The organism is Kluyvera sp. (assembly GCF_047971185.1).
Classification (GTDB): Bacteria; Pseudomonadota; Gammaproteobacteria; order Enterobacterales; family Enterobacteriaceae; genus Kluyvera.
In genome coordinates this window covers 1-57,671 of the sequence record NZ_JBKDZH010000020.1, presented here as the reverse complement: position 1 = coordinate 57,671, position 57,671 = coordinate 1, and the positions used below count along the sequence as shown (strand labels likewise).

At 58.2% G+C, this 57,671-nt stretch carries 45 protein-coding genes and 1 pseudogene (1 of these 46 running past the window's edge); 19 read left to right on the top strand and 27 right to left on the bottom strand.

Translation table 11 applies throughout. The annotated features are described in order from the left end of the window. The 4 genes from ACK5JN_RS05565 to hslO form a co-directional block, all read left to right on the top strand. Positions 1–1,230, top strand: partial view of an intracellular growth attenuator family protein gene (locus ACK5JN_RS05565; protein ID WP_416869244.1) — the 3' portion only. It extends 918 nt beyond the left edge of the window; only the last 1,230 of its 2,148 coding nucleotides appear in the window; its start codon lies off the left edge, out of view; it ends in the stop codon at positions 1,228–1,230. A 66-nt stretch (positions 1,231–1,296) separates the two neighbouring features. Continuing rightward, the gene (gene yrfG, locus ACK5JN_RS05560; protein WP_416869243.1) at positions 1,297–1,974 is read left to right on the top strand and encodes a GMP/IMP nucleotidase; all 678 of its coding nucleotides are present in this window, start codon (positions 1,297–1,299) and stop codon (positions 1,972–1,974) included. Between the two features lie 2 nt (positions 1,975–1,976). Continuing rightward, a complete protein-coding gene (hslR, locus tag ACK5JN_RS05555) occupies positions 1,977–2,378 on the top strand; it encodes a ribosome-associated heat shock protein Hsp15 (RefSeq protein WP_416869242.1) in 402 nt (133 codons plus the stop codon). Between the two features lie 23 nt (positions 2,379–2,401). After that, positions 2,402–3,280, top strand: a complete 879-nt coding sequence (gene hslO / locus ACK5JN_RS05550) for an Hsp33 family molecular chaperone HslO (RefSeq protein ID WP_416869241.1) — start codon at positions 2,402–2,404, stop codon at positions 3,278–3,280. 54 nt (positions 3,281–3,334) lie between these two features. Here hslO and ACK5JN_RS05545 read toward each other — a convergent pair whose 3' ends face one another. After that, entirely contained in the window at positions 3,335–5,053 is a 1,719-nt protein-coding gene (locus tag ACK5JN_RS05545; RefSeq protein WP_416869240.1) for a DUF4153 domain-containing protein, read from the bottom strand. 369 nt (positions 5,054–5,422) lie between these two features. Here ACK5JN_RS05545 and pckA point away from each other — a divergent pair, with 369 nt between their 5' ends. Continuing rightward, on the top strand, positions 5,423–7,039 hold the full coding sequence (gene pckA / locus ACK5JN_RS05540; protein ID WP_416869239.1) for a phosphoenolpyruvate carboxykinase (ATP): 1,617 nt from the start codon (positions 5,423–5,425) through the stop codon (positions 7,037–7,039). 145 nt (positions 7,040–7,184) lie between these two features. Here the strand turns inward: pckA and envZ are convergent, their stop codons facing one another. Both envZ and ompR read right to left on the bottom strand, forming a co-directional pair. After that, positions 7,185–8,537, bottom strand: a complete 1,353-nt coding sequence (envZ, locus tag ACK5JN_RS05535; protein ID WP_416869238.1) for a two-component system sensor histidine kinase EnvZ — start codon at positions 8,535–8,537, stop codon at positions 7,185–7,187. After that, the gene (ompR, locus tag ACK5JN_RS05530) at positions 8,534–9,253 is read right to left on the bottom strand and encodes a two-component system response regulator OmpR (protein WP_001157751.1); all 720 of its coding nucleotides are present in this window, start codon (positions 9,251–9,253) and stop codon (positions 8,534–8,536) included. Before ompR ends, envZ begins: the two co-directional genes overlap by 4 nt. Positions 9,254–9,483: 230 nt before the next feature. Between ompR and greB the strand changes: the two genes are divergently transcribed. The 5 genes from greB to feoC all read left to right on the top strand — a co-directional run bounded on the left by greB (position 9,484) and on the right by feoC (position 15,664). Continuing rightward, positions 9,484–9,957, top strand: a complete 474-nt coding sequence (gene greB / locus ACK5JN_RS05525; protein ID WP_064541476.1) for a transcription elongation factor GreB — start codon at positions 9,484–9,486, stop codon at positions 9,955–9,957. 99 nt (positions 9,958–10,056) lie between these two features. After that, entirely contained in the window at positions 10,057–12,390 is a 2,334-nt protein-coding gene (locus ACK5JN_RS05520; RefSeq protein WP_416869237.1) for a Tex family protein, read from the top strand. 452 nt (positions 12,391–12,842) lie between these two features. Beyond that, positions 12,843–13,067 (top strand): ferrous iron transporter A, encoded by a 225-nt coding sequence (feoA, locus tag ACK5JN_RS05515; RefSeq protein ID WP_416869280.1) that lies wholly within the window; start codon positions 12,843–12,845, stop codon positions 13,065–13,067. 32 nt (positions 13,068–13,099) lie between these two features. Then, positions 13,100–15,418, top strand: coding sequence for a Fe(2+) transporter permease subunit FeoB (feoB, locus tag ACK5JN_RS05510; RefSeq protein ID WP_416869236.1), 2,319 nt, complete (start codon positions 13,100–13,102; stop codon positions 15,416–15,418). A gap of 9 nt (positions 15,419–15,427) precedes the next feature. After that, positions 15,428–15,664: a [Fe-S]-dependent transcriptional repressor FeoC gene (feoC, locus tag ACK5JN_RS05505; RefSeq protein WP_416869235.1), complete on the top strand. Its 237-nt coding sequence runs from the start codon at positions 15,428–15,430 to the stop codon at positions 15,662–15,664. Positions 15,665–15,710: 46 nt separating this feature from the next. Here the strand turns inward: feoC and ACK5JN_RS05500 are convergent, their stop codons facing one another. Both ACK5JN_RS05500 and bioH read right to left on the bottom strand, forming a co-directional pair. After that, positions 15,711–15,980, bottom strand: coding sequence for a YdgH/BhsA/McbA-like domain containing protein (locus ACK5JN_RS05500; protein ID WP_416869234.1), 270 nt, complete (start codon positions 15,978–15,980; stop codon positions 15,711–15,713). A 113-nt stretch (positions 15,981–16,093) separates the two neighbouring features. Beyond that, positions 16,094–16,870: a pimeloyl-ACP methyl ester esterase BioH gene (bioH, locus tag ACK5JN_RS05495; RefSeq protein WP_416869233.1), complete on the bottom strand. Its 777-nt coding sequence runs from the start codon at positions 16,868–16,870 to the stop codon at positions 16,094–16,096. Between the two features lie 37 nt (positions 16,871–16,907). Between bioH and gntX the strand changes: the two genes are divergently transcribed. From gntX to gntT, 3 genes are all read left to right on the top strand, one after another. Beyond that, positions 16,908–17,582, top strand: coding sequence for a DNA utilization protein GntX (gntX, locus tag ACK5JN_RS05490; RefSeq protein WP_416869232.1), 675 nt, complete (start codon positions 16,908–16,910; stop codon positions 17,580–17,582). A 58-nt stretch (positions 17,583–17,640) separates the two neighbouring features. Further along, positions 17,641–18,216 (top strand): Fe-S biogenesis protein NfuA, encoded by a 576-nt coding sequence (gene nfuA, locus ACK5JN_RS05485; RefSeq protein WP_416869231.1) that lies wholly within the window; start codon positions 17,641–17,643, stop codon positions 18,214–18,216. A 420-nt stretch (positions 18,217–18,636) separates the two neighbouring features. Next, complete coding sequence (gene gntT, locus ACK5JN_RS05480) at positions 18,637–19,953, top strand: gluconate transporter (protein WP_416869230.1); 1,317 nt, start codon at positions 18,637–18,639, stop codon at positions 19,951–19,953. Between the two features lie 68 nt (positions 19,954–20,021). Here gntT and malQ read toward each other — a convergent pair whose 3' ends face one another. Both malQ and malP read right to left on the bottom strand, forming a co-directional pair. After that, positions 20,022–22,106, bottom strand: coding sequence for a 4-alpha-glucanotransferase (gene malQ, locus ACK5JN_RS05475; RefSeq protein ID WP_416869229.1), 2,085 nt, complete (start codon positions 22,104–22,106; stop codon positions 20,022–20,024). 10 nt (positions 22,107–22,116) lie between these two features. After that, positions 22,117–24,507: a maltodextrin phosphorylase gene (gene malP / locus ACK5JN_RS05470; RefSeq protein ID WP_416869228.1), complete on the bottom strand. Its 2,391-nt coding sequence runs from the start codon at positions 24,505–24,507 to the stop codon at positions 22,117–22,119. A gap of 622 nt (positions 24,508–25,129) precedes the next feature. Here malP and malT point away from each other — a divergent pair. Both malT and ACK5JN_RS05460 read left to right on the top strand, forming a co-directional pair. Beyond that, entirely contained in the window at positions 25,130–27,835 is a 2,706-nt protein-coding gene (malT, locus tag ACK5JN_RS05465; protein ID WP_416869227.1) for an HTH-type transcriptional regulator MalT, read from the top strand. 206 nt (positions 27,836–28,041) lie between these two features. Next, positions 28,042–29,409, top strand: coding sequence for a glycoside-pentoside-hexuronide (GPH):cation symporter (locus ACK5JN_RS05460; RefSeq protein ID WP_416869226.1), 1,368 nt, complete (start codon positions 28,042–28,044; stop codon positions 29,407–29,409). Positions 29,410–29,532: 123 nt separating this feature from the next. Here ACK5JN_RS05460 and ACK5JN_RS05455 read toward each other — a convergent pair whose 3' ends face one another. The 3 genes from ACK5JN_RS05455 to glpE form a co-directional block, all read right to left on the bottom strand. Beyond that, complete coding sequence (locus ACK5JN_RS05455; protein WP_416869225.1) at positions 29,533–30,291, bottom strand: DeoR/GlpR family transcriptional regulator; 759 nt, start codon at positions 30,289–30,291, stop codon at positions 29,533–29,535. 17 nt (positions 30,292–30,308) lie between these two features. Further along, positions 30,309–31,139 carry a rhomboid family intramembrane serine protease GlpG gene (glpG, locus tag ACK5JN_RS05450; protein ID WP_416869224.1) on the bottom strand — a complete coding sequence of 277 codons (831 nt, stop codon included), beginning with the start codon at positions 31,137–31,139 and terminating at the stop codon, positions 30,309–30,311. Positions 31,140–31,265: 126 nt separating this feature from the next. After that, positions 31,266–31,595: a thiosulfate sulfurtransferase GlpE gene (gene glpE, locus ACK5JN_RS05445; protein ID WP_064541432.1), complete on the bottom strand. Its 330-nt coding sequence runs from the start codon at positions 31,593–31,595 to the stop codon at positions 31,266–31,268. A gap of 204 nt (positions 31,596–31,799) precedes the next feature. On the opposite strand from glpE, the gene glpD reads away from it, so the two are divergent. Continuing rightward, positions 31,800–33,308, top strand: coding sequence for a glycerol-3-phosphate dehydrogenase (gene glpD / locus ACK5JN_RS05440; protein WP_416869223.1), 1,509 nt, complete (start codon positions 31,800–31,802; stop codon positions 33,306–33,308). Between the two features lie 45 nt (positions 33,309–33,353). Here the strand turns inward: glpD and glgP are convergent, their stop codons facing one another. The 6 genes from glgP to asd form a co-directional block, all read right to left on the bottom strand. Then, entirely contained in the window at positions 33,354–35,801 is a 2,448-nt protein-coding gene (glgP, locus tag ACK5JN_RS05435; RefSeq protein WP_416869222.1) for a glycogen phosphorylase, read from the bottom strand. 17 nt (positions 35,802–35,818) lie between these two features. Then, positions 35,819–37,252: a glycogen synthase GlgA gene (glgA, locus tag ACK5JN_RS05430; RefSeq protein WP_416869221.1), complete on the bottom strand. Its 1,434-nt coding sequence runs from the start codon at positions 37,250–37,252 to the stop codon at positions 35,819–35,821. Next, a complete protein-coding gene (gene glgC / locus ACK5JN_RS05425) occupies positions 37,252–38,547 on the bottom strand; it encodes a glucose-1-phosphate adenylyltransferase (protein WP_416869220.1) in 1,296 nt (431 codons plus the stop codon). Before glgC ends, glgA begins: the two co-directional genes overlap by 1 nt. Before the next feature lie 79 nt (positions 38,548–38,626). Then, a complete protein-coding gene (gene glgX / locus ACK5JN_RS05420) occupies positions 38,627–40,603 on the bottom strand; it encodes a glycogen debranching protein GlgX (RefSeq protein ID WP_416869219.1) in 1,977 nt (658 codons plus the stop codon). 4 nt (positions 40,604–40,607) lie between these two features. Next, entirely contained in the window at positions 40,608–42,794 is a 2,187-nt protein-coding gene (glgB, locus tag ACK5JN_RS05415) for a 1,4-alpha-glucan branching enzyme (RefSeq protein WP_416869218.1), read from the bottom strand. Between the two features lie 252 nt (positions 42,795–43,046). Then, positions 43,047–44,153 (bottom strand): aspartate-semialdehyde dehydrogenase, encoded by a 1,107-nt coding sequence (asd, locus tag ACK5JN_RS05410; protein WP_416869217.1) that lies wholly within the window; start codon positions 44,151–44,153, stop codon positions 43,047–43,049. Positions 44,154–44,385: 232 nt separating this feature from the next. On the opposite strand from asd, the gene ACK5JN_RS05405 reads away from it, so the two are divergent. After that, positions 44,386–44,979, top strand: coding sequence for a YhgN family NAAT transporter (locus ACK5JN_RS05405; RefSeq protein WP_035892151.1), 594 nt, complete (start codon positions 44,386–44,388; stop codon positions 44,977–44,979). A gap of 96 nt (positions 44,980–45,075) precedes the next feature. Here ACK5JN_RS05405 and gntU read toward each other — a convergent pair whose 3' ends face one another. From gntU to ACK5JN_RS05380, 5 genes are all read right to left on the bottom strand, one after another. After that, on the bottom strand, positions 45,076–46,416 hold the full coding sequence (gene gntU, locus ACK5JN_RS05400; RefSeq protein WP_416869216.1) for a gluconate transporter: 1,341 nt from the start codon (positions 46,414–46,416) through the stop codon (positions 45,076–45,078). After that, positions 46,413–46,946: a gluconokinase gene (gene gntK / locus ACK5JN_RS05395; protein ID WP_416869215.1), complete on the bottom strand. Its 534-nt coding sequence runs from the start codon at positions 46,944–46,946 to the stop codon at positions 46,413–46,415. The genes gntU and gntK overlap by 4 nt, the downstream gene beginning before the upstream one ends. 147 nt (positions 46,947–47,093) lie before the next feature. Then, on the bottom strand, positions 47,094–48,089 hold the full coding sequence (gntR, locus tag ACK5JN_RS05390) for a gluconate operon transcriptional repressor GntR (protein ID WP_416869214.1): 996 nt from the start codon (positions 48,087–48,089) through the stop codon (positions 47,094–47,096). A gap of 102 nt (positions 48,090–48,191) precedes the next feature. Next, positions 48,192–48,887, bottom strand: coding sequence for a pirin family protein (locus tag ACK5JN_RS05385; RefSeq protein ID WP_416869213.1), 696 nt, complete (start codon positions 48,885–48,887; stop codon positions 48,192–48,194). Positions 48,888–49,008: 121 nt separating this feature from the next. Beyond that, the gene (locus ACK5JN_RS05380; RefSeq protein ID WP_416869212.1) at positions 49,009–50,046 is read right to left on the bottom strand and encodes an oxidoreductase; all 1,038 of its coding nucleotides are present in this window, start codon (positions 50,044–50,046) and stop codon (positions 49,009–49,011) included. Between the two features lie 264 nt (positions 50,047–50,310). On the opposite strand from ACK5JN_RS05380, the gene yhhY reads away from it, so the two are divergent. After that, positions 50,311–50,805 carry an N-acetyltransferase gene (gene yhhY, locus ACK5JN_RS05375; RefSeq protein ID WP_416869211.1) on the top strand — a complete coding sequence of 165 codons (495 nt, stop codon included), beginning with the start codon at positions 50,311–50,313 and terminating at the stop codon, positions 50,803–50,805. 28 nt (positions 50,806–50,833) lie between these two features. Here yhhY and ACK5JN_RS05370 read toward each other — a convergent pair whose 3' ends face one another. Both ACK5JN_RS05370 and ggt read right to left on the bottom strand, forming a co-directional pair. Continuing rightward, a complete protein-coding gene (locus tag ACK5JN_RS05370) occupies positions 50,834–52,294 on the bottom strand; it encodes a phospholipase effector Tle1 domain-containing protein (protein ID WP_416869210.1) in 1,461 nt (486 codons plus the stop codon). Positions 52,295–52,451: 157 nt separating this feature from the next. Further along, positions 52,452–54,200 (bottom strand): gamma-glutamyltransferase, encoded by a 1,749-nt coding sequence (ggt, locus tag ACK5JN_RS05365; protein ID WP_416869279.1) that lies wholly within the window; start codon positions 54,198–54,200, stop codon positions 52,452–52,454. Between the two features lie 119 nt (positions 54,201–54,319). On the opposite strand from ggt, the pseudogene ACK5JN_RS05360 reads away from it, so the two are divergent. Then, positions 54,320–54,628: pseudogene (locus ACK5JN_RS05360) on the top strand (DUF2756 family protein); the annotation flags it as partial. Positions 54,629–54,636: 8 nt separating this feature from the next. Here ACK5JN_RS05360 and ugpQ read toward each other — a convergent pair. The 4 genes from ugpQ to ACK5JN_RS05340 form a co-directional block, all read right to left on the bottom strand. Then, the gene (ugpQ, locus tag ACK5JN_RS05355; protein ID WP_416869209.1) at positions 54,637–55,377 is read right to left on the bottom strand and encodes a glycerophosphodiester phosphodiesterase; all 741 of its coding nucleotides are present in this window, start codon (positions 55,375–55,377) and stop codon (positions 54,637–54,639) included. After that, entirely contained in the window at positions 55,374–56,444 is a 1,071-nt protein-coding gene (locus ACK5JN_RS05350; protein WP_416869208.1) for a sn-glycerol-3-phosphate import ATP-binding protein UgpC, read from the bottom strand. Before ACK5JN_RS05350 ends, ugpQ begins: the two co-directional genes overlap by 4 nt. A 1-nt stretch (position 56,445) precedes the next feature. Continuing rightward, positions 56,446–57,291, bottom strand: coding sequence for a sn-glycerol-3-phosphate ABC transporter permease UgpE (gene ugpE, locus ACK5JN_RS05345; protein WP_416869207.1), 846 nt, complete (start codon positions 57,289–57,291; stop codon positions 56,446–56,448). Then, positions 57,288–57,671 (bottom strand): ABC transporter permease subunit (locus ACK5JN_RS05340; protein WP_416869206.1); only part of this gene is annotated, 384 nt, incomplete at its 5' end. The genes ACK5JN_RS05340 and ugpE, both read right to left, overlap by 4 nt.

Here is a 57,671-nt window from a genome sequence, read left to right as displayed (position 1 = left end):
ATTGATATCTACCTCGACCGACACGTTGTCCGTCAGGGGCGCTTCCTCTCTCTGCATGATGAGGTTAAAAATTTCCCGCTGCAGCACTGGCTGCGTAGCGCGGTCATCGGCGGCGGCGCGCTGCTGGTGGTGGTGATGATGTGGGTGAGCGTGCCGCTGAATATGCCGTTTAAGTTCACCCTTTCGTGGCTGAAGGGCGCGCAAACCGTGGAAGCCAAAGACGTGCGTCAGCTGACGCAGGCGGGCGTGCGCGTGGGGGATACGCTGCAGCTCAGCGGCATCGGGATGTGCAACATCCACTCGCCGGGCACCTGGACGGCGCAGGAAAGCTCGCCGTTCCTGCCGTTCGACTGCTCGCAGATTATCTGGAACGATGCGCCGCGCCTGCCGCTGCCGGAGTCTGAAACCGTCAGTAAAGCCACCGCGCTGGTACAGGCGGTCAATCGTCAGCTACACCCGTCCGCGGACGATGATTCCCACGTCAGCCCTGCGCTGCGCTCGGCGATTCAAAAATCCGGCATGGTGCTGCTGGATGATTTCGCCGATATCGTGCTGAAAACCAAAGATCTCTGCGCGGCTGCCGACGACTGCGTGCGGCTGAAGAATGCGCTGGTCAACCTCGGTAACACTCGCGACTGGGACGCGCTGGTTAAGCGCGCCAACTCCGGTAAGCTCGACGGCGTGAACGTTCTGCTGCGCCCGGTCAGCGCCGAGTCGCTGGATAACCTGGTGGATACCTCCACCGCGCCGTTTATTCTGCGCGAAACCGCCCGCGCGGCGCAGGCGCTCAATAGCCCGGCGCCGGGTGGTTTCCTGATCACCAGCGATGAAGGCAGCGACCTCGTCACCCAGCCGTATCCGACCACCAGCCTGTACGACTACCCTGCCCGCGAGCAGTGGACCGAGTTCCAGCGCCTGGCGGGGATGCTGATGCATACGCCGTTCCACGCCGAAGGGATAGTCACCAATATCTATACCGACGCCAACGGCACCCAGCACATCAACCTGCACCGGATGCCGGATAGCAGCGGGCTGTGGCACTATCTGGCCACCACGCTGCTGATGCTGGCGATGATCGTCTGCGCGATTTATAACGGGATACAGGCGCTGCGCCGCTATCACCGCCATCGCGAGCGTCTGGCCGAGATCCACAAATACTACGAAAGCTGCATCAACCCGGTACTGCTCGCGTCGCCGGATGACTTCAAGTCCGATTTCCCGACCCGCTAGCCTCCTCACCCGTCGCGGCAGAGTTATGTTACTCTGTCGCGCAATTCTTCCGTCTGGAGACTCACCATGCATTTCGACATCGCCTGGCAAGAGGTAGATACCGTACTTCTGGACATGGATGGCACCCTTCTCGACCTCGCTTTCGATAACTATTTCTGGCAAAAGCTGGTCCCCGAAACCTACGGCGCAAAGCACGGCATCAGCCCGCAGGCGGCGCAGGCGGCCATCAGCCAGGAGTACCATGCGGTGCAACATACGCTAAACTGGTACTGTCTGGACTACTGGAGCGAGCGGCTGGGTCTGGATATCTGTTCGATGACCAGCGAGCAGGGGCCGCGCGCGGTGCTGCGTGACGATACCGTTCCTTTCCTCGACGCGCTGAAGGCCAGCGGCAAGCGCCGCATCTTGCTGACCAACGCGCACCCGCACAACCTGGCGGTGAAGCTGGAACACACGGGTCTCGACGCACACCTTGATTTATTACTTTCCACCCATACATTTGGTTATCCGAAAGAGGATCAGCGGTTATGGCAGGCCGTGGCGGAAAAGACGGGCCTGGAAGCTGAACGTACGCTGTTTATCGACGACAGCGAACCGATTCTGGATGCCGCCGCCCGCTTTGGCATCCGCTATTGCCTCGGCGTCACTAACCCCGATTCGGGCATGGCGGAAAAAGCGTATCTGCGTCATCCCGCGCTTAACGATTACCGTCGTCTGATCCCCTCACTGCACGTGAAGGAGTGACCATGAAAGAGAAGTCCACCGACGGCGTCAGGCTGGATAAGTGGCTCTGGGCCGCGCGTTTTTATAAAACCCGCGCCCTGGCACGAGAGATGATTGAAGGCGGTAAGGTTCACTATAACGGCCAGCGCTCCAAGCCGAGTAAAGTCGTCGAACTGAACGCCCAGCTGACGCTACGCCAGGGAAATGACGAACGCACCGTGGTGGTGAAGGCCATTACCGAGCAGCGCCGTCCGGCGACGGAGGCCGTCGCCCTGTATGAAGAGACGGCGGAAAGCATCGAGAAGCGCGAAAAAGTCGCGCTGGCGCGCAAGCTGAATGCGCTGACCATGCCGCATCCGGACAGACGGCCGGATAAAAAAGAGCGGCGCGACCTGATGAGATTTAAATACGGCGACAGTGAATAACTGCCACCCCAAGAGAGAAAATTATGACTCAACACGATCAATTACATCGCTATCTGTTTGAAAACTACGCCGTGCGTGGCGAACTGGTCACCGTATCCGAAACGCTCGAACAGATTCTGGCAGGCCACAACTATCCGCAGCCGGTAAAAAACGTGCTGGCGGAGCTGCTGGTTGCCACCAGCCTGCTGACCGCAACGCTGAAGTTTGAAGGCGATATTACCGTTCAGCTGCAGGGCGATGGTCCGATGACGCTGGCGGTGATCAACGGCAACAACCACCAGCAGCTGCGCGGCGTCGCCCGCGTGCAGGGTGACATTCCGGCAGACGCCGACCTGAAAACGCTGATCGGCAACGGCTACCTGGTTATCACCATTAGCCCGGCGGAAGGCGAACGCTATCAGGGCGTCGTGGGTCTGGAAGGCGACACGCTGGCGGCATGTCTGGAAGATTACTTCCAGCGTTCCGAACAGCTGCCAACCCGCCTGATCATTCGTACCGGCGAATCTGAAGGTAAACCGGCCGCAGGCGGTATGCTGCTGCAGGTGATGCCAGCGCAGAACGCGCAGGCGGAAGATTTTGATCATCTGGCGGCGCTGACCGACACCATCAAGGCCGAAGAGCTGTTCACGCTGCCGGCCAACGATGTGCTGTGGCGTCTGTACCACGAAGAAGAGGTGACGCTGTACGACCCGCAGGGCGTCGAGTTTAAGTGCACCTGTTCTCGCGAACGCTGCGCCGGTGCGCTGAAAACGCTGCCGGACGAAGAGATCAACAGCATTCTGGAAGAGGAAGGCGAGATCGATATGCACTGCGACTACTGCGGTAGCCACTACGTGTTTAACGCAATGGATATCTCCGAGATCCGCAATAACGCCTCTCCGGCGGACCCGCAGGTGCATTAATTCTGCCGCCTACACGGCTGGCTGGGCTACATTTCGCGTAGCCCAGCCAAACCCCTAGCGCCGATACTCCAGCACCACCGTTTCATCTCCCAGCGTCATATCCTGCCAGGCCTTCGGCTTCGCCCCGACCTTGCCCTCGGCAACCGCACGCAGCAGTTTCTCTTTATTCACGCCCGCAGGCAGCGTTGCGCTGGCCTTAAATTCCCATTGCCCTGCCCCCTGGCTAAACACCAGCACGGTACGATCGCCAAAGGCATACAGCACTTGTTCTGAGTGACCGTCGCCGTTCAGATCCTGGCTGACCAGCACACAGCTATCAACGTCGCTACAGGATTCCACCAGATAGCGCCGTTCAATAATGGCCGCCCACAGCGCGGCATCCGGCGCCAGGCTGCCCGGTGTGACGATGACGTTTTTCGCCAGCATCGACGAGGTCAGTTTTTCCGTCGGACTCAGATCGCCGCTGAGTAGCTGCGTCAGACGGCGCTGACGTTTGGCATCCTGGGTAAATTGCGGGTCTTTTTGCAGTTTGAGCAGCGCTTCGCGTCCCGGCTTACCGCTGTGCGACAGCATATACAGACTCACCTGATCGGCGTTAATTTTTCCCTCGTGATAGCGCGTCATATGGCTATTAACGCTGATACGCCAGCTGTCGAGCACCGGCGTGTAGAGCAGCACCAGCAGCGCTAGCGCCAGCAGCGACACCGCCAGATGCACCCGGCCCATCAGCGGCGAAGGATCTTCCCGACGGCGCAGCAGGCTCAGCAGATAGCCCACCGACCAGACCAGCAGCACCACGACCACCAGCGCGCCGTGCAGACGCTCCGCCGTCCAGCCGTACTGTTCAACACGCACCCACAGCGCCCAACCGGCGATCAGCACATAGACCGGCGTCAGGGCCATCGCCGCCAGGATGAGATAGCGCAGCGGCTGCGGATAGCTCAATTGCGCCTGCTGCGGCTGCCAGACCATCGCCGTCAGCAGCAACTGGCTCAGCGCCAGGGTAATCAGCAGCAGCGCCGCCGACACGCGTTGTGAAATCACCGTCAGCCCGGTAAACGCCAGCGTGGCCAGGAACAGGATCGCCAGCAGCGAAACCAGCGGCAGTAGACCGGTGGCAAGTAGCGTTAGCAGCTTATGGATGGCGGTGACCAGGCGCACGTTCTGTCGCGCCAGAATCACCGTCAGCGCCGTCACCACACCGATGACAAGATACACAAACCATTCAGTGTCAAAGAACAGCCGGGAGAAGAAACGGATATTCGCCAGCTCAAACAGCCCGCTCCACAGCAGAAGGATCAGCCACACCAGGCCATTGGCTACCGCAATCAGCAGCAGCGTCAGCGCGTTCTGCCACTGCTGGTCATAGAAATGGACATAGCGATAGTTCGCTGGATGGGGATGCAGCTGATACTGGATCCACGGCAAAATCATCATCGCCATCAGCAGCAGGCACCCGCCGTAACGGAACAGGGCCTCATACTGCCGCCATTGATCCTCGCCGCTAAGGTTGCTCTTCAGCCATCCGCTCATCCCGAGCACCACCACCAGCACGAGTGCCAGCCAGCCCCACAGCGCGCGCTGGCGAAATGAGACGACGCTAAGCAGCAGTACAGAAGATAATGCCAGGCTGGAGGGCAAACCATAAAATATCCACCAACGGTGGTGAGGGATGAGGTCAGTGACCAACAGGTAGCACAGCAAGCCTTGTACTACGCCGGTTAGCACCATACCCCAGCGGGTTGGCGAGGAAAGAGGCGTCACAGCATCCATATCAGTGTCCCTGCTTCAGGATAGGGTAAATACAGTCTCTCATTGAACGAAATGGAACCGAAATACGCTGCGCCACCAGGCGAGGTGAATCGATTTTTGTTCTGAAAGCATTACGTAATTTTCTTTCATAAATGCGATTACATTCACATTTATGCCGTCCATTAAACCATTTTGTAACCATTTAAGAACATTCGTGCCAAATAAGCGGTGTTTCCTGTCATAATCCCTGTCGCTTCGTGACAGGAGTCACAATGTTTTCGTAAGTAAGACGTTTGTCGGGATACGTAAATCTATGAGCCTGGTCGCGGTCAACACCCCTAAAATACCCATAGAATTTATGGTGGTACATATTGGCTAAGGAGCAGTGAAATGCGCAACGGTATAACCCCGCAGGACCTCAAGGCTTATGGTATTAACGACGTACAGGATATCGTCTACAACCCCGATTACGATACATTGTATCAAGAAGAACTCGATCCTAACCTGGAAGGTTATGAGCGTGGTGTACTGACGAACCTGGGAGCAATTTCTGTCGACACCGGTATCTTTACCGGCCGTTCTCCGAAGGACAAATACATTGTTCGCGATGACACCACCCGCGACACGGTGTGGTGGTCTGATAAGGGCAACGGAAAAAATGACAATAAGCCTCTATCACCTGAAATCTGGCAACACCTGAAAGGCCTGGTGTCAGAACAGCTGTCCGGCAAACGCCTGTTTATCATTGATGCCTTCTGCGGCGCCAACGAAGACACCCGTCTGTCGGTTCGTTTTATCACCGAGGTGGCCTGGCAGGCGCACTTCGTCAAAAACATGTTTATCCGCCCGACCGATGAAGAGCTGGAGACGTTCACACCGGACTTTATCGTCATGAACGGCGCCAAGTGCACCAACCCGCAGTGGAAAGAACAGGGTCTCAACTCGGAAAACTTCGTCGCCTTTAACCTGACGGAGCGTATCCAGCTGATCGGCGGTACCTGGTACGGCGGCGAAATGAAAAAAGGGATGTTCTCCATAATGAACTACCTGCTGCCGCTGCAGGGCATTGCCTCCATGCACTGCTCGGCGAACGTGGGCGAGAAAGGCGATGTCGCGGTGTTCTTTGGCCTCTCCGGCACCGGTAAAACCACCCTGTCTACCGACCCGAAACGTCGTCTGATTGGCGATGACGAGCACGGCTGGGACGATGACGGCGTGTTTAACTTCGAAGGCGGCTGCTACGCCAAAACCATCAAGCTGTCGGAAGCGGCCGAGCCGGATATTTATCACGCCATTCGCCGCGACGCGCTGCTGGAAAATGTGGTGGTGCGTGAAGACGGCAGCATCGACTTTGATGACGGTTCCAAAACCGAGAACACCCGCGTGTCTTACCCGATTTACCACATCGACAATATCGTCAAGCCGGTGTCAAAAGCGGGCCACGCGACCAAGGTTATCTTCCTGACTGCCGATGCGTTCGGCGTACTGCCGCCGGTTTCGCGCCTCACCGCCGACCAGACGCAGTACCACTTCCTCTCTGGCTTCACCGCGAAGCTGGCGGGTACCGAGCGTGGCGTCACCGAACCGACGCCAACCTTCTCCGCCTGCTTCGGCGCGGCGTTCCTGTCGCTGCACCCAACGCAGTATGCGGAAGTGCTGGTGAAACGCATGCAGGCGGCGGGCGCTCAGGCCTACCTGGTGAACACCGGCTGGAACGGCACCGGTAAACGTATCTCGATTCAGAATACGCGCGCCATTATCGATGCCATCCTCGACGGCTCGCTGGACAACGCCGAAACCTTCACCCTGCCGATGTTTAACCTGCAGATCCCCACCGAGCTGCCGGGCGTCGACACCCATATCCTCGATCCGCGCAGTACCTACGGTTCGCCGGAGCAGTGGCAGGAGAAGGCCGAGACGCTGGCTAAGCTGTTTAAAGAGAACTTTGAGAAGTACACCGATACGCCAGCGGGCGCCGCGCTGGTGAGCGCGGGTCCGAAGCTGTAACTCAGCGTTTGTAGGCCGGATAAGGCGTTTACGCCGCCATCCGGCAACGAGCTGCACCATGCCTGATGGCGCTACGCTTATCAGGCCTACAGATCGTTCAAGCGCCAAAACAAAAACCGCCGGGGTTTCCCCCAGCGGTTTTTTTTTAGCTTTCTTTGCTGCCCGATGGCATCTGGCCTGCCGGTATCGGCAGCCAGGCGCGAATCAACAGTCCGCCCCGTTCGCTGGTGTCTAATTCCAGCAGCCCGTTGTGGTTATCAATAATACGCTGCACAATCGCCAGCCCCAATCCGGTGCCGCTGATGGTACGGGCGCTGTCGCCGCGCACGAACGGCTGGAACAGGTGTTTGCGCTGCTCGGGTTTAATCCCCGGGCCATCATCCTCGACCTGGAACCAGGCGCGATGTGCCTCACGGCCGCTGCTGACTTTAATCCAGCCGTTGCCGTAGCGGGCGGCGTTCACCACCATATTGGCTAGCGCGCGCTTGATGGACAGCGGGTGCACGCGCACCGGAATCTCACCGTCGAGCAAATTGGTGGCAATTTCGCGCTCGTAGCCGCTTTCCGCGGCAATCACCTCGCCCAGCACGGTATTGAGGTCGATAAACTCCAGCGGCATCTCCTGGCCGGTACGCAGGTAATCAATAAACTGCTCGATGATAGCGTTGCACTCTTCGATATCTTTATTGATCGATTCCGCCAGATACCCGTCCTGCTCGCCCATCATCTCCGTCGCCAGACGAATACGGGTGAGCGGCGTACGCAGGTCGTGGCTGACGCCCGCCATGAGCAGCGTTCGGTCATCCGACAGCTGCTTCACGCCAGCGGCCATATGGTTGAAGGCCCGGGTCACCGAACGCACCTCCGAGGCGCCATACTCGCGGAGCGGCGGCGGGATAATGCCTTTACCGACCTGAAGCGCCGCGTGCTCCAGGTCGACCAGGGGTCGGTTCTGGATGCGGATAAACAGCCACGCGCCGCCTATCGCCAGCAGCATAATCGCCAGGGTGTAACGGAACAGTGGGGAGAAGTCCCCCTGATGAATTTCGGTGAGCGGCACGCGCACCCAGATATTGGGCGACAGCCAGGTCTTCAGCCAGACGACCGGAGAGCTTTTGTTAACCTCTACGCGCACTTCAGTCGGCCCGCCGAGCTGCTGAGCCATCTGCTGGCTCAGAAACTCGTAGTGCTGCGCCCAGCGCAGCCCGGCCTCTTCTGCGGCTTCATCGGAATAGAGCGAGATGCCCAGTTCACGATAGATCTCGCGGCGAAACGCCGGCGGTACGACCAGCTGCGTACCGTCCTCCAGCTGCAGTTTGTCGGTCATCAGCATACGCACTTCGTAGGCTAAGACCTTATTAAACTGCTGCAGGCTGGGCAGAATCGCGAAATTCAGCACCACCAGATAGGTTGTCACCAGGCTGACGAACAGCAGGGTGACAATCAGCAATAACGTGCGGGCAAATGAACTTCGTGGCGAGAAGCGCAGTCGCCTCATGCTTTAGAGCCGTCCGGCACGAATACGTAGCCCAGGCCCCAGACGGTCTGAATATAGCGCGGATGCGCCGGATCCTCTTCCACCATGCGGCGCAGGCGGGAGATCTGCACGTCAATGGAACGCTCCATCGCCGAATATTCACGACCGCGTGCCAGGTTCATCAGCTTATCGCGGGACAGCGGCTCGCGCGGGTGGCTCACCAGCGCCTTCAGCACCGCAAACTCACCGCTGGTGAGCGGCATCGGCTCGTCTTCACGGAACATTTCACGGGTACCGAGGTTCAGCTTAAACTTACCGAAGGCGATAACCGCTTCTTCCTGCGAAGGCGCGCCCGGCAGTTCGTTGGCCTGACGGCGCAGCACCGCACGGATGCGGGCCAGCAGTTCACGCGGGTTGAACGGTTTCGGAATGTAGTCGTCGGCGCCAATTTCCAGGCCTACGATACGGTCAACTTCTTCCCCTTTCGCCGTCACCATAATGATCGGCATCGGGTTGCTTTGGCTGCGCAGGCGGCGGCAGATGGAGAGACCATCTTCACCCGGCAGCATGAGATCCAGCACCATCAGATGGAAGGATTCACGGGTCAGCAATCTGTCCATCTGTTCGGCGTTAGCCACGCTTCGAACCTGGAAACCCTGCTCGGTCAGATAACGCTCCAGTAACGCGCGCAGGCGCATGTCGTCATCCACAACAAGAATCTTATAATTCTCTTGCATTGTTTTTACTCCCAAAGGTTCGCAACAATTAATCAGCATGTATTCTCAAAAAAGCCTGCGCTTGCGACCAGCTAAATCTGGTATAAATTCCAGGCTAAATTGTTACAAAGCATATTTAACAGCGAGTTAAGTATACAATGAATCTTAATACACATTATTTATTCTGTCGGTATGCTCACGTAATACGTATTGTGCGCAATATTTCCTCGGCAGCCAGGTAAGCACTTAAGATGAAAACACCGTTGATCACCCGTGAAGGGTACGAAAAGCTCAAACAAGAGATGGATTATCTCTGGCGCGAAGAACGTCCGGAGGTCACCAAAAAAGTGACCTGGGCCGCGAGCCTTGGCGATCGCAGTGAAAATGCTGACTACCAGTATAATAAAAAACGCTTAAGAGAAATCGATCGCCGCGTTCGTTATTTAACCAAATGTCTGGAGAACCTGCGCATCGTCGACTATTCGCCGCAGCAGGAAGGCAAAGTCTTTTTTGGCGCGTGGGTGGAGATTGAAAACGACGACGGCGACACCAAGCGTTTTCGCATCGTCGGCTATGACGAGATTTTTGGCCGCAAGGACTACATCTCGATCGACTCGCCGATGGCCCGCGCGCTGCTGAAAAAAGAGGTCGGCGATCTGGCGGTGGTCAACACGCCCGCCGGTGAAGCGAGCTGGTACGTGAATGCGATCGACTACGTAAAATAAGGCCGGAACAATCCGAAGCCCCCGCTGATGACTGGCATTTTTGCCAGTCAATCCGTATAACTGTCCCCTGATTTTATGACCTAACAGTGAAACCAAGCCATGATGAATGATTCGCTCTGCCGCATTATTGCGGGTGAACTTCAGGCCAGAGCCGAACAGGTGGAAGCCGCCGTTCGCCTGCTTGATGAAGGGAACACCGTGCCGTTTATTGCACGTTATCGTAAGGAAATCACCGGCGGACTGGATGATACGCAGCTGCGTAATCTGGAAACCCGCCTGGGGTATTTACGTGAGCTGGAAGACCGCCGACAGGTCATTCTGAAATCCATCGGTGAACAGGGCAAGCTGACCGAGGCGCTGGAAAAGGCCATCAACGGCACGCTCAACAAAACCGAACTTGAAGACCTCTACTTACCGTACAAACAGAAGCGCCGCACCCGCGGGCAGATTGCGATTGAAGCGGGCCTTGAGCCGCTGGCCGATCTGCTGTGGAGCGAGCCGTCCCACGACCCGGAAACGGCCGCGGCGAAATTTATTGACGCTGACAAAGGCGTTGCCGACGTCAAAGCCGCCCTCGACGGCGCGCGCTACATCCTGATGGAGCGCTTCGCGGAAGACGCGGGCCTGCTGGCAAAAGTGCGTGACTACCTGTGGAAAAACGCCCACCTGGTCGCCAAAGTGGTCAGCGGTAAAGAAGAGGAAGGCGCGAAGTTCCGCGACTACTTCGACCATCACGAACCGATTTCCACCACCCCTTCCCACCGCGCGCTGGCCATGTTCCGCGGGCGCAACGAAGGTATTCTGCAACTCTCCCTTAACGCCGACCCGCAGTTCGACGAGCCGCCGAAAGAGAGCCACTGCGAGCAGATCATTATCGATCACCTCGGCCTGCGCCTGAACAACGCCCCGGCGGACAGCTGGCGCAAAGGCGTGGTGAGCTGGACCTGGCGCATTAAGGTGCTGATGCACCTCGAAACCGAATTAATGGGCACCGTACGCGAGCGTGCGGAAGATGAAGCGATCAACGTCTTCGCCCGTAACCTGCACGATCTGCTGATGGCCGCCCCGGCAGGCCTGCGCGCGACCATGGGCCTCGATCCGGGTCTGCGCACCGGCGTGAAGGTCGCGGTAGTTGACGGCACCGGCAAGCTGGTGGCGACCGATACCATCTATCCGCACACCGGTCAGGCGGCGAAAGCGGCGGTGGCCGTGGCGGCGCTGTGCGAGAAGCATAACGTCGAGCTGGTGGCGATCGGCAACGGCACCGCCTCGCGCGAAACCGAGCGTTTCTTCCTCGACGTGCAGAAGCAGTTCCCGAAAGTTACCGCCCAGAAGGTGATCGTCAGCGAAGCGGGCGCATCCGTCTACTCCGCCTCCGAGCTGGCGGCGATGGAGTTCCCGGACCTCGACGTTTCGCTGCGCGGCGCGGTGTCGATCGCCCGTCGTTTGCAGGACCCGCTGGCCGAGCTGGTGAAAATCGACCCGAAATCGATCGGCGTCGGCCAGTACCAGCACGATGTCAGCCAGACCCAGCTGGCGCGTAAGCTGGACGCGGTAGTCGAAGACTGCGTGAACGCCGTCGGCGTTGACCTCAACACCGCCTCCGTGCCGCTGCTGACCCGCGTCGCTGGCCTGACGCGCATGATGGCGCAGAACATCGTCGCCTGGCGCGATGAGAACGGCCAGTTCCAGAACCGTCAGCAGTTGCTGAAGGTAAGCCGTCTGGGGCCGAAAGCGTTTGAGCAGTGCGCGGGCTTCCTGCGTATTAACCACGGCGATAACCCGCTGGATGCGTCCACCGTTCACCCGGAAGCCTATCCGGTGGTTGAGCGCATTCTGGCAGCCACCCAGCAGGCGCTGAAGGATCTGATGGGCAACAGCAGCGAGCTCCGCGGCCTGAAAGCCTCAGAGTTTACCGACGAGCGTTTCGGCGTGCCGACCGTGACCGACATCATCAAAGAGCTGGAAAAACCGGGCCGCGACCCGCGTCCGGAGTTTAAAACCGCGAAGTTCGCCGATGGCGTCGAAACCATGAACGACCTGCTGCCGGGGATGATCCTCGAAGGCGCGGTGACCAACGTCACCAACTTTGGTGCTTTTGTCGATATCGGCGTGCATCAGGACGGCCTGGTGCATATCTCCTCGCTGGCGGATAAGTTCGTTGAAGACCCGCACACCGTGGTGAAAGCGGGCGATATCGTCAAAGTGAAGGTGCTGGAAGTCGATTTGCAGCGTAAGCGCATTGCGCTGACCATGCGTCTGGACGAGCAGCCCGGCGAAACCAACGCCCGTCGCGGCGGCGGCAACGATCGCAGCCAGGGCAACGGCCGTCCGGCGGCGAAAGCGGCCAAGCCGCGCGGCCGCGAAGCTCAGCCTGCCGGCAACAGCGCCATGATGGATGCGCTGGCGGCGGCGATGGGTAAAAAACGCTAACGACATTTTCAGCGACCTGTAGCCCGGGCGAGGCGTTCACGCCGACCCCGGGATTGCTCCGCGCCTGTCCCGGCGGCGCTTCGCCTGGCCGGGCTACTATCACCGGGACGCTGGGAATATTCCCGTCGCTAAATATTTTGTATCCACTATTAATAATCCGCTTTATCACGTTTTATTTTATTAACCAATGAAACCTTAATTAAACATTAAACGAGGTAAATATCGGTTAATTCATTTAACGCTACAATGCGTTGCTTGAGTAATATCAAAAAAAGTGCAAATAGTGCGCAAAAACCCCGCCAACCGCATGTTATGTATTGATGATAAAAACCATTCTCATTATCATCATTTTCAGTTCCTTTTTCTTTCTTATATTGACAGATGATGCCCAGTTGCCAGCAGGCCGCACGCGGCGTTCCCTCGTCCAGCTAGCGAAAACACAAGTAGGTACTATGCAATTTACACCGGATACTGCGTGGAAGATTGTTGGTTTCTCCCGCGAAATTAGCCCAGCTTATCGTCAGAAACTGCTCTCTCTGGGCATGCTGCCGGGTTCGTCATTTAATGTGGTCCGCGTCGCACCGCTTGGCGACCCTATTCATATTGAAACGCGTCGCGTCAGCCTCGTATTACGTAAAAAAGATCTCGCGCTAATAGAATTGGAAGCCGTAGCGTAATAACTTCAGCCCGGTACTAAGAGTCTGAAAAAATGAAAAAAATAACCATTGGTTTAATTGGTAATCCTAATTCTGGCAAGACAACATTATTCAATCAGTTAACCGGCGCGCGTCAACGCGTGGGCAACTGGGCGGGGGTGACGGTAGAACGTAAAGAGGGGGCCTTCGCGACTACCGATAATCAGGTGACGCTGGTCGACCTGCCGGGCACCTACTCGCTGACCACCATTTCCTCGCAAACCTCGCTGGATGAGCAAATCGCCTGCCACTACATCCTCAGCGGCGATGCCGACCTGCTGATTAACGTGGTCGACGCCTCCAACCTGGAACGTAACCTGTATCTGACGCTGCAGCTGCTTGAACTGGGCATTCCGTGCGTGGTCGCGCTGAACATGCTGGATATCGCCGAGAAGCAGCAAATTCGTATCGACGTCGACGCCCTTTCCGCGCGCCTCGGCTGCCCGGTGGTGCCGCTGGTTTCTACCCGCGCCCGCGGCATTGAAGCATTGAAACTGGCGATCGACCGCCATCAGGGCAACCAGCCGCTGGAGCTGGTGCACTATCCGCAGCCGCTGCTGCGCGAAGCAGATAACCTGGCGAACGCGATGGCGCAGGACATTCCTGAACGTCAGCGCCACTGGCTGGGCCTGCAGATGCTGGAAGGCGATATCTATAGCCGCGCCTATGCCGGTGACGCCGCGCACAAGCTGGACGTTGCGCTGGCGCACCTGAGCGAAGAGCTGGATGACCCGGCGCTGCACATCGCCGACGCTCGCTACCAGAGCATTGCCGCCATCTGCGACGCCGTGAGCAACACCCTGACCGCCGAGCCAAGCCGCTTTACCGCCGCGCTGGATAAAATCGTCCTCAACCGCGTGCTCGGCCTGCCGGTGTTCCTGTTCGTGATGTATCTGATGTTCCTGCTGGCCATCAACATCGGCGGCGCCCTGCAGCCGATCTTCGACGGCGGTTCGGTGGCGATCTTTATCCACGGTATTCAGTGGATTGGCTACACACTGCACTTCCCGGACTGGCTGACGGTATTCCTCGCGCAGGGGATCGGCGGCGGTATCAACACCGTGCTGCCGCTGGTGCCGCAAATCGGCATGATGTACCTGTTCCTCTCCTTCCTTGAGGACTCCGGCTACATGGCGCGCGCCGCCTTTGTGATGGACCGCCTGATGCAGGCGCTCGGCCTGCCGGGTAAATCCTTCGTGCCGCTGATCGTCGGCTTCGGCTGTAACGTGCCGTCGGTGATGGGCGCGCGTACCCTGGATGCCCCGCGCGAGCGTCTGATGACCATCATGATGGCGCCGTTTATGTCCTGCGGCGCACGTCTGGCTATCTTCGCGGTCTTCGCCGCGGCCTTCTTCGGCCAGGGCGGCGCGCTGGTGGTCTTCTCGCTGTACGTGCTGGGGATCGTGATCGCCATCCTGACCGGCCTGATGCTCAAATACACCATCATGCGCGGCGAAGCCTCACCGTTTGTGATGGAGCTGCCGGTGTACCACGTTCCGCACATCAAGAGCCTGATTATCCAGACCTGGCAGCGCCTGAAAGGCTTCGTGCTGCGCGCCGGTAAGGTGATCGTCATCGTCAGCATCTTCCTGAGCGCCCTGAACAGCTTCTCGTTCAGCGGTAAGATCGTCGACAACATCAACGATTCGGCGCTGGCTTCCGTTAGCCGCGCGATTACCCCGGTGTTTAAACCGATTGGTGTACATGACGATAACTGGCAGGCAACCGTCGGTCTGTTTACCGGGGCGATGGCGAAAGAAGTGGTGGTCGGGACCCTGAACACCCTCTATACCGCCGAAGACATCCAGAACGAAGCGTTCGACCCGCAGGAATTCCATCTCGGTGACGAGCTGCTGGCCGCCGCCGATGAGACCTGGCAGGGCCTGAAAGACACCTTCAGTCTGAGCGTACTGGCCAACCCGATCGAAGCCAGCAAAGGCGACGGCGAAATGGAAACCGGCGCGATGGGCGTGATGAGCAGCAAATTCGGCAGCGCCGCGGCGGCCTACAGCTACCTGATTTTCGTGCTGCTGTACGTGCCGTGCATCTCGGTGATGGGGGCGATCGCCCGTGAATCGAGCCGTGGCTGGATGACCTTCTCCATTCTGTGGGGCCTGAACATCGCCTATTCGCTGTCCACGCTGTACTACCAGACGGTCAGCTTCAGCCAGCATCCTCGCTTTAGCCTGGTGTGCATTCTGGCGGTCATTCTGTTCAACGTGGTGCTGTTGGGTCTGCTGCGCCGTGCTCGTAGCCGGGTGGATGTCTCCCTGCTGGCGACGCGCAAAACGCCGACCACCTGCTGTTCAAGCCCGGCTGGCGATTGCCACTAAGGAGTGAAGATGGCGTCAATGATTGAAGTACGCGATATGTTGGCTCTGCAAGGACGCATGGAAGCTTCGCAGCTCAGCGCTCAGTTGCACTCGCCGCAAGCGCTGATCGACGCCATGCTGAGCCGATTAGAAGCGATGGGAAAAGTCGTGAAGATTAACGAAGAGCCTGACGGCTGTCTGACCGGCAGTTGCAAAAGCTGCCCGGAAGGCAAAGCCTGCCTGCGTGAGTGGTGGGCCCTTCGTTAAGTAAGATTCCCGACGCTGGCTTCAGCGTCGGGTCATCCAGGCAAGGTTACTTGTAAACGTCCGCGTTACCGTGAACGGTTTTCTCGTTTTTCTCACCGGCGATGATCACGTAGTACTTCCCGCCCATTTCATCGGCTTTTTTCGACAGATCCTGCTTGGCATCCATTGGCGACGTTGTGCGCGAGGTGGTGATGCTGCCCAGTTTGGTCAGATTCATCTTATCCACATCTTCTTTCTGAATCTCCTTAGCAGCAAACGCACCAAACGACAGGGAGCCAATCACCAGAGATGCAACGATTCCTGTAACAAGTTTCATAGCTTCTACTCTCCTTAAGGTTGTTATTTGCGTTGCGCGGTGAGCAGGATAATCACCTACGGCAACAGCTTAAGTATTGCTATGAATGCCACTTTTACCATCTCAGAGCGGAATTAATTCTTAATCTGCTCCTTCAAAGCCAGCAGCGGCGCGCAGAAAGCCTGCGGGTGCGAGATAAACGGCGCATGGGCCGCTTTGTCAAAAATGAGCGAGCGGCTGTGCGGCCACTGCGCGTCCAGCAGCGGCACAATTTTGCGCGGCACCAGGCCATCGAGTCGGCCATACAGGCGCAGGAACGGCAGCGTCAGCGCCGCTAACGGCGCGCGTAAATCAGCGGTTTTGAGGATCTCAAGGCCGCCGTTGAGCACCTCGGACGACGGCATTGGCAGCGACAGCACCGTCTGCTTCAGCGCCCGCGCGTCCTGGCGAGCACTTTCGGTCCCCAGCGTTTGCAGCGCCAGAAAGCGTTCCACGGTACGCTGGAAATCTTCGCTCAGCTGCTGCTGGAAGCCGCTGAGCACCTCCGGCTTAATACCCGGCCACGCATCCTGCGCGCTAAAGCACGGAGACGATGCCACGGTCACCAGCGCCTGTACGCGTTCGGGATGACGCAGCGCTACCTGGCTTGCCACCAGCCCGCCCAGACTCCAGCCGAGCCAGATAGCGCGATCCGGCGCGCACGCCAGCACGCTCTCCGCCATCGCTTCCAGACTCAGGGCGCCAAATCCGCCGCTGCGCCCGTAGCCCGGCAGGTCCACCAGGTGCAGCGTAAAATGCGCGCGTAATTCCGGCGTAATGCAATCCCAGACCTGTGCATTCAGCCCCCATCCGTGCAGCAGCACAAGATGACAATTTCCTTCGCCCGTGGTTTGCCACCAGATGTCGTTCATCAGCTATCGTTCTCATTTCTTCGCTTGAGGAGGGAATATGCTAACAGTCCACGGCGCGTGCTGGCTATGCCAAATGCCGCTGGCCCTGCCGGCGTGGGGCATCTGCTCACGCTGCGCAAAAACCCTGTTTACCACCGCAAGCAGCTGTCCGCAGTGCGGCCTGCCGTCGAGCAGCCTGGCGGGCCCTTGCGGGCGCTGCCTGCAAAAACCGCCGCCGTGGCAGCGTCTGGTGGCGATTAACGACTACCGCCCGCCGCTCAGCCAGTTGATTCATCGCTTTAAGTTCAGCGGCCACCCCGAGCTTGCCGCCACGCTGGCGCGCCTGCTGCTGCTCGCCGTCCGTGAGCGAACCGACCTGCCCGCGCCGGAGCAGATCGTTAGCGTGCCGCTGTGGCAGCGCCGTCACTGGCGGCGAGGCTATAATCAGAGCGAACTGCTGTGCCGTGCGCTGGCGAGCTGGCTGGGCGTCGACTATCAGCCCCGGGCCATCACCCGTATTCGCCCAACGGCCACCCAGCACCAGCTCAGCGCCCGGTTGCGCAAGCACAACCTGAAAAATGCTTTTCAGCTTGAATTACCGGTGCGCGGTCGCCATATGGTTATTGTGGATGATGTGGTCACCACCGGCAGTACCGTGGCCGAGATTTCCCGCCTGCTTTTGCGAAACGGCGCGGCGAGCGTTCAGGTATGGTGTCTGTGCCGCACCTTGTAGACCCCCAGCGATGGGCGTATTATAACCAACTAAAGTAGTCAACTATTAGGTCAAAGCTATGATCCGTATTTCCGATACTGCGCAAGCGCACTTTGCCAAACTTCTGCAAAATCAGGAAGAAGGGACACAAATCCGCGTATTTGTGATCAACCCTGGTACGCCTAACGCAGAATGCGGCGTTTCTTATTGCCCGCCGGATGCGGTGGAAGCAAGTGATACAGCCCTGAAATTTGAACAGCTCACCGCCTACGTCGACGAACTGAGCGCTCCGTATCTGGAAGATGCGGAAATTGATTTCGTGACCGACCAGCTCGGTTCGCAGCTGACGCTGAAGGCACCGAACGCCAAAATGCGTAAAGTGTCCGACGACGCCCCGCTGATGGAGCGCGTAGAGTACATGCTGCAATCGCAGGTTAACCCGCAGCTGGCCGGCCACGGCGGCCGCGTGTCGCTGATGGAAATCACCGACGATGGTTACGCGGTGCTGCAATTTGGCGGCGGCTGTAACGGCTGTTCGATGATCGACGTCACCCTGAAAGACGGTATCGAAAAACAGCTGCTGGCGGAATTCCCGGAGCTGAAAGGCGTGCGCGATCTGACCGAACACCAGCGCGGCGAGCACTCTTACTACTAAGTTAGCGCCGTACTCGTCCCGGCGGCGCTTCGCCTGGCCGGGCTACAAACGAGCGCGACTCTCACCGGTAGCCCGGGCGAGGCGTTTACGCCGACCCCGGGAAATCTCCGTTCAACCCATGTTACCGCGCAACATTCCTCGCAAAACCTCACGCGTAATACTGCAATAATTCTGCCAATAGTTTGACTAAGGTCGCATAATTCACATTTCCAGGCGACAGGTTATTCTCAAACTCACCATGTTACCCGTATCATCTCGCCGTACACCATCGAGTTAAATAATAGCCAGCTATGCTTAGTCTGGGTCCTACAACATAACGATGGTGTGAAGAAGTCAGTACCTATTCCCTCTGTAGGGACAATTGGAAGTTGTCGCAACAACAGTGACGTTACCCATAACAAATTAAAGGCTGGATAAGTTATGCCATTAATCATCGTAGCTATCGGGGTTATCCTCTTATTACTGCTGATGATCCGTTTCAAAATGAACGGGTTTATCGCTCTGGTGCTGGTGGCGCTTGCCGTCGGCTTAATGCAGGGCATGCCGCTGGACAAAGTGATCGTGTCGATCAAAAACGGCGTCGGTGGCACCCTCGGCAGCCTGGCGCTGATTATGGGCTTCGGCGCCATGCTCGGCAAAATGCTGGCCGACTGCGGCGGCGCACAGCGTATCGCCACCACCCTTATCGACAAATTTGGCCGCAAGTACATCCAGTGGGCGGTGGTTCTGACCGGCTTCACCGTGGGCTTCGCGCTGTTCTATGAAGTGGGCTTCGTGCTGTTGCTGCCGCTGGTCTTCACCATCGCCGCCAATGCGCGTATTCCGCTGCTGTATATCGGTGTGCCAATGGCTGCTGCGCTCTCCGTGACCCACGGCTTCCTGCCGCCGCACCCGGGCCCGACCGCTATCGCCACCATCTTCCACGCCGACATGGGTAAAACCCTGCTGTACGGTACGCTGCTGGCGATTCCAACCGTGATTCTGGCTGGCCCGGTTTACGCGCGCTGCCTGAAAAGCATCGACAAGCCGATCCCGGAAGGCCTGCACAACCCGAAAACCTTCACCGAAGCCGAGATGCCGTCCTTTGGCGTGAGCGTCTGGACCTCTCTGGTGCCGGTGATCCTGATGGCCGTACGTGCCGTTGCGGAGATGGTATTGCCGAAAGGCCACGCTCTGCTGCCTGCCGCCGAGTTCTTTGGCGACCCGGTCATGGCGACGCTGATTGCGGTACTGATTGCGATCTTCACCTTCGGCCTGAACCGTGGCCGTTCGATGGACGACATCAACGATACCCTGCTCTCCTCCATTAAAATTATCGCCATGATGCTGCTGATCATCGGCGGTGGCGGCGCCTTCAAGCAGGTGCTGGTGGATAGCGGCGTGGATAAATACATTGCCGGTATCATGCATGAATCCAACGTCTCTCCGCTGCTGATGGCGTGGTCTATCGCCGCCGTGCTGCGTATCGCGCTGGGCTCTGCGACCGTTGCCGCTATCACCGCGGGCGGTATTGCGGCCCCGCTGATTGCCACTACCGGCGTAAGCCCTGAGCTGATGGTGATCGCGGTGGGTTCCGGTTCCGTAATCTTCTCCCACGTGAACGATCCGGGCTTTTGGCTGTTCAAAGAGTACTTCAACCTGACCATCGGCGAGACCATCAAGTCCTGGTCAATGCTGGAAACCATTATCTCGGTTTGTGGTCTGGTTGGCTGTCTGCTGCTGGGGATGGTGGTGTAACGCCACGAAATCTCGATATAAAAACGCCGGGGCTTTCCCCGGCGTTTTTTTATGGGTTGGTACAGTGATTACTTCTTCTTGCTCGCCGCTTTCCGGCGCTTATCCAGGTCTTTAATCAGCTTGTTGACCCCTTCATCGGCAAACATCGCCTCCAGCGTCGTCGAGAGCTTGCGTCGCCAGTTCGGGTACTCGGTGCTGGTGCCGGGAATATTGACCGGCGCGGACATCTGTAGCCAGTCTTCCGGCTGCAGGCCTAGCAGCGCGCTGTTGCTGTCGGCGATATAGCGCTGCATGCCGCGGCTCAGGGTTGACGTCATCGACATCATCGACGCCTTATGCCCCGCACGCTTCGGCAGCGCGCCGTACTTGTGCAGCGCATCCAGCAGCCCCTGCTTCGCCAGCTCGCGGTCCTGATACAGCCCGCGCAGTACGTCGGCGTCCGGGTACAGGCCCAGCGCATTGCCAAGCGTCAGATCGCCGCTTTCCCAATAGCCGCGCAGCGTCGGCAGGTCATGGGTCGTGGCCACGGCCATCGACTGTTCCGGGTAGGCTTTCGGCGCGCGGAAGGTCTTCTCGTTGTCGCTCTCAAAATAGAGCACTTTGTACGAGTAGACGCCGCTCTTACGCAGTTTGCCGACGATTTCCACCGGCACCGTCCCCAGATCTTCGCCAATCACCATGCAGCGATGACGTTTGCTTTCCAGCGCCAGAATCGACAGCAGCGCATCTACCGGATACTGCACGTAGGCACCGTGGTCGGCGGTTTCACCGTACGGGATCCACCACAGGCGCAACACGGACATCACGTGGTCGATACGCAGCGCGCCGCAGTTTTTCATGTTGGCGCGCAGCAGCTCGATAAACGGCTCGTAGGCACGCGCGGCGATGATGTGCGGATCCATCGGCGGCAGGCCCCAGTTTTGCCCCAGCGGCCCGAGGATGTCCGGCGGCGCGCCGACGGAGGCCTTCAGGCAGTAGAGTTCACGGTCGCACCAGGTTTCCGCGCCGCCTTCCGCTACGCCCACCGCCAGGTCGCGGTACAGGCCAATCGGCATCGCGTCGCGCTGGCTGGTCTCCCAGCACTCGGCAAACTGGGTGTAGGCCAGCCATTGCAGCCAAAGGTAGAAATCGACTTCGTCGGCATGCTTTTTACAAAACGCGTGTACTTCCGGGCTTTCGATAGTCTGATACGCCTTCGGCCAGGCCGGCCAGCCCCAGCGCAGCTTATCTTCTTTCACCTGATTGGCGTGCAGCGCGTCAAACGCCGCCTGCCAGTACAGGCTCTCACCCTCTTTATCAACAAAATAACGGAAGGCCGTCATCGGCTCATCGTGACGTTTAGCAAAGCGCTTCCACGCCATACGCAGCGCGGTCATTTTCAGCTCGGTCACCGCGGCGTAGTCCACCTGCTCGACGGCGCGCGCGGCCTGTAACTTCTGCTGCGTCGCCGGGAGCTTCCACCATGCCTGCGCTTCTTCGCTCAGCCGGAAGTCTTCCACCGCATTCACGTCGATATAGATGACGTTCATCCAGCGACGAGATGACGGGCTGTACGGGCTGGCGCTCTCCGGGTTGGCCGGGTAGAGCGCGTGAATCGGGTTGAGGCCGATAAACGCCCCGCCGCGCTTCGCGACTTCCGGCAGCATCGCCTTCAGGTCGCCAAAGTCGCCGATACCCCAGTTCGTTTCTGAACGCAGGGTATAGAGCTGAACGCAGGCGCCCCACAGCTTTTTCGCCTCTTTCAGCGGCTGCGGCTCGTAGCAGCGCTCGGGGGCAATAATCACCCGGCAGTGCCAGCGCTGGTCATCCTGGGTCAGCGTTAAGGAGTGATACCCCTCCGGCAGACGCGTCGGCAGGCTAACACTTTTGCCGCCCTCCGCCTTACCGTGGTACTGCTGCCCTTCTTCGGTAGTGAGGATCCAGTTGAACGCGCCGCTGCCGATAACCGGCAGCGCCATTTTCTTACCGAACGTCCAGACCATCACGTTCGGTATCGGCGTCGCCGCGACCGAATCGGTCGCGGGACGGTGCATCGCGTCAAGCAAGCGCCGTTTGGTGTCTGCGCCGATGGACTGCGGCTTGCCGTGCGCATTGATATAGTCAGGGCTAATGCCTGCCGCCAGCGCGGCATTATCGAGGCGTTTGCTTTCCATAGGCCAGTCCTTAGCGTTTTGCCTGCCAGATACGTTTTTGGTAATCGCGAATCGAGCGATCGGAGCTAAACATGCCGCAGCGTGCGGTGTTCAGGATGGCCGCGCGCGTCCAGGCTTCCTGGTCACGGTACAGCACATCCACCTGCTTCTGCGCTTCAACGTAGGCGGCAAAGTCGGCCATCACCAGGTACGGGTCGCCGCCCTGCTTGCCGATGCTGTGCAGCATCTGGTCGAAAGCGTGCTTGTCGCCGTCGCTGTACTTGCCGCTCTCCAGCTCTTTCAGCACCGCGTCCAGCAGCTTGTCGGCTTTACGCCATTTCAGCGGATCGTAGCCTTTGGCTTTGAGTTCCTTCACCTGCTCGACGGTGTGGCCGAAGATGAAGATGTTCTCGTCGCCCACTTTCTCGGCAATTTCCACGTTCGCACCGTCCAGAGTACCGACGGTCAGCGCGCCGTTCAGCGCCAGCTTCATGTTGCCGGTGCCGGAGGCTTCTTTACCCGCGGTAGAAATCTGCTCGGAAACGTCCGCCGCCGGGATTAGCATCTCAGCCGCCGATACGCAGTAATCCGGCAGGAACACCACTTTCAGCTTGTCGCCAACGATCGGGTCGTTGTTAACCGCTTCGGCCACTTTATTGATTGCAAAGATAATGTTCTTCGCCAGGTAGTAGCCCGGCGCCGCTTTCGCGCCGAACAGGAACACGCGCGGTACGCGGTCGGCCTGCGGGTTTTCGCGAATCTCTTTGTACAGCGCCAGAATGTGCAGCAGGTTCAGGTGCTGGCGTTTGTACTCGTGCAGACGCTTGATTTGAATATCAAAAATGGCGTTGCTGGAGATCTCAATGCCGGTACGCGCCTTGATAAATTTCACCAGACGCTCTTTGTTCGCCAGCTTGATGTCGCGATACTGCTGACGGAATTTCGCATCGTCCGCATATTTTTCGAGATTGATCAGCTGGTCGAGATCGTTAGCCCACTCTTTCTTCAGGGTTTTATCCAGCAGCGCGGCCAGCGCCGGGTTGCACTGTTTGATCCAGCGGCGCGGGGTAATGCCGTTAGTGACGTTGTGGAAACGGGTCGGCCACAGCTGATGGTATTCCGGGAACAGATCCTTCACCACCAGGTCAGAGTGCAGCGCCGCCACGCCGTTGACCGCAAAGCCGCTCACCACGCACATGTTCGCCATGCGCACCTGTTTGTTGTGCACCACGGCCAGCTTGGCCCATACGGCTTCGTCGCCTGGCCAGGTTTTCTCTACCAGCGTCTTAAAGCGGTCGTTAATCTCTTTGATGATCTGCATATGACGCGGCAGCAGCGCTTTCACCAGCTTCTCATCCCAGCACTCCAGCGCTTCCGGCATCAGCGTGTGGTTGGTATAGGCGAAGGTTTTACTGGTGATGGCCCAGGCGTCGTCCCAGCTCAGCTGGTGCTCGTCAATCAGCACGCGCAGCAGTTCCGGGATCGCGATGGTGGGGTGGGTATCGTTCAGCTGGATAACTTCGAAATCGGCCAGCTGATGCAGCTTACGGCCCGCCAGGTGATGGCGACGCAGAATGTCGGCTACCGAGCAGGCGCACTGGAAGTACTGCTGCATCAGGCGCAGCTTTTTGCCCGCGGTATGGTTATCGTTCGGGTACAGAACCTTGGTCAGTTTTTCAGCGTCGATGCCCTGCTGCTCGGCGCGCAGGAAATCGCCGTCGTTGAATTTGGTGAGGTTGAACGGGTGCGCATGTTTGGCCTGCCACAGGCGCAGCGGCTGAGCGACGCCGTTACGGTAGCCCAGCACCGGCAGATCCCAGGCTTCGCCGGTGATGGTAAACGCCGGCTGCCATTCGCCTTTCACCACCTTGCCGCCGATGCCTACCTGCACGTCCAGCGCCGCGTTGTGGCGGAACCACGGGTAGCTGCCGCGCTGCCAGTCATCCGGCGCTTCCATCTGGTGGCCGTCAGCAAAGGACTGACGGAACAGGCCGTACTGGTAGTTCAGACCATAGCCGGTTGCCGACTGGCCCACGGTCGCCATCGAGTCAAGGAAGCACGCGGCCAGACGGCCCAGGCCGCCGTTGCCCAGCGCCGGGTCAGTTTCTTCTTCCAGCAGGTCGGTCAGGTTGATGTCGTAGGCTTTTAGCGCCTCGCTCACCCCTTCATACCAGCCGAGGTTCAGCAGGTTATTGCCGGTCAGACGGCCAATCAGGAACTCCATCGAGAGGTAGTTCACGTGGCGCTGATCTTTCGCCGGTTTGGCGACCGGCTGAGCCGAAAGCTGTTCTGCCAGCGCGCCGCTCACAGCCTGCCACCACTGATGAGGCGTCATTTCGGAAGCGGCCTGCAGGCCAAAACGCTGCCACTGACGCGTCAGGGCAGCCTGGAATGAATCGTGATTGAAAGTAGGCTGTGACATAGCGAAATAGAATCCTTTTTACATAAACATTAGCGGTAGTGTGCCTGGCTGTTTCTGCAACTTCCTCCTCCTGTCCAGGATTAGGCGGGGAGGAGTCGCAGGGATGAGCGAAAAGTGTGATCGCCGCCACTATAACGTTAGCCGCAGACGGCCATTTCGCGCATTTTTCATACCGCCGAAGGCGTCCTTTTTTCCGCTTTCAGTGTCGGGGATTAGGCGCGCAAAATCTTCGCGCCCGCTCAAAAAATGAAATAGCGTTTCGCAGTAAATATGTAAATAAGGAAACTATTGCCTCACGAAAATAAGCAACAAATTAATACGTATTGTTTCTACGGAAAATGACGTGAGCTGACATATCTTTAAACAGCATTTATTCCATAGGCGCTGAAATTTTATTTTCACCCGTAGCCACAAGGGGTTAGCGGCCCCAGGTTTTCCGCGACTCGCGGGCCGTTATACGTGAATGGTATTAAATTAAAGAAATTGTGACATATAGCAAATTAGCGGACATCAAAACAGGACATAACTTGCAATACATAGCTATTTGACCGACCTTTGTAGGGATTAATTACGAAGCGCAAAAAAAATCCTTTTTCCAATCCTCACAGTGAAGTGATTAGCTATGTTGATTCCGTCAAAACTAAGTCGACCGGTCCGTCTCGAACACACAGTGGTTCGTGAGCGGCTGTTGGCGAAACTTTCCGGCGCGAACAATTATCGTCTGGCGCTGATAACCAGTCCGGCTGGCTATGGAAAGACCACGCTCGTCTCACAATGGGCGGCAGGAATGAGTGACCTCGGCTGGTATTCACTGGATGAAGGTGATAATCAGCAGGAGCGCTTTGCCAGCTACCTGATTGCCGCTATCCAGCAGGCGACGGGCGGCCATTGCGAGGCCAGCGAAAACATGGTGCAGAAGCGCCAGTACGCGAGCCTGAGCTCCCTGTTCTCGCAGCTTTTCATTGAACTCAGCGAGTGGCAGCGCCCGCTCTATCTGGTCATTGACGACTACCACCTGATTACCAACCCGGTGATCCACGATGCCATGCGTTTCTTCCTGCGCCACCAGCCGGAAAACCTGACGCTGGTCGTGCTGTCGCGTAACCTGCCGCAGCTGGGCATCGCCAACCTGCGCGTGCGCGATCAGCTGCTGGAGATTGGCAGCCAGCAGCTCTCCTTTACCCATGCGGAAACCAAACAATTTTTCGACTGCCGCTTAGCCGCACCGATTGAAGCGGCGGAAAGCAGCCGTCTGTGCGACGACGTCGCCGGCTGGGCCACCGCGCTCCAGCTAATCGCGCTCTCCGCGCGTCAGCGTAATAACGCCACCCAGCACTCTGCGCGCCGCCTGGCGGGCATTAACGCCAGCCACCTGTCGGACTATCTGGTGGATGAGGTGCTGGATAACGTCGACGCCCAGACCCGTAACTTCCTGCTGAAAAGCTCGCTGCTGCGCTCAATGAACGATGCGCTAATCGCCCGCGTGACCGGCGAAGAAAACGGCCAGATGCGCCTTGAAGAGATCGAACGCCAGGGGCTATTTATTCAGCGTATGGATAACTCAGGCGAGTGGTTCAACTATCACCCGCTGTTCTGTAGTTTCCTGCGTCAGCGCTGCCAGTGGGAACTGGCGGCCGAGCTGCCGGAAATCCACCGCGCGGCGGCGGAAAGCTGGATGGCGCAAGGCTTCCCAAGCGAAGCTATCCACCATGCTCTGGCGGCGGGCGACCCGAAAATGCTGCGCGACATTCTGCTGAATCACGCCTGGGGCCTGTTCCACCACAGCGAGCTGGCGCTGCTTGAAGAGTCGCTCTCCGCGCTGCCGTGGGAAAGCCTGCTGGAAAACCCGCGTCTGGTGCTGCTGCAGGCCTGGCTGATGCAAAGCCAGCACCGCTACAGCGAAGTGAACACCCTGCTGGCCCGCGCCGAGCAGGAGATGACTTCTGAAATGGACACCTCGCTGCACGGCGATTTCAACGCCCTGCGCGCGCAGGTCGCCATCAACGACGGCGACCAGGATGAGGCCGAGCGTCTCTCCATCGTGGCGCTGGAAGAGCTGCCGCTGGCTAACTTCTATAGCCGCATCGTCGCCACCTCGGTACACGGCGAAGTGCTGCACTGCAAAGGGTTGCTGAGCCAGTCCATCGCCGTCATGCAGCAAACGGAACAGATGGCGCGTCGCCATGACATCTGGCACTACGCGCTGTGGAGCCTGATCCAACAAAGCGAAATTCTGTTTGCGCAGGGTTTCTTACAGGCCGCCTGGGAGTGCCAGGAAAAAGGCTTCCAGCTGATCCGCGAGCAGCATCTGGAACAGCTGCCGATGCATGAATTCCTGCTGCGTATCCGCGCACAGCTGCTGTGGGCATGGGCGCGTCTCGACGAGGCGGAAACCGCCGCCCGCACCGGTATTGAAGTGCTGAGCGGCTTCCAGCCGCAGCAGCAGCTACAGTGCCTGACCTTACAGGTACAGTGCTCGCTAGCGCGCGGCGATCTGGATAACGCCCGCAACCACCTGAATCGTCTAGAAAATCTGCTGGGCAACGGTGCCTATCACAGCGACTGGGTCTCCAACGCCGATAAGGTGCGGGTGATTTACTGGCAGATGGTCGGCGACAAAAAAGCCGCGGCCAACTGGCTGCGCCACACGCCGAAACCGGCGTTCGCCAATAACCACTTCCTGCAAGGCCAGTGGCGCAACATCGCCCGCGCGCAGATTCTGCTGGGCGAGTTCGACTCCGCTGAAATGGTGCTGGAAGAGCTGAATGAGAACGCCCGCGGCCTGCGCCTGATGAGCGACCTCAACCGCAACCTGCTGCTGCTCAACCAGCTGCACTGGCAGGCGGGCAATAAGAACGAGGCCCAGCGCGTGCTGCTGGAAGCGCTACAGCTGGCCAACCGCACCGGGTTTATCAGCCACTTTGTGATCGAAGGCGAATCGATGGCGCAGCAGCTGCGCCAGCTGATTCAGCTGAATACGCTGCCGGAGCTGGACCAGCATCGCGCCCAGCGCATTCTGCGCGAGATTAACCAGCACCATCGCCATAAGTTCGCCCACTTCGACGAAAGCTTCGTCGAGCGGCTGCTCAACCACCCGGAAGTGCCGGAGCTTATCCGTACCAGCCCGCTCACCCAGCGCGAGTGGCAGGTACTGGGGCTTATCTACTCAGGCTACAGCAACGAACAGATCGCCGGCGAACTGGACGTCGCGGCCACCACCATCAAAACCCATATCCGCAACCTCTATCAGAAGCTCGGCGTGGCGCATCGTCAGGATGCGGTACAGCACGCGCAGCAGCTGCTGAAGATGATGGGATACGGGGTCTAATACCGCTTCGCTTATCCGGCCTGGCCATTGGGCCGGATAAGACGCCATCCCCACCAGATAATCCTCGCACCAAATAGCAAAGAGATAACTACGTCACAATAGAGAATTAACATAAGCGCAAAGTGAAATATTGGAATACTCAGCACGCTGGGCACCTTTTATAAATAATGTCGTATGTTGGCACGTAATAATAAAAAGGTGACCCTATGTCGGCATTAACCGGTAAAATCAGTAATAAAGAGAAGTTTGGATTTGGCTTGGGCGATGCCGCCAGCCATATCGTATTTGATTCCTCAGTTGCCATCCTTGCCTATTTCTATACCAATATCTACGGCTTACCCCCGGCAGTGATGGGGACATTATTTTTAGTCGTCAGGGTGCTGGATGCGATTACCGATCCGATCATGGGCGCAATCGCTGACCAGACCAAAAGCCGCTGGGGCCGTTTCCGCCCGTGGTTATTAATTATTTGCGTTCCGTTCGCCGTAAGCTGCGTGCTGGTGTATTCCACGCCCAACTTTGAGCAGACCGGAAAAATCGTTTACGCCGTCGTCGCCTATATTTTCATGACCCTGATGTATACGGCAATTAACATTCCTTACTGCTCGCTCGGCGCGGCGATCACCGCCGACCCGAAAGAGAACCTGTCGCTGCAGTCCTGGCGCTTCGCCGTCGCACCGATTGGCGGCGCCATGGGAACCGCGCTGATTCTGCCGCTGGCGGACATGATTGCCCCTGGCGACCGGGCAACCGGTATGCAGTGGGCGATGGGGATTTTCGGCGTCATTGGCTGCATGATGTTCCTGATCTGCTTCGCCACCACTAAAGAGCGTATTACGCCGGTGAAAGAAGAGAACCTGAACATTTTACGCGACGTGCGCATTTTGATGAAAAACGATCAGTGGTGCGTGCTGTCGGTATATAACCTGGCGATGCTGTGCGGCGTGGTGGTACGCGGCGGGCTGCTGGTTTATTTCGTACAATATATTCTGAACCAGGGCAGCAGCGTTATTTCACTGTTTATGTTGGCGACCACCGTCGCCGCCGTTGTCGGCAGCCTGGCGGCAAAACACGTCGGCTCGTGGTTCTGTAAAATTCGTGCTTCGGTGTGGGTGAATATTCTCAGCGCGTTATTTGGCCTGCTGTTCCTCGTGCTGCCAACCGAATATTGGATGCCGGCGTTTATTGTCCACGTGATCCTGAACATCCTGCAGGGGATTAACGCTCCGCTGCAATGGTCGATGATTACCGATGCCAATAACTACGGCGAGTGGAAAACCCAGCGCCGCATTACCGGCATGAACGTAGCGGCTAATATCTTTATTATCAAACTCGGCGTGGCCATCGGCGGTGCGCTGACCGGCTGGGGTCTGGCGTTCTATGGCTATCAGGCGGGCGTTGAGCAGCAATCAGCGGAGGCCATTCGCGGCGTGTTGATTCTGTTTACCGTGCTGCCAGCTATCTTCTATCTGATTACGGCCATTTCCATCCGCTACTATCGCCTGACGGAAGACCGGATGAACGTGATTGTCTCCGACCTTAGCCAGGGTAAATTCCAGCAGCAGATGTCCTGAGTATCAGCACGGGCTCCCCTCTCCCCAAAGGGGCGAGGGAACCGTTCGGCGCTGTTTGTGCCGAACGAAGTGACGCCGGAAACACCCCGGCGTCGATGCTAGCGCACCTCGCCCGGGCTACCTTCAGCAGAGCTCCAGCTGTACTTCGTTTTCGGCAATCACCTGCATCACGCCCGGCGGCGGCAGAACGTCGGTGTACACGGCATCCACCATACTGATGCTGCCCATGTTCACCATCGCGTTACGGCCAAACTTAGAATGGTCGACCACCAGAATCACGTGACGGGAGTTATCGATAATCGCGCGCTTGGTCCGCACCTCGTGATAGTCAAACTCCAGCAGCGAACCGTCGTTGTCGATGCCGCTGATGCCCAGAATGCCGAAGTCGAGGCGGAACTGAGAGATAAAGTCCAGCGTCGCCTCGCCGATAATCCCGCCGTCGCGGCTGCGCAGCTCACCGCCTGCCAGAATAATGCGGAAATCCTCTTTTACCATCAGCGTATTGGCAACGTTGAGGTTATTGGTGACGATGCGCAGATCGCTGTGATTAAGCAGCGCGTGGGCCACCGCTTCCGGCGTGGTGCCGATGTCGATAAACAGCGCCGACCCGTTGGGAATCTGGCTTGCCACCTTCAGCGCAATTCGCTCTTTCTCCGCGGTTTGCGTCGCCTTGCGATCGTGCCACGAGGCGTTCACCGAGCTCGACGGCAGCGCCGCGCCGCCGTGGTGGCGCAGGATTTTTTTCTGCTCCGCAAGGTCATTCAAATCACGACGAATGGTCTGCGGGCTAACGGAAAAGTGCTCCACCAGCTCTTCCGTACTGACATAGCCCTGGAGTTTGACCAGTTCGATTATCGCGTCATGACGTTGTGTTTGTTTCATGATGAATCCCTGGAAATTTATGCTCGCTTTCGCACATTAAGCGTATCGACGAAGGCCATGGCCAGGCCAATCACCAGCCCGGTGACGTGCGCGCCGTTCGCAATCGACATCCCAAATACGTTGAACCACCCGGCAACCAGCCAGATCAGTGAAAACACGATCAGCCCGCGCGGCAGGTAGATGCCGCTTTGGGGATCGCGCTCGCCGCGCAGCCAGGCGTAGCCCATTAAGGCATACACCACGCCGGAGAGACCGCCGAACCACGGGCCGCTAAACTGATGCTGAATAAAGCCGCTAAGCAGCGCGCTGATAACGGTGATCACCACCAGCTTACCGCTGCCGATGCGTTTCTCTATCGCACCGCCGAGGTACCACCACCATAGCAGGTTAAAGAGGATATGAACGAACGAGAAATGCATGAATGCGTGGGTAAAATAGCGCCAGACTTCAAATTTCAGCGAATCGTCGTACGGCCATGCGAGCCAAATCATCACCGGCTGATCGCCGATAACGCTCATCAGAATAAACACCAGGATACAGACCGCCATGATGCCTATCGTCACCGGGCCCGCGCCCGCCTTCAGCGTGGCCAGAAACGGGAAGCGACGATAGTGCAGGCCGCTGTTGGTCTGCCCGGACTGCCAGCTCGCCGCCAGATAGCGCGGATCGGCCGGGTTGGCGAGAAAACGCTCCAGCTCTTCGCGAACGCGTGACTCCTGCGCTTCGTCAGAAAGCCAGACATCGCTGCGCGTGTGCTGCTGGATAGTCAGAATAACGCCCTGCGTCGCCATGTAGTCAACAAAGGCCTGGGCCACGCGCGGGTTGGTAAAAGAGGTGATCATCAACATCAGCAGGTCGCTTCTATTCCACACAAAAGGGGACAGTATATACCCAAACCCTGGCGGATGCGTTGCGGCGACGCGCAATGACCGCCTGGCAGCAGGCGGTATCAGGAATGGGTGAACGCAGCGCGCTTAGAATGCGGCGTGTTCCACCTCAGCCGGGAAGTGGCGGTGCCAGGCGTCAAAGCCGCCGTCGACGCTATAGACCTGGTCATAGCCCTGCTGTAGCAGGTACTGCGCGGCGCCTTTACTGCTGTTGCCGTGATAGCACATCACCATCACCGGCGTTTCAAAATCGTTATCGCGCATAAACGCGCCCAGCGTGTCGTTCGTCAGATGAAACGCGCCCGGGGTATGGCCCATCGCAAAGCTCTGCGGGTCGCGAATATCCACCAGCACAGCGGTGCTCTGCTGCAGCTTTTGGTGCGCCTGTTCTACGTTAATGCATTCAAACTGTTCCATGGTGCTCTCTTATCGTTATGGCAGGTATTGTCTTGCTGGCGACATTTTACCGCCAAGTGTACGTCCTCAGGCCACGTAAACGCCAATATGTTATGCACATCACTCTAAAATGTTTTTTCAATGTTACCAAAAGCGCGTTTACTTGCTATTATGAGCGATATCGAACATTAATGAGCTTTAACGAAAGTGCCCGAGGTAGCAATAATGGAAACCAAAGATCTGATTGTGATAGGTGGCGGCATCAACGGTGCAGGCATTGCGGTCGACGCGGCGGGACGCGGGTTATCCGTGCTGATGCTGGAAGCCAGAGATCTGGCCTGCGCCACGTCCAGCGCCAGCTCGAAACTGATCCACGGCGGTCTGCGCTACCTTGAACACTACGAATTCCGCCTGGTCAGCGAAGCGCTGGCCGAGCGTGAAGTGCTGCTGAAAATGGCCCCGCACATTGCCATTCCGATGCGTTTCCGCCTGCCGCACCGGCCGCATCTGCGCCCGGCATGGATGATCCGTACCGGTCTGTTTATGTACGATCATCTGGGGAAACGCACCAGCCTGCCCGCCTCTACCGGTTTGCGTTTTGGCGCAGAATCGGTCCTGAAGCCGGAGATTGTGCGCGGTTTCGAATATTCCGACTGTTGGGTCGACGACGCGCGTCTGGTGCTGGCTAACGCCCAGATGGTGGTGAAAAAAGGCGGAGAAGTCCGCACCCGTACTCGCGCTATCTCGGCGAAACGCGAAAACGGCCTGTGGGTGGTGGAAGCGGAAGATATCGATAGCGGCGAAAAATTCCGCTGGCAGGCGCGCGGGCTGGTCAACGCCACCGGCCCGTGGGTCAAACAGTTCTTCGACGACGGCATGCAGCTGCCTTCCCCCTACGGTATCCGCCTGATTAAGGGCAGCCATATCGTGGTGCCACGCGTGCACAACCAGAAGCAGGCCTACATTCTGCAAAACGAAGACAAGCGCATCGTGTTTGTGATCCCGTGGATGGACGAATTCTCAATTATCGGCACCACCGACGTCGAATACCACGGCGACCCGAAAAACGTCGAGATCGAAGAGAGTGAAATTAACTACCTGCTGAAGGTCTACAACGGCCACTTTAAAAAGCAGCTCGCGCGCGAAGATATCGTCTGGACCTACTCCGGCGTGCGCCCGCTGTGCGACGACGAGTCGGACTCACCGCAGGCGATTACCCGCGACTACACGCTGGATATCCACGACGACCACGGCAAAGCGCCGCTGCTGTCGGTGTTTGGCGGCAAGCTCACCACCTACCGCAAGCTGGCGGAGCACGCGCTGGAAAAACTGGCACCGTACTATCAGAACATCGGCCCGGCGTGGACCAAAGGCGCGGTGCTGCCTGGCGGTGAAATCGGCAGCGATCGTGACGACTACGCGGCGAAGTTGCGCCGTCGCTATCCGTTTATCAGCGAATCACTGGCCCGCCACTTCGCCCGCACCTACGGCAGCAACAGCGAGCTGATTATTGGCGATGCGAAGGATATCGCCGGGCTGGGTGAAGATTTCGGCCATGAGTTTTATGAAGCGGAGCTGCGTTATCTGGTAGAACACGAGTGGGTGCGTCGCCTCGACGACGCCATCTGGCGTCGTACTAAGCAGGGGATGTGGCTGAACGCCGAGCAGCAGTCGCGGATTAGCGCATGGCTGGTGAAAACGCTGGGAAAGCCTGAGTTGTCGCTGGCGTCGTAAGCGACCAGGGGAAAAGAAACGGGGCCAATCGGCCCCGTTTGACGTTTACAGCCTTACCGGCTCGATATACCAGATATGCTCGGCATACTCTTTGATCGTGCGGTCAGAGGAGAAGTAGCCCATGTTGGCGATGTTGTGCATCGCTTTGGTGGTCCACTGCTCCGGCTCCTGATACAGCTCATCCACCTTATCCTGGCAGTCTACGTAGCTGCGGAAGTCGGCCAGCACCTGATAGTGGTCGCCGAAGTTAATCAGCGAATCCACCAGGTCGCGGTAGCGGCCCGGTTCGCTCGGGCTGAACACGCCGGTGGCGATTTGCGTCAGCACCTGGCGCAGTTCGGCGTCCTGCTCGTAGTAGTCGCGCGGGCTATAACCCTTACGACGCAGCGCCTCCACTTCTTCAGCCGTGTTGCCAAAGATAAAGAAGTTATCCGCCCCCACGTGCTCCTGCATCTCAACGTTAGCCCCGTCCAGCGTACCGATGGTTAACGCGCCGTTGAGCGCAAACTTCATGTTGCTGGTGCCGGAAGCCTCGGTGCCCGCCAGCGAGATCTGCTCGGAGAGATCCGCCGCCGGAATGATCATCTGCGCCAGGCTCACGCTGTAGTTCGGGATAAACACCACCTTGAGCTTATCGCCAATCTGCGGATCGTTGTTGATCACCTCCGCCACGTCGTTGATCAGGTGAATGATGTGCTTGGCCATGTAGTAAGCCGAAGCGGCCTTACCGGCGAAGATATTCACGCGCGGCACCCACGTCGCGTCCGGGTCGGCCTTGATGCGGTTATAGCGGGTGATGACATGCAGCACGTTCATCAGCTGGCGCTTGTACTCGTGGATACGCTTGATCTGCACGTCAAACAGCGCGTGCGGGTTCACCACCACGTTCAGGTTCTGGGCAATAAACGCCGCGAGGCGCTTTTTGTTTTCCAGCTTGGCGTGCTGCACCGCCTGATTCACCTTCGGGTAATCAATGTGCTGCTCCAGCTCGCTCAGCTGGCTGAGATCGGAGCGCCAGGTCTTGCCGATGTTGTCGTCCAGCACCTCAGAGAGCGCCGGGTTCGCCAGCGCCAGCCAGCGGCGCGGCGTCACGCCGTTGGTGACGTTGGTAAAGCGCATCGGGAAGATGGTGGCGAAGTCGGCAAACAGCGACTGCACCATCAGGTTCGAGTGCAGCTCGGAAACGCCGTTGACCTTCTTACTCACCACCACCGCCAGCCACGCCATGCGCACGCGACGGCCGTTGGACTCGTCAATGATCGAGGTGCGGCTCAGCAGCGCGGTGTCGTTCGGGTACTGTTCCTGCAGCGTTTTCAGGAAGTAGTCGTTAATCTCGAAGATAATCTGCAGGTGGCGCGGCAGAATTTTGCCGAGCATATCCACCGGCCAGGTTTCCAGCGCCTCGCTCATCAACGTGTGGTTGGTGTAGGAGAAGACCTGGCAGGTGACGGTAAACGCTTCGTCCCAGCTGAACTTGTGCTCGTCAATCAGCAGGCGCATCAGCTCTGGGATCGACAGCACCGGGTGCGTATCGTTAAGGTGGATGGCAATTTTATCCGCCAGGTTGTCATAGGTTTTATGCAACATGTAGTGGCGGTTTAAAATGTCCTGCACCGTGGCGGAGACCAGGAAGTACTCCTGACGCAGACGCAGCTCGCGCCCGGAATAGGTGGAGTCGTCCGGGTAGAGCACGCGGGAGACGTTCTCCGAATGGTTCTTATCTTCCACCGCGGCGAAGTAGTCGCCCTGGTTAAATTTACCGAGGTTGATTTCGCTACTGGCCTGGGCGTTCCACAGGCGCAGCGTGTTGGTGGCGTCGGTGTCATAGCCGGGGATGATTTGATCGTAGGCCACCGCCAGAATCTCTTCCGTTTCCAGCCAGCGGCTGGTTTTGCCTTCCATCTGCACGCGGCCGCCGAAACGCACCTTGTAGCGGGTGTTGTGGCGCGGGAACTCCCACGGGTTGCCGTATTCCAGCCAGTAGTCCGGCGACTCTTTCTGGCGACCGTCGACGATGTTCTGTTTGAACATACCGTAGTCGTAGCGGATGCCGTAGCCGCGACCCGGCAGCGCCAGCGTCGCCAGCGAGTCGAGGAAGCAGGCCGCCAGACGGCCCAGACCGCCGTTGCCAAGGCCCGGGTCGTTCTCTTCGTCGATCAGCTCTTCGAGGTCTAACCCCATTCCTTCCAGCGCGTTTTTCACGTCGTCATACAGACCTAACGACAACAGCGCATTGGAAAGCGTGCGGCCAATCAAAAATTCCATCGACAGGTAGTAAACCTGCCGCGTTTCCTGGGAAAGCTGGGCGCGGTTGGAGCGCAGCCAGCGCTCCACCAGACGATCGCGAACGGCAAACAGCGTGGCGTTCAGCCATTCGTGTTTGTTGGCGATAGCCGGATCTTTCCCGATGATGAACATCAGCTTATAGGCAATAGAGTGCTTCAGTGCCTCAACGCTGAGAGTCGGTGATGCATACGTAAAGGGTGCATTCATAGCTCAGATCCCCGTAGTTAGATCAGGCGTTGGTAAAGCTCACGATAAGCGTGCGCGGCAACCTGCCAGCTAAAATCCATGTTCATTGCCTGGCGCTGTACATAGCGCCAGAGCGACGGACGAGACCATAATACGAAAGCACGGCGGATGGCTCTGAGCAGCGACCAGGCGTTGCTGTCTTCAAAGACAAAACCGCTGGCGATACCGTCAGCCAGGTTTTCCAGCGAGCTATCCGCGACGGTATCGGCCAGGCCACCGGTGCGACGCACCAGCGGCAGCGTGCCGTACTTCAGACCGTACAGCTGCGTTAAGCCGCACGGCTCAAAGCGGCTCGGCACCAGGATAACGTCTGCGCCGCCGATAATGCGGTGCGAAAACGCTTCGTGATAGCCAATCTGCACGCCCACCTGCCCCGGATGCTCCGCGGCCGCGGCAAGAAAACCTTCCTGCAACACCGGGTCGCCTGCGCCCAGCAGCGCCAGCTGACCGCCCTGCTCCAGCAGGCCCGGCAGCGCTTCCAGCACCAGATCCAGCCCTTTCTGGCTGGTCAGGCGGCTGACCACGGCAAACAGCGGCGCGCTATCGTCGACCTTCAGCCCCATCGCAATTTGCAGCTGCCGTTTGTTTTCCGCTTTCTTCTCTAGCGTATCGCGACCGTAGCTCGCGGGCAGCAACAGGTCCTTTTCCGGACTCCAGACGTTGGCGTCCACGCCGTTGAGGATCCCCGACAGGCGGCCCTCTCTATGCCGCTGACGCAGCAGCCCCTCCATGCCGTAGGCAAACTGCGGTTCGGTGATCTCCCGCGCGTAAGTTGGGCTGACGGCGGTAATATGATCCGCGAAGAACAGCCCCGCCTTCAGGAACGAAATTTGCCCATGGAACTCCAGCCCGTGCATGTTGAAGTACTCTCCCGGCATCTGGATTTCATCCATATGGTGGCTGTAAAACAGCCCCTGATACGCCAGGTTATGCACCGTAAACACCGATTTCGCCGGGCGACCACGGGCCGCCAGGTAGGCCGGGGCCAGGCCCGCATGCCAGTCGTGGGCGTGCACCACCTCCGGGCGCCAGAACGGATCCAGACCGCAGGCCATTTCACTGCCCACCCATCCCAGCAGCGCAAAGCGCTTCACGTTATCGGGGTAGGCGTTCAGGTGGGTATCGTGATACGGGCTACCTGGGCGATCGTAGAGATGCGGCGCATCAATCAGGTAAATACCGACGCCGTTATAGTGGCCGAACAGCAGCGTAATGCGCCCGGCGAACGTGTCGCGACGCGTAACCACTTTGGCATCGGTAATGCCGCGGCGGATATCCGGAAACGCCGGTAACAGCACGCGAGCGTCGGTACCTTCGGCAATCTGTGCCGCCGGCAGCGCGCCAATCACATCCGCAAGGCCACCCGTTTTTAATAACGGGAACATCTCTGAACAAACGTGTAAAACCTGCATTATCGCTCCTGTTTGTACCCCAGCTGCCGCAACATCTCGCGCGTTACCAGCACGATCCCCTCTTCTGAACGGTAAAAGCGACGAGCATCCTCTTCCGCATCTTCACCGATCACCATACCTTCTGGAATCACGCAGGCCCGGTCGATCACGCAGCGACGCAGTCGTGAGGAGCGCCCTACCCAAACGTCTGGCAGTAAGACTGCCGAATCAATGTTACAGAATGAGTTCACGCGCACGCGTGGGAACAGCACCGACTGCACCACCACCGAACCGGAAATAATACAGCCGCCGGAGACCAGCGAGTTCAGGGTCATACCGTGGCTGCCGGAGCGGTCCTGGACGAACTTCGCCGGAGGCAGAGACTCCATATGGGTACGGATAGGCCAGTGCTGGTCGTACATATCCAGCTCAGGAGTCACCGACGCCAGGTCGAGGTTCGCTTTCCAGTAGGCTTCCAGGGTTCCCACATCGCGCCAGTACGGTTCGGCATCCGGGTCGGACTGTACGCAGGACAGCGGGAAAGGATGTGCATAAGCCGCGCCAGCTTTGGTGATTAACGGAATTAAATCTTTACCGAAGTCGTGACTGGAGTTTTCGTTGAGGTCATCCTGCTCCAGCAGTTCATAAAGGTAATCGGCATCAAAGACATAGATACCCATGCTGGCCAGCGATTTGGTGGGGTCGCTCGGCATCGCCGGCGGGTTAGCCGGTTTTTCGACGAAGTTGATAATCTTGTCGTTTTCGTCCACCGCCATCACGCCGAACGCCGTTGCCTCTTCAATGGGCACCGGAATGCACGCCACGGTGCAGCGCGCGCCTTTTTCGACGTGGTCGATCAGCATGCGCGAGTAATCTTGTTTGTAGATGTGGTCACCGGCGAGGATCACCACATACTCCGCCTTATAGCGGCGAATAATGTCGAGGTTCTGGGTCACCGCATCGGCGGTGCCGCGATACCAGTTTTCACCGTGCATCCGCTGCTGAGCAGGCAGCAGATCCACAAATTCGTTCATCTCTTCGCTGAAGAAGGACCACCCGCGCTGGATGTGCTGCACCAGCGTGTGCGACTGGTACTGCGTAATCACGCCGATACGGCGAATCCCGGAGTTCAGGCAGTTGGATAATGCAAAGTCGATAATGCGAAATTTACCGCCGAAGTGGACGGCGGGTTTTGCCCGTTTATTGGTGAGATCCTTAAGTCGCGTACCGCGTCCGCCCGCCAGAATCAGGGCGACGGATTTGATAGGTAACTGGCGAGCCAGCATTAAGGGATCGTTTTTTTCTAGCCTAACCATGATTAACTCCTTTTGTTGCTCGTCCTTCCGGGTTATTAGGTAGCCCCCACGCGGCGCGGGGTTCCGGGTAATTCAGAGACTATGACCTTTGAAATACGCACACTCCGTGCGCGGGCCCATGCCAGACAGCCATGACCACCGGCGCTTCATTGCCGGTGAATGGAGGAACGGCGTGCCATTCCCCCACGGGTAACTTCAGGTTTGCCACGTCTTGCGTCGCATTGAGCGTAATGAGCCAGCGATCGGAAAGCAGAATCTGCATCCGGCACGCCCCGTGCTGCCACTCCTCGGCAGACAACGGCTGCGCGTCCTGATTGAGCCACTGAACGTTGCCATCGCCCTCCCGCCACCAGCTATCGGCCGTTAAGGCCGGAATCTGCTGGCGCAGGTGAATTAAGGCGGCGGTAAAGTCCGTTAGCGCATCATCCGCGTTTTTCCAATCGAGCCAGGTCAACGAATTGTCCTGACAGTAGGCATTGTTGTTACCTTGCTGGCTGTGACCGTGTTCATCACCGGCCAGCAACATTGGCGTTCCCTGCGATAACAGCAGCGTGGTCAGCAGCGCCTGAACGCTTTTTTGCCGACGCGCCATTACTTCCAGGTTTGCTTCCAATCCTTCGATACCATGATTATTGCTATGGTTATTGCTGGTTCCGTCACGATTCTCTTCACCGTTGGCGTCGTTGTGCTTGTTATTGAAGCTGACACAATCGCGCAGGGTGAAGCCATCGTGGGCGGTCACCAGGTTGATGGCCGCGTGCGGGCGGCGTTCCCGATGCTCAAATACGTCGCTAGAAGCGGCGAAGCGCTGGGCAAATTCCCCCAGCGGCAGCGACGCCTCAAGCCAGAAGCGACGCATGGCATCGCGGAAACGGTCGTTCCACTCGCTAAACCCAAGCGGAAAATTCCCCACCTGGTAGCCGCCGTCGCCGATATCCCACGGTTCGGCAATCAGCTTCACCCTGGACAGCACCGGGTCATCGTGGATAGCGTTGAACAGCGGCGCATCCTGGCGATAGCCCGGCGTTCGGCCAATAACCGACGCTAAATCAAAACGAAAACCATCAACGTGGCAGACGTCAACCCAGAACCGCAGGCACTGACGGGCGTATTCCACGACGCCCGGGTGACTGAGGTTCAGCGTGTTGCCGCAGCCCGTCCAGTTGTGATAATCGCCGTCTTCTCTCAACCAATAATAGCTGCGGTTATCGATCCCCCGCAGCGAGAAGGTCTGACAGTGCAGATCCAGCTCGGCGCTGTGGTTCAGCACCACATCGAGGATCACCTCGATACCGGCCCGGTGCAGCGCTTTTACGGCATCACGAAACTCATCGAGCGCGCGCTCGGGCGAACTGGCGTAGCGCGGCGCCAGCGCAAACATCGCCAGCGGGTTGTAGCCCCAGTAGTTGCTCAACCCCATGCGCTGGAGGCGCGGCTCGCTGCCGAAATGCGCCACCGGCAGCAGTTCCAGCGCGGTAATGCCGAGCCGCTTGAAGTAGGCGATCATCACCGGGTGACCGAGCGCCCGGTAGGTGCCGCAAATCTCTTGCGGCATATCCGGGTGGCGTAGCGTCAGCCCTTTGACGTGCGCTTCATAGATAACGGTTTTGCCCCACGGGGTGCGCGGCGCGGCGTCATCCTGCCAATCATAGGCCAGATCGACGACCACCGATTTTGGCGCCACCGGCGCGCTGTCGCGTGAGTCCGGCGCATCGTAGCCGTCGTGAAAGCACGGGTCGTCGACCAGCTCGCCATCCACACGATAGCAGCACGGGTCGAGCAGCAGCTTTGCCGGGTTGAAACGGTAGCCCTGCTGCGGGTCCCACGGGCCGTGCACCCGATAGCCGTAGTGCAGGCCGGGGCGCGCATTGGGCAAATAGCCGTGCCAGACGTCGCCGCTGCGGGCGGGAAGGTCATAGCGCGACTCGTTGCCCAGCGCGTCAAACACGCAGAGTTCCACCCGCTGGGCATGCGCCGAGAAGAGCGTGAAGTTCACGCCCTCGCCGTCAAAGCTCGCGCCGAGCGGCGCGGGTTTCCCTACTGCCAGTTGCCCCATGCGGTTAGTCCCCTTCCCGTACCAGCCAGATCGTCGACAGCGGCGGCAGCGTCAGGCTCAGCGACTGCGCGCGGCCGTGGCTTTCAATCGCATCGCTCTGCACCAGCCCACCGTTTCCGACGTTGCTGCCGTGATAATGCGCGGAGTCGGTATTCAGCACTTCGCGCCAGCGGCCCGGCTGGTTAACGCCAAAGCGGTATTCATAGCGCGGCACCGGCGTAAAGTTACTGACTACAATCACCTCGTTCCCGGCCCTGTCGCGGCGGACAAAGGCAAAGACCGAACGCTGATGGTCATCCACCACCAGCCATTCAAAACCGTAGCGGTCAAAGTCCAGCTCGTGCATCGCTTTGTGGTGACGATAGGTCAGGTTGAGATCGCGCACCAGACGCTGTACCCCGTTGTGCCAGTTATCGTCGCCTTCCAGCAGATGCCAGTCGAGGCTACCGTCAAAGTTCCATTCGCGCCCCTGAGCAAACTCATCGCCCATAAACAGCAGCTTTTTGCCCGGGAAAGCGAACATCCAGCCGTAGTAGGCGCGCAGGTTGGCAAACTTCTGCCACGCATCGCCCGGCATCCGGTCAAGAATGGATTTTTTGCCGTGGACCACTTCGTCATGCGACAACGGTAAAACAAAGTTTTCCGTGTAGTTGTACAGCATGCCGAACGTCATTTTGTCGTGATGGTACTGACGATGAACCGGATCGAGCTTCATGTAGTCGAGGGTGTCGTGCATCCAGCCCAGGTTCCATTTAAACCAGAAGCCCAGCCCGCCCATGTCGGAGGGGCGCGAGACGCCGGGAAAGTCGGTCGACTCTTCCGCCATGCTCACCGCGCCCGGTACCTGCTCGCCCAGCACGCGGTTGGTGTTGCGTAAGAACTCAATGGCTTCAAGATTTTCGCGGCCGCCAAACTCGTTGGGGATCCACTCGCCCTCTTTACGACTGTAGTCGCGGTAAATCATTGACGCCACTGCATCGACGCGCAGCGCGTCAATACCAAAGCGTTCAACCCAGTACAGCGCGTTCCCAGCGAGGAAGTTGCTGACTTCGCGGCGGCCATAGTTATAGATCAGGGTATTCCAGTCCTGATGGTAGCCTTCGCGCGGGTCGCTGTGCTCGTACAGGTTGGTGCCGTCAAACTCGGCCAGCGCGAAGTCATCCGACGGGAAGTGCCCCGGCACCCAGTCAAGAATGACGTTCAGACCGGCGGCATGAGCGGCGTTGATAAAGTAGCGGAAGTCTTCACGCGTACCGAAGCGACGGGTTGGCGCGTACAGGCCGGTTGGCTGATAGCCCCAGCTGCCGTCAAACGGATGCTCGTTAATCGGCAGCAGCTCCAGATGGGTGAAGCCCATCCATTTGGCATACGGCACCAGCTGGTCGGCCAGCTCGCGGTAGCTCAGCCAGTAGTTGTTATCGGTATGACGACGCCACGAGCCGAGGTGCACCTCGTAGATAGAGATGGGCGCGTCTAGCTGGTTGGCCTTTTTACGCTCCTCGCTCTGCTCTACCTTGGGCGGCAGGCCGCAGATCAGCGAAGCCGTTTCCGGGCGCATCTGCGCTTCGAAGGCGTACGGGTCGGCTTTAATTCGCAGCGCGCCGCGGGCGTCAATCATCTCGAATTTATACAGCTGGCCGTTATGCGCCCCCGGAATAAACAGCTCCCAGATACCGGTTTCCCGGCGCAGGCGCATTGGATGACGGCGGCCGTCCCAGTAGTTGAACTGCCCCACCACCGAGACGCGCTGCGCGTTAGGCGCCCAGACGGCAAAGCGGGTGCCGGTAATGCCGTCCATGGTATCCGCATGCGCGCCGAGCCTTTCATACGGACGCAGGTGGGTACCTTCAGACAGCAGCCATGCGTCCAGTTCCTTCAGCAACGGGCCAAAACTATAGGGGTCATCAATAAGATTCTGTTGGCCATGCCAGACGACAGCCAACTGATAGCGGAAGAAATTTTTACGACGCGGCAGAACGCCGCAAAAGAAACCGCGTGAGTCCACGCACTCCAGCTTACCCACTTTACGGCCGGTTTTCGGTTCAATCACCCAAACGTCGGTCGCGTCAGGCAGTAACGCCCGCACTTCCAGCCCTGCTTCCGTTCTGTGCATCCCCAGTACGGAAAAAGGGTCCGCAAAATGGCCTGCAATCAGCGCATTAATCACGTCTCTATCAATACGATCAGACATGCTTCATCATCCTTAGTTTTTGTATCGCCTCAATCCAATTTAAATGGCGACATTTGTGACCTGAACGGTGCGGCACGACGTTATGTGCCTCTCTCGGCCCCGTTCAACCTTCAGTCAAGGTGACAGACCTTGATTAAAGCATAGTCAACGCTTTACCTGACTCCTGAGAGAAAAATAGACATAACCGCGTTTACTCCTTGTATTACGCAAAAAAAAGGGGTGGTTCGCCACCCCTCATCAATGAATAAATGTTTACGCCAATTGGCGTAGCATACGACGCAGCGGCTCGGCTGCGCCCCACAGGAGCTGGTCGCCAACGGTAAACGCTGACAGGTACTCCGGCCCCATGTTCAGTTTGCGCAAACGCCCAACTGGCGTGGTCAGCGTACCGGTGACCGCCGCCGGGGTGAGTTCACGCATCGTGATTTCACGATCGTTTGGTACCACTTTCGCCCACGGGTTGTGCGCTGCCAGTAATTCCTCCACAGAACTTATGGAAATATCTTTTTTCAATTTCAGCGTGAATGCTTGGCTGTGGCAGCGCAGCGCGCCGACGCGCACGCAGAGGCCGTCAACCGGGATCACGGAAGAGGTAGCGAGGATTTTGTTGGTCTCGGCCTGGCCTTTCCACTCTTCGCGGCTCTGGCCGTTGTCGAGCTGTTTGTCGATCCACGGAATCAGGCTGCCCGCCAGCGGAACGCCGAAGTTATCCACCGCCAGATCGCCGCTGCGGGTCAGGGCGGTCACTTTACGTTCGATATCCAGGATAGCGGAAGCCGGATCGGCCAGTTCGCTGGCGACGTGGCCGTGCAGCTGGCCCATCTGGGTCAGCAGCTCGCGCATGTGGCGCGCACCGCCGCCGGACGCCGCCTGGTAGGTGGCGACAGAGGCCCACTCCACCAGATCGTTGGCAAACAGGCCGCCCAGCGACATCAGCATCAGGCTGACGGTACAGTTACCGCCGACGAAGGTTTTAATCCCGTTGTTCAGACCGTCGGTGATGACCTGCTGGTTCACCGGGTCGAGAATGATAATGGCGTCATCTTTCATGCGCAGCGAGGAAGCCGCGTCAATCCAGTAGCCCTGCCAGCCGCTTTCACGCAGCTTCGGATAGATTTCGTTGGTATAATCGCCGCCCTGGCAGGTGACAATAATGTCGAGCGCCTTCAGCGCTTCAAGATCGTAGGCGTCCTGAAGCTTACCACCGGTGGTGCCGCCGAACGACGGCGCAGCTTGACCTAACTGAGAGGTGGAGAAGAAGATCGGGCGAATGGCATCGAAATCGCGCTCTTCAACCATGCGTTGCATGAGCACAGAGCCGACCATCCCGCGCCAGCCGATAAAACCAACATTTTTCATAACGTATTTTCCTGCAAATAGGTGCTGTTATTGCGTACCAGTTCCACTGGGCATCCGTTCACATTACAAAAAGCAGCTAAAGTCGCAAGTGAAATTAATCAATGATTGCGAAGCAATCAGAAATGCAACTTATTCCCCCTCCCGTAGGGGCCACATTTATCCGCGTTGAACTCCGCAACGAGGACGATGTGTAGAGCAGAAATTCCACAACAATTATCAGGGAATTTGAGTCATGAGTGAAATCTTTTCCGCCGCCGTTTTATTGATCCTGATTATGGATCCACTGGGTAATTTGCCCATTTTTATGTCGGTGCTAAAACACACGGAACCCAAGCGCCGCAAGGCGATCATGATACGTGAGCTTTTAATCGCACTCCTACTGATGCTGATTTTTCTCTTCGCCGGCGAGAAGATTCTGGCCTTCTTAAACCTGCGCGCCGAGACGGTTTCCATCTCCGGCGGCATCATTTTATTCCTGATTGCCATTAAGATGATTTTCCCCAGCGCCACCGGTAATAGCTCGGGGCTGCCGGCGGGCGAAGAGCCGTTTATTGTACCGCTCGCCATTCCATTAGTTGCCGGGCCGACGCTGCTGGCGACGCTGATGCTGCTGTCGCATCAGTATCCCAACAATTTGTCGCACCTGGTGATTGCGCTGCTGATTGCCTGGGGCGGTACGGTGGTGATTTTGCTGCAGTCGTCGCTGTTCCTGCGGCTGCTGGGCGAGAAAGGGGTGAACGCGTTAGAGCGCCTGATGGGATTGATTCTGGTGATGATGGCGACCCAGATGTTCCTGGACGGTATTCGGATGTGGATGAAGGGATAAAAGGTTGGTTCGGTGCGGCCCCGGGGTCGGCGTAAACGCCTCGCCCGGGCTACATCAGCGGTAGCCCGGTCGAGCGTAGCGACGCCGGAAAGACAATTAGCTCAGCAGCGAAAACGCCACCATACCGACAATCGCGCCAACCGTACCAAGGATGGTTTCCATCATGGTCCAGGTTTTCAGCGTCTGCGCTTCGGTGGCGCCGGTAAATTTACCGAACAGCCAGAAGCCCGCGTCGTTAACGTGGCTCACCACGATGGAACCGCCGCCGATACAGATAGACAGTGCCGCCAGCTGTGCGCCGTTGTAGTTCAGCTGTTCAATCACCGGCATCACCAGGCCAACGGCGGTCAGACACGCCACCGTTGCGGAACCCTGAATAATGCGCACCGCGGCCGCCAGAATGAAGCAGGTCAGCGCAATCGGCAGGCCCATCCCGGTCAGGGCTTCACCCAGCGCCGGACCGACGCCGGAATCCACCAGCACCTGTTTAAACACGCCGCCCGCGCCAATCACCAGCAAAATAATCCCCGCCGGCTGCAGCGCCGCGCCGCAGATCGCCATCACTTTGTCTTTCGCCATGCCCTGACGGTACGCCAGGCCATAAATCGCTACCAGGCAGGCGATCAGAATCGCGGTGAACGGGTGACCGATAAATTCAAACCACTGATAGGTTTCAGACTCCACCGGCACAAAGCGCGCGGCGATCGTTTTCAGCCCCACCAGCACCAGCGGCAGCAGGATCAGCGCCAGGCTAAAGCCGAAGGACGGCATTTTGCCTTCGCCGAGGTGCGGCTCGCTGATGTCATCAGGAATGTTCAGCTCAACGTAGCGGCTGATAAAGTTGCCCCACAGCGGCCCGGCAATAATCATCCCCGGGATCGCCGCACACAGGCCAATCAGAATCATCCAGCCAAAGTCAGCGTGCATCTGGGAAGCCAGCAGCATCGGCGCAGGCCCCGGCAGCAGGAACGCCGCGGCGGCAGCAACGCCAGCGAACAGCGGGATCACCAGCTTCACCAGGTTGGTGCCGGTGTGACGCGCCATGGAGAACGCGACGCTAATCAGCAGCACGATCGCCACTTCAAAGAACAGCGGCAGCGCACAGATAAGACCGGCGATGCCGATCGCGTAGTGCGCGCGGCTGTGGCCGAACGATTTCAGCATTTTGACCGCAATCTGATCGACCGCGCCCGTTTCATGCAGAATTTTGCCAAACATCGCGCCCAGCGCGACCACGATAGCCAGGAAGCCCAGCGTACCGCCCATCCCCTTTTCCATGGTTTCCGCGATTTTAATCAACGGCATACCGGAGAAAAGTCCTGCACCAATAGAAACCACCATCAACGCCAGGAAGGCATGCATACGCGCCTTCATGACTAAAAACAGCAGCAGTAAAACGGAACCTACTGCTGTTAAAACTAACGATAAAGTTGTCACGCGATACGGCCTTTGTTAATCACTTCGATGGTGCTGTCGATTACGCCTTCCAGCGGCTGATCGATATCCACCACCAATACGTCGCTTTCGTCAGCGCCCGGCTCTTGTAGCGTCTCAAACTGCGTCACCAGCATCTGGGTTTTGAAGAAGTGGCCTTTACGCGCTTTCAGGCGGCTTTCAATCACGTCAAAATCGCCTTTCAGGTACACGAACGACAGGTTCGGGTTACCTTCGCGCAGAATGTCGCGGTACGCTTTTTTCAGCGCCGAGCAGACAATCAGCGAGACTTTGTTGGTGCGCTGCATAGCAAAAGCGGCGTCGTTCAGCGCCTGCAGCCACGGTTTGCGGTCGTCATCGTTCAGCGGCTCACCGGAGGACATTTTGACGATATTGCTGCGCGGGTGCAGGAAATCGCCGTCCAGAAACGCGGCGTTCAGGCGATGTGCGACTTCGCTCGCAACGGCGGATTTACCGCTGCCGGATACGCCCATCAATACATAAACGTGGTGATCGTGGTTAGTCGTGCTCAAGGCGTCCTCCTGTTGGGCACTGGGTATTTGTTACGGGTAACAGTTATCGGTAACATTGTCCTGCCGGGCAACTGGATAAGCAATAACCATTCGTGCCGGAACTGAATTCTGAGTGAATATGTGTGATCTAGTTCAAATTTGTGGGGCCTAAATAGAACCGCCCGGTGACAAAGTGAAACCTAAATCTAACATTTTTGGCGTTACCACCTCGCCGCGAATACGGGCAAGCAGCCGTTCTGCACCAATGCGCCCCATGCGCTCACGCGGCGTGAGGACGCTGGCGAGACGCGGTTCCATAACCTGGCCAATGTCGTGGCCGTGGAAACCGGCAATCGCGATATCGTCGGGGATCTTCAGCCCGAGGCGCTGGCATTCAAACGCTGCGCCGACCGCGAGGTCATCGTTGGTACAAAAGATGCCGTCAAGCTGCGAGAATTCGCGTCGCGCCTGGCGCATCAATTCAATGCCCGAGGTGTAGGACGATGACTGTTCGACCATGACGCTGTACGGCGTGAGGCCCGCGTCGAGCATCGCCTGCTCGTAGCCCTTCTGTTTAATGATAGTACGCTCATCGAGGCGCGCGCCTAAATAGGCGATGTGCCGATGGCCGCGGGCGATGATCGCCGCCGTCATCTGCCGCGCCGCTTCAAAGTTATCGAACCCGACGGCGATATCAAGGCACGGCGACTGGCTGTCCATCAGCTCCACCACCGGGATACCGGCGACTTCAATCATCTTCAGGGTGCGAGGCGTGTGGGTACGTTCGGTGAGGATCAGGCCGTCAATGTTCCAGGAGAGCATCGACTCCAGGCGCTCCTGCTCCATTTCCGGCTTGTAGCCGTAGTGGGCGAGCATCGTCTGGTAGCCGTGGGCGTCGGTGACGCTTTCCACGCCGCGCAGCACTTCCGCAAAGACCTGGTTGGTTAACGAGGGCAGCAGCACGCCAATGGCGCGGCTGGTGGCATTGGAGAGAATATCGGGAGCCCGGTTGGGGATGTAGCCCAGATCGTCAAGCGCTGCCGCAATTTTCCCGCGTAACGCTTCGGAAACCTGTTCCGGGTTACGTAAAAAACGGCTTACCGTCATTTTGGTCACGCCAACGCGGTCGGCAACATCCTGAAGTACGGGTCTTTTCTTTTTCATCGTCCAGAGGCAAACAAAGGTGAAATATTGCTGAAGTTTACCACGGAGATGACGCAACCTCCCCGCAAGATTGGGGAGGTTGCGTTAATTATTTAAGCCGGATCAAACTGGCGGCAGATCGAAGAGTAAAATTTCGCTTTCGCCGTCGGCGTGGACCGAAATCGCCTGCTCGTCCCAGATAGCCAGGCCATCGCTGGTGGTGGCTTTGGTGCCGTTGATGCTCACTTCGCCTTTCACCACCTGAATCCACACGCGGCGGTCAGCGGCAATCTGATGCACCGACTGTTCACCTTTCGCCAGCGCCCAGCGGTACAGCTCCATATCCTGGTACACCTTCAGCGAACCGTCGCGGGCGTCCGGCGACAGCACCAGCTGTTTGCCCTGCGCGGCATCGAAACGGCGCTGTTCATAGCGCGGCGTGATGCCGGTTTTTTCTGGAATAATCCAGATCTGGTACAGGTGCAGCTTATCGGTGGCGCTCGGGTTGTATTCAGAGTGACGCACCCCGGTACCGGCGCTCATAATCTGGAACTCGCCCGCCGGCACCTGCTCTTTGTTGCCCATGCTGTCCTGGTGCTCTACCGCGCCTTCCAGCACGTAGGTCAGGATTTCCATGTCTTTATGCGGGTGGGTCCCGAAGCCCTGTCCGGCATCAATCACGTCATCGTTAATGACGCGCAGCGCGGAAAAGCCCATGTAATTCGGATCGTAGTAGTCGGCAAACGAGAAGGTATGCCAGGAATCCAGCCAACCATGATTGGCATGACCACGTTCATTTGCTTTGCGTAAGAAAATCATTTTTTACCCCCTCATGTTTTCGATAAAACAAGTTTGGACGTAAACCGCTCAGGATGATAGTGGGTGAAAATTGACTCCTCTGTTCAAAAAATATGAACAAGAGCAGAGGAGCCATTTTTACTTATCTGGCAAGGGATATGGTGGCGGGTGACGGCTGCTCAAAGGCCCGCTCAAGCAGTTCCATATTGGTCAGAGCCTCAGTTTCCTTGACGAAATTCGGCGCGCCGTGGGTCAGCGTCTGGTAGAGCGCATCGTACACGCGGCCGTAGTCGCCGCGCTCGGCTGGCCACTGCTCTTTGACCGTTTCCCCAGCGTCATTGACGTACTCCAGCTGCGCCAGCGAATCGTCCGCCGCAAAGCCCGCGTCGCCCGGCATAATGCCCGCTTTCAGGCTGGTTTCCTGCTGGTCGATACCGTACTTCACGAACGAGCCTTTGGTACCGTGAACGATAAATTTCGGGTAGTCGATTTTCACCAGGTGGCTGGTTTTAACAATCGCCTTCAGGTTGCCGTAGAACAGCTGCGCTTCGAAGGTGTCATCAGGATTGGCCGGGTTGCGCAGGCTGCGGATGTCATACGCCGCGTGATCCGGGCGGCCAAACAGCGAGATGATCTGGTCCATGGTGTGAACGCCGAGGCCGTAAAACGCGCCGTCCTGCGGGCGGCCCGGCTGGGTTGGCGCTTCCGGGCGGTAGTAGTCAAAGTGGCTTTCCACTTCAACAATCTCGCCCAGCTTGCCGCTCTCGATGGCCTTCCTGGCGGTCAGGAAGCAGGAATCAAAGCGACGGTTCTGATACGGCGACACGGTCAGCCCTTTGCTTTTCGCCAGCGCAAACAGTTCCTTCGCTTCCGCCAGCGTCGGGGTGAACGGTTTCTCAACCAGCACGTTTTTACCGGCTTCCAGCGCTTTTTTCGCATACTCAAAGTGGCTATCGGCATGGGTACACACCACCACCAGCTTCACCTGCGGGTCGCCCAGAATGTCGTTCAGCTCGCTGGTAAAGTGGATGTGCGCGTACTGCGGCAACTGCTCGTCCGGCTTCGGGCTACGGCGATAGATATGCGCCACGTGCCAGTCGGCTTTGCGGTGCAGAACGTAGGGAAGATGGTAGCGGGTGGTGCTTTTGCCAAAGCCAATGAAGGCGCAATGCAGAGTCATGGTTCAGTCCTTTTGAAGAGTTTGCTGAATACCATAGCGCAATGACAGACAAAAAAAAGCCAGCTTATAGCTGGCTAAAGTAATACTGGAAGCAATGTGAGCAATGTCGTGCTTTCAGGTACTCCACAAGGCGCCCTGAATGCAGGACAATAATAATCATTCTCATTCGCAACTGTCCAGCGTTTTTTGCAAAAAAAGCGCATTGACGCACATTTCAAAATCAATGATGTTAAAGAGGACATTTACCCCACGAAGGAAAAAAGAATGAATGACATAGTGATACGCCATGCTGACCCGAAAGATTTCGACGCCATTCGTCAGATCCACGCCCAGCCGGAGGTGTATCACAACACGCTACAGGTCCCTCATCCTTCCAGCCATATGTGGCAGGAGCGGCTAACCGACCGGCCCGGCATCAAACAGCTGGTCGCCTGTATCGGTAGCGAGGTGGTTGGTCATCTCTGTATTGACGTCGCCCAGCGCCCGCGCCGTAGCCACGTTGCCGATTTCGGTATCTGCGTCGACGTCCGCTGGCAAAACCGCGGCGTCGCCAGCGCGCTGATGCGCACCATGATTGATATGTGCGACAACTGGCTGCGCGTCGATCGCATCGAGCTAACGGTGTTTGTCGATAATGCCCCGGCGGTCGCCGTATACCAGAAGCACGGGTTTGAAATTGAAGGCACGGGAAAACGTTACGCGCTGCGCAACGGCGAGTATGTGGATGCGTATTATATGGCGCGGATGAAACCCCTTTAAACCGCTCGCCCGGCCACCTGCCGGGCGCTTACCGCTTTTTGCCGTTCAAATCGTAGACGGTTCTGACCCACCCTTCATCAGGTCGATTCACAAAGCCGAGCGTTTCCGATACCGCCGCCCCGCCATACAGCTCGCCCGATTCATTCACCGCCACGCTGTTCCAGTTGGCCGAGCAGTGAATATAGCCCTGCGCCAGCGTATCGGATTCCTGCGTGCTATAGCCGTTGACCTGTGCGCCAACGCGTACCGCCTTCCCCATTTGTCTGGCGCGTTCGATAAGGGGTGCTAATACCTCCGGCACATGCAGAGTCGGCTCATCAAACCGCACGCCGGCCGCGCGCGCCGCATCCAGCATCACCCATAGCGCCGCCTGCGACCAGTCGGCGCTCACCTGCCGCTGCCGCAGCGTCAACGCGGCAAAACACCGTTTTTGCATCTGCCCATAGCGATCGTTCGGGGCAAATTCATCCATCCAGGTTTCCGGCGTCGCCGCGTGCGTACGCAGTATCGGCGCCATTGCGGGAGCGTTGTTGAGTGCGGCAAGCTGCGCGAGCGCCTGCTGATAGACGGCGGAGCGTTCGCCGGGCAGACTCCACGGCACCGTATCTACCCGCGGGCGCGTGAGAAAGAGATCTTCACGCATTTGGGGCAGATAGCCGCCGCCGATATCCGAATGCACGCCCGGTAACGACAGTTCCGGCCACGCCGGGGCGACGCTGTTCAGCGCAAAGTTATAGCGGCATTCATGCTGAGCGACGATCTGAAAAACGTGCTCCGCCACGCCCGGGCGCAGAGCCAGATTAAGCTCGCCGCAATCCGGGCTGTGAGGGTCCATGCCGTTGCCCAGCGTCGCCATCGCCGCAACGGTATCAAACAGACCAATAAAGCGCGTTTGAATGCGCGGAAGTTCGCCTGTAGCGGAGCCAATGGCGCGAAAAATGGCGGGATCTTCCGACTGTAGGCGATTGGCGAAATGGCGCGCCGCCGCCGCGCCGCGGCTGAAGCCGAAGAGATCGAACTGCACGCGTTCAATCACCCACCGGCCGCTGAGCGAAGCAAGTGCCGCCGAAACCGCCGAACTCAAGCGGGCAATCGCCTCGTCGGTTTTGGCTATCGTGCCATATTCACCGCTGCCAAAACCCATCCCGATGACGCAATCAGGCTTTCCCGCGCCGGTGCCTACGCCTTCAATATAAATCGCCAGTTGCATCAAAAGACTATCGGCAGAATCACGTTGAGCGTAGCGCGTATATAGCTGATAAATATTGGTGTAATAGCCGAGATAACTCGCCGCTTGCGTACCGCTGACCCCAAAATGCGTTTGGGCATTGCGCCGGAAGCGTTGTTCTGTCTCAACGCTGTCGATATTTCCGCGCTGCTGGCTAAAAATCTCCACCATTTTTTGGGTGGTTAACGCATTATTGCCCGTTCCATCAAAAAATATACCTAGCGCAAGCGTCACCCTTCTTACCGGTCCTTCTGCGTCCATCACGCCTCCTTGCGAAATAAAGAGGCCAACATGACACGCTGATTTTCACGGGCAAAAACGTTTTTCGTTACAGACCGCGATTAACGGTAAGTAATTTGCCGATCTATTCTTTGAAATTATCTGATCTAACATTCCATTGTTAGATCAGATATATAGATTAATATCCCGCCGTTAAATCATCCGGCGAACGCGGGTCCGACGCGCCATACAGCGTGCCGTCCGGGTCTACCATAATGCTCTGCGTGCTGCCCATCGCCTCTTTGACCGCCACTTTCTGGCCTTTGGCCTCCAGCAGCTTCAGCGTATCCGGGCTAAAGCCCTTCTCAACCCGCAGCTCGTCCGGCAGCCACTGATGATGGAAGCGCGGCGCGTTGGTGGCTTCCGCCACGTTCATGCCAAAGTCGATGCTGTTCACCACCATTTGCAGCACCGTGGTGATGATACGGCTACCGCCAGGGCTACCGGTAACCAGCCAGGTCTTACCGTCTTTCACCACGATGGTCGGCGACATCGACGACAGCGGGCGTTTGTTCGCCTCTACCGCGTTGGCATCGCCGCCCACCAGCCCGTAGACGTTCGGTACGCCCGGTTTGGCCGAGAAGTCATCCATCTCGTTATTCAGCAGAATGCCGGTGTTCCCCGCCACGATGCCGGTGCCGAAGGTGGTGTTGAGGGTGTAGGTCACCGCCACCGCGTTGCCGTCTTTATCCACCACCGAGAAGTGGGTGGTCTGGTTGCTTTCGTACGGGGCCAGCTTGCCCGGTTTAATCTGGCTGGAGGGTTTGGCCTTGTTGATATCGATCTGCTCAGCTATCGATTTGGCGTAGGCTTTGTTGGTCAGCGCCTGCCACGGCACCTTCACAAAATCCGGGTCGCCGAGGTATTCCGAACGGTCGGCGTAGGCATGCTTTTCAGCTTCCGCCATCAGCTGCATCGCGTCGGCGCTGCCGAAGCCGTATTTATGCAGGTCGAAATTTTCAAGAATATTAAGGATCTGCACGATGTGGATCCCGCCGGAGGACGGCGGCGGCATGGAGAACACTTCATATCCGCGATAGGTGCCGCCGATCGGCGTGCGCTCGACGGCCTTGTAGTTCGCCAGATCCGCTTTGCTCATCAGCCCGCCGTTTTTTTGCATCTCTTCGGCAATCTGATCGGCTATCGCCCCTTTGTAGAAGGCGTCCGGCCCGTGTTCGGCAATCAGCTCCAGGCTTTTCGCCAGATTGGCCTGCACCAGCTTGTCGCCCTTCTTCAGCGGTTCGCCGTCTTTCCAGAAGATCGCTTTACTGTTGGGATGGTTGGGCAGGACTTCACTGCCGTAGGTTTTCAGATCGTCGGCCAGCGCATCGTTAACGATAAAACCCTCTTGCGCCAGCTTCAGCGCCGGGCGAATCACTTTGTTCAGCGGCAGGGTGCCGTATTTTTCCAGCGCCAGCGAGAAACCGGCGACGGTGCCCGGCGTGCCGGAGGCGAGATGCGAGGTCAGCGATTTTTTGCTGTCCGGGTTGCCGTGATCGTCGAGGAACATGTCGCGAGTCGCCTGCTCCGGGGCCATTTCCCGGAAATCGATCGCCGTGGTTTTGCCGTCTTTGGTGCGCAGCAGCATAAATCCGCCGCCGCCGAGGTTACCGGCCTGCGGGTGCGTCACCGCCAGCGCGTAGCCAACCGCTACCGCCGCGTCCACGGCGTTGCCGCCCTGGCGCAGAATCTCTACGCCCACCCGCGTAGCGGCGGCATCGACCGAGGCTACCATTCCCTGCCGGGCGCGCACCGGGTGAAAGACATCTTCTTCCACCCCGTAGGAGACGGGTGGCGGCGGAGGCGGTGCCGCTACGGCGCTAAAACAGCTTCCTGAGAGCAGAGCAGCAAAGGCTACCCGGCGTAAAAACGTCGGCGTTGTGATCATCATTATTCTCCAGAGCGTGCGGTGAGGTCCCCACTAAGCCTGGTTCAAAATGCTGAAATAATCCTCGTTATGGCGGGAAAGGAGTAAACTTAAGAGATCCCCTACAAGGAGGAAAGATGATGAAACGATTACTGATTCTCGCCGTGCTGCTGCCGTTCACCGCGCTGGCCGCGCCGCTGAACATCGACAACAACCCGAATCAGCCGGGCTACGAAATCCCCAGCCAGCAGCGCATGCAGTCGCGGATGCTGAACCAACAGCAGCAGCAGAAAGGGATGCTGAATCAACAGCGGCAAGTGCAGACGCAGCAGCAACAGCTGCATCTGCAAAACCAGCTCAAGGCCAACCAGCAGCGGGTACAGCAGGCCCAGCCGGGTGCGCTCACCCCGAATCAGCAGCCGCTGCCAAACAACAACGGCGGCATGCTGAAACAGTATTAAGGCTGGAAGTCCGGCCCGATAACGTCAATCGCATCAGTACAGATGCAGTTGACGCCCCAGCGCAGCAGCTCCCGCGCGCGCTGGGGGTTATTGACCGTATAGACCAGAATCTTCAGCCCGGCGTCACGCAGCGCATCCACGCGCGCCTCATCAAGTAAACGGTGGTTGAGGTGGATGGAGACGCAGCCCAACCGGGGGGTGAGCTCGCGCCAGTCATCGCGCCACTCGTCCAGCAGCAGGCCGCGCGGTAGCTCCGGGGCGGCCTGCTGTGCGGCTTCCAGCGCGTCTACCTCAAATGACGAGAGCAGCGGCGGCGTCATACCGGCCCACAGCTCGCGAGCGGCCAGCGCCACCGTTTTGCCGGTCAGCGGGCCGGTGCCGGTGGTCGGTTTGATTTCAATGTTCGCCATCATGCCGTGCTGACGGCAGCGTTCCGCCACCTGCGACAGCAGCGGCAGCGGCTCGCCCTTAAAGCGGCTGGCAAACCAGCTGCCCGCGTCAACGCGCAGCAGGTCCTGCCAACTCAACTCCCCCGCCACGCCCCAGCCGTTGCTGGTGCGTTCGAGGTTGTCGTCATGCAGCAGAAAAATCTCGCCGTCCTTCGACAGCTTGGCGTCAAACTCAATCATGGTGTGGCCGTAGCGCGCGCCCATGTCGATCGCCGCCAGGGTATTTTCCGGCGCTAATTTACCGCCGCCGCGATGGGCGACGATGTGAGGATAAGGCCAGTTACTCATACTCGCATTCCTGTTTCACCTTCAAAGAGGTGCAGATTCTCGTCCGGCAGATGCAGCCACAGCGTGGTGCCCGCATGGGGGCGCTGCTGGTGCGGCAGGCGAATCACCATTTTCTGTTCGCCGAAGCGCCCGTGCGCCAGGTTATCTGCGCCTAACATTTCCAGCGTGTCGATAACCATCGGCACGCCGCCTTCCGCCTGCGAGCTTAGCGCAATATGTTCCGGGCGGATACCCAGCGTCATTCGGCGTCCGGCATATTCACGGCGTGGCGCAGGCAGCGGCAGCTGCATGCCGCTGGCCAGTATAAAGCGGCTGCCGGACGCATCCAGCAGGCCGTCCATCAGGTTCATCGCCGGGCTGCCGATAAAGCTCGCCACAAAGCGGCTGGCGGGCCTCTCGTACACCTCCACCGGCGTACCAATCTGCTCGGCAATGCCTTTGTTCATCACCATCACCCGCTGGGCGAGAGTCATCGCTTCCACCTGATCGTGGGTAACGTACAGCGAGGTGGTTTTCAGGCGACGATGCAACTGCTGCAGTTCGAGGCGCATCTGCACCCGCAGCTTGGCATCGAGGTTGGACAGCGGCTCATCAAACAGAAACACTGCCGGGTCGCGCACAATCGCGCGGCCCATCGCCACGCGCTGACGCTGGCCGCCTGAAAGCTCACGGGGACGGCGTTGCAGCAGGCCATCGAGCTCCAGGATACGCGCCGCTTCCTGCACCCGCTCGGCGATCAACCCTTTACCCATCCCGCGGATCTTCAATCCCCAGGCCATATTCTCTTCGACGCTCATGTGCGGGTAGAGGGCATAGTTCTGGAACACCATCGCGATACCGCGATCCTTCGGCTCCATTTCGGTGACGCGCTTGCGGTCAATCCAGATATCGCCGCTGCTCACGCGCTCAAGACCGGCCACCATGCGCAGCAGCGTTGATTTTCCACAGCCGGACGGGCCGACCATCACGATAAATTCGCCATCCGCGACGTCCAACGTCAGCGGTTGGATCACCTGGGTTTTGCCATCCCAACTTTTAGTTACTGCCTGTAGTTTTAAACCAGCCATTTTATTTCTCACTGTCGACCAGGCCACGCACAAACGCGCGCTGCATGGTTAAAACGATAACAACCGGGGGAATAAGCGTGAGCAGCATCGCCGCCATCACCTGGTTCCACTGGGTGGTGCCCTCGCCGGTGGCGATCATGCCTTTGATACCCGCCACCGCGGTGCCAAGATTGACGTCCTGGATAATCAGCAGCGGCCACAGATACTGGTTCCAGCCGTAGATAAAGGTGATCACAAACAGCGCCGCGAGATTGGTTTTCGACAGCGGCAGCACGATGTCGCGGAAAAAGCGCATCGGCGAAGCACCGTCGATGCGTGCCGCTTCAATCAGCTCATCCGGCAGCGTCATAAAGAACTGACGGAACAAGAAGGTGGCGGTCGCCGAGGCCATCAGCGGCAGCGTCAGTCCGGCGTAGCTGTCGAGCATTTTCAGGTTGGCGATAACTTCTACCGTCGGAAAAATACGGACCTCAACTGGCAGCATCAGGGTGATAAAAATCATCCAGAAGAACAGGTTACGCAGAGGAAAACGGAACCAGACAATGGCGAATGCCGAGAGCATCGACACCACAATTTTCCCCACCGTGATGCCGAATGCCATGATGAAGCTGTTGAGCATCATCAACCAGAATGGCGCACTGTTCGCCCCGACGCCCTGGGTCCAGATGGTGGCCATGTGGTCCAGCAGGTGTCCGCCGGGGATCAGCGTCATCGGCGGCTCAAACACCGCCTTGTTATCCAGCGTCGCCGCGCCACACGCGTCATACAGCGGGAACAGGATCACCGCAATCCCCACGATCAGCATGGTGTGGCTGAAAATCGTCAGCCCGCGACGGTTCTCAATCATTGGTAGCGCACCTTACTTTCAACATAGCGGAACTGAACCACCGTCAGCACGATCACCAGCAGCATCAACACCACCGACTGGGCTGCGGAAGCGGAGAGGTCCAGACCGGCGAAACCTTCGCGGTAGATCTTGTAGATCAACGTGGTGGTCGCCTGTACCGGGCCGCCGGCGGTGGCCGCATCGATCACCGGGAAGGTATCGAAGAAGGCGTAGACCAGGTTGACCACCAGCAGGAAGAAGCTGACCGGCGCGATCAGCGGCAGCGCCAGCTTAAAGAAACGCCGCACCGGCCCGGCGCCATCAATGGCGGCGGCCTCGACCAGCGATCGCGGAATTGACTGCAATGCCGCGAAGAAAAACAGGAAGTTGTAGCTGATCTG

What these genes read in the sequence shown, in the direction of transcription:
- yrfG (WP_416869243.1), top strand. Translation starts at nt 1,297, where the DNA reads ATGCATTTCGACATCGCCTGGCAAGAGGTAGATACCGTACTTCTGGAC.
- hslR (WP_416869242.1), top strand. Translation starts at nt 1,977, where the DNA reads ATGAAAGAGAAGTCCACCGACGGCGTCAGGCTGGATAAGTGGCTCTGG.
- hslO (WP_416869241.1), top strand. Translation starts at nt 2,402, where the DNA reads ATGACTCAACACGATCAATTACATCGCTATCTGTTTGAAAACTACGCC.
- ACK5JN_RS05545 (WP_416869240.1), bottom strand. Translation starts at nt 5,053, where the DNA reads ATGGATGCTGTGACGCCTCTTTCCTCGCCAACCCGCTGGGGTATGGTG.
- pckA (WP_416869239.1), top strand. Translation starts at nt 5,423, where the DNA reads ATGCGCAACGGTATAACCCCGCAGGACCTCAAGGCTTATGGTATTAAC.
- envZ (WP_416869238.1), bottom strand. Translation starts at nt 8,537, where the DNA reads ATGAGGCGACTGCGCTTCTCGCCACGAAGTTCATTTGCCCGCACGTTA.
- ompR (WP_001157751.1), bottom strand. Translation starts at nt 9,253, where the DNA reads ATGCAAGAGAATTATAAGATTCTTGTTGTGGATGACGACATGCGCCTG.
- greB (WP_064541476.1), top strand. Translation starts at nt 9,484, where the DNA reads ATGAAAACACCGTTGATCACCCGTGAAGGGTACGAAAAGCTCAAACAA.
- ACK5JN_RS05520 (WP_416869237.1), top strand. Translation starts at nt 10,057, where the DNA reads ATGATGAATGATTCGCTCTGCCGCATTATTGCGGGTGAACTTCAGGCC.
- feoA (WP_416869280.1), top strand. Translation starts at nt 12,843, where the DNA reads ATGCAATTTACACCGGATACTGCGTGGAAGATTGTTGGTTTCTCCCGC.
- feoB (WP_416869236.1), top strand. Translation starts at nt 13,100, where the DNA reads ATGAAAAAAATAACCATTGGTTTAATTGGTAATCCTAATTCTGGCAAG.
- feoC (WP_416869235.1), top strand. Translation starts at nt 15,428, where the DNA reads ATGGCGTCAATGATTGAAGTACGCGATATGTTGGCTCTGCAAGGACGC.
- ACK5JN_RS05500 (WP_416869234.1), bottom strand. Translation starts at nt 15,980, where the DNA reads ATGAAACTTGTTACAGGAATCGTTGCATCTCTGGTGATTGGCTCCCTG.
- bioH (WP_416869233.1), bottom strand. Translation starts at nt 16,870, where the DNA reads ATGAACGACATCTGGTGGCAAACCACGGGCGAAGGAAATTGTCATCTT.
- gntX (WP_416869232.1), top strand. Translation starts at nt 16,908, where the DNA reads ATGCTAACAGTCCACGGCGCGTGCTGGCTATGCCAAATGCCGCTGGCC.
- nfuA (WP_416869231.1), top strand. Translation starts at nt 17,641, where the DNA reads ATGATCCGTATTTCCGATACTGCGCAAGCGCACTTTGCCAAACTTCTG.
- gntT (WP_416869230.1), top strand. Translation starts at nt 18,637, where the DNA reads ATGCCATTAATCATCGTAGCTATCGGGGTTATCCTCTTATTACTGCTG.
- malQ (WP_416869229.1), bottom strand. Translation starts at nt 22,106, where the DNA reads ATGGAAAGCAAACGCCTCGATAATGCCGCGCTGGCGGCAGGCATTAGC.
- malP (WP_416869228.1), bottom strand. Translation starts at nt 24,507, where the DNA reads ATGTCACAGCCTACTTTCAATCACGATTCATTCCAGGCTGCCCTGACG.
- malT (WP_416869227.1), top strand. Translation starts at nt 25,130, where the DNA reads ATGTTGATTCCGTCAAAACTAAGTCGACCGGTCCGTCTCGAACACACA.
- ACK5JN_RS05460 (WP_416869226.1), top strand. Translation starts at nt 28,042, where the DNA reads ATGTCGGCATTAACCGGTAAAATCAGTAATAAAGAGAAGTTTGGATTT.
- ACK5JN_RS05455 (WP_416869225.1), bottom strand. Translation starts at nt 30,291, where the DNA reads ATGAAACAAACACAACGTCATGACGCGATAATCGAACTGGTCAAACTC.
- glpG (WP_416869224.1), bottom strand. Translation starts at nt 31,139, where the DNA reads ATGTTGATGATCACCTCTTTTACCAACCCGCGCGTGGCCCAGGCCTTT.
- glpE (WP_064541432.1), bottom strand. Translation starts at nt 31,595, where the DNA reads ATGGAACAGTTTGAATGCATTAACGTAGAACAGGCGCACCAAAAGCTG.
- glpD (WP_416869223.1), top strand. Translation starts at nt 31,800, where the DNA reads ATGGAAACCAAAGATCTGATTGTGATAGGTGGCGGCATCAACGGTGCA.
- glgP (WP_416869222.1), bottom strand. Translation starts at nt 35,801, where the DNA reads ATGAATGCACCCTTTACGTATGCATCACCGACTCTCAGCGTTGAGGCA.
- glgA (WP_416869221.1), bottom strand. Translation starts at nt 37,252, where the DNA reads ATGCAGGTTTTACACGTTTGTTCAGAGATGTTCCCGTTATTAAAAACG.
- glgC (WP_416869220.1), bottom strand. Translation starts at nt 38,547, where the DNA reads ATGGTTAGGCTAGAAAAAAACGATCCCTTAATGCTGGCTCGCCAGTTA.
- glgX (WP_416869219.1), bottom strand. Translation starts at nt 40,603, where the DNA reads ATGGGGCAACTGGCAGTAGGGAAACCCGCGCCGCTCGGCGCGAGCTTT.
- glgB (WP_416869218.1), bottom strand. Translation starts at nt 42,794, where the DNA reads ATGTCTGATCGTATTGATAGAGACGTGATTAATGCGCTGATTGCAGGC.
- asd (WP_416869217.1), bottom strand. Translation starts at nt 44,153, where the DNA reads ATGAAAAATGTTGGTTTTATCGGCTGGCGCGGGATGGTCGGCTCTGTG.
- ACK5JN_RS05405 (WP_035892151.1), top strand. Translation starts at nt 44,386, where the DNA reads ATGAGTGAAATCTTTTCCGCCGCCGTTTTATTGATCCTGATTATGGAT.
- gntR (WP_416869214.1), bottom strand. Translation starts at nt 48,089, where the DNA reads ATGAAAAAGAAAAGACCCGTACTTCAGGATGTTGCCGACCGCGTTGGC.
- ACK5JN_RS05385 (WP_416869213.1), bottom strand. Translation starts at nt 48,887, where the DNA reads ATGATTTTCTTACGCAAAGCAAATGAACGTGGTCATGCCAATCATGGT.
- ACK5JN_RS05380 (WP_416869212.1), bottom strand. Translation starts at nt 50,046, where the DNA reads ATGACTCTGCATTGCGCCTTCATTGGCTTTGGCAAAAGCACCACCCGC.
- yhhY (WP_416869211.1), top strand. Translation starts at nt 50,311, where the DNA reads ATGAATGACATAGTGATACGCCATGCTGACCCGAAAGATTTCGACGCC.
- ACK5JN_RS05370 (WP_416869210.1), bottom strand. Translation starts at nt 52,294, where the DNA reads ATGGACGCAGAAGGACCGGTAAGAAGGGTGACGCTTGCGCTAGGTATA.
- ggt (WP_416869279.1), bottom strand. Translation starts at nt 54,200, where the DNA reads ATGATCACAACGCCGACGTTTTTACGCCGGGTAGCCTTTGCTGCTCTG.
- ugpQ (WP_416869209.1), bottom strand. Translation starts at nt 55,377, where the DNA reads ATGAGTAACTGGCCTTATCCTCACATCGTCGCCCATCGCGGCGGCGGT.
- ACK5JN_RS05350 (WP_416869208.1), bottom strand. Translation starts at nt 56,444, where the DNA reads ATGGCTGGTTTAAAACTACAGGCAGTAACTAAAAGTTGGGATGGCAAA.
- ugpE (WP_416869207.1), bottom strand. Translation starts at nt 57,291, where the DNA reads ATGATTGAGAACCGTCGCGGGCTGACGATTTTCAGCCACACCATGCTG.